The organism is Streptomyces sp. NPDC045695, from assembly GCF_056432025.1.
In genome coordinates, this window is sequence record NZ_JBWKJU010000008.1 from 214071 (window position 1) to 260718 (window position 46648).

Genomic DNA, 46648 nt, shown 5'->3' on the forward strand with positions numbered 1-46648 from the left:
GGATGCCGCGCATGACTCCGCCGACCTGTCCGGTGGCTCCGACGATTCCGACCCTCACGGTGACTCCTTTGGTACGTACGACGCGGGCGCGCGTGGAGCCATCATGCGTTCGACCCCATGAGCCTTGTCCAATCCATTGTCCGTAGTACGGACGATCTGGCGTAGCGGACGGGTTCCCGGGCCGGGACAGCGCGAAGGGGCGGGTGCTCGGTCCGAGCACCCGCCCCTCCGTCATGCGGTCATGCGGTCACACCGTGACGTGCGCGTGGCGCGTTACGGCAGGACCTTCTCGATCTGCACGCTGCCGGTGCCGGCGGCGGTGCCGCGGGCGTTCAGCAGCTGGACCTGGCCGAAGAACTGCCGGCCCTCGGGAGCCGGGCTGCTGACCAGGACGTTCGCCGAGACCTGCGCGGTGGCGCCGGTGGCGAGGTTCACCGCGGCGGCCTCGTCGACCTGGACGGAGCCCAGGGCGGCCGAGAAGAACACGTCGCGGTAGTCGTAGGTGGTGGAGCCGGACGGGACCGCGTAACCGATCACCTTGACGGTGTAGGTGCCCGCGGCCGGGTTCGCCAGGCTCACGGCCTCCTCGGAGTCGCCGTCGGCGGAGGAGCCGACCTTGACGCCGTCCTTGTAGACCTCCAGGTCGAGGTCGGCGGCGGTGTCGGACACCTTGCCGATGGCGACGTCGAGGCGCGAGGTGCCCTCGGCGACCGTGACCTCGGTGGTGTGGGTCTCACCGTTCGCGATGGTCGGCTTGGCGACCTTCGCCGAGCCGAGCGCACCGCCCTTGAGCTTGCCGCCGGTGATGGCCGCGCCGTCGTTCTTGACGCTCCACTGGACCGGAGCCGGGGTGCCCTGCTTGACCTCGGGCAGGACCTTGACCGCGGGGTCGAAGGCCGCGCCGAGCACGGAGACGTCCAGCTTGTACGGGTTGTCCAGGACCGCGGACGTACGGCGCGCCTCGACCTCGATCTCCCAGACACCCGGCGTCGGCTCGGGGTACGAGCGCACGTCGGGGCGGCAGGTGTTGGCCGGGTTGTCGTAGTTCGGGTAGCAGTTGACCGTGGACGTCGGGTCCAGCGGCGTGCCGTACGGGTGGATCGAGATGAAGCGGGTCTGGCTGCCGGCCGCGAGACCGCCGAGGGCGACCTCAAGGCTCTTCGCGCCCTGCGGGACGGTCACGAAGTACGACTTGTGGCTGTTGCGCTGCACGGAGGAGGTCTCCGACAGGGCGAAGGACGGCGAGCCCAGCGGGGCCGCCGCGACCACGGTCGTCAGGATCTGCTTGTCGATGCCCTCGGTGGTCTCGTCGTCCAGCTGCAGGATGCCGCTGTGGACGCCGCCCGACGTGGCGTTGGCCTCGACCTTGATCGTGACGGGCTTGTTCAGCGGCAGGGTGACGTAGTCGTAGCCGCCGATGACCTTGAAGGTCCCGTCGTTGTTGCGCCAGCTCAGGTTGTGCCGGGTGCCGTACTTGACGCCCGTGGTGCGGGTGACGACGACGTTGTAGACCTTCTTCTGGCCGACCTTGAGGCCGCCCTCGCGGTCGTACAGGCCGGTGCCGAAGCCCGGGGTCTTCAGGAACTGGTCGATCGCGGTGTCGACCGGCGCCTTGACCGTGTACTCGTTGGCCTTCGCGTCGCGCTGGATGGACTCCCACGCGCCGGGGACGTTGATCAGACCCGAGCCCTGCGCGTGCGCGGGAACGTCGGCGATCTTCTTGGCGGTGCTGGTGAGCGCGACCCGCAGGGAGGCCGGCGTCAGCTTGATGTTCTGCTGCTTCGCGGCCGAGATCAGCAGGGCGCTGGCGCCCGCCGCCTGCGGCGAGGACATCGAGGTGCCCTGGAGCATGCCGTAACCGGCCGGCAGGTCGTAGCCCGCCTCCTTCACCGGCGCGCCGGGCAGCCAGGTCTGGATGGTGTTGATCGAGGCACCGGGGGCGGTGATGGTCGGCGTGAAGCCGCCGTCCTCACGCGGACCGCGCGAGGAGAACGGGAACATGTTGTACTTCGTCGCCACGCCGGAGCCGTAGTTGGCGGCCCAGGTCTCCTTGGAGACCGCGGCGCCCACGGAGATGACCTTGTCCGCGAGGGCCGGGTCGCCGATGGTGTTGACGCCCGGGCCCGAGTTGCCGGCCGAGATGACCAGCTGGACGCCGTAGGTGTCGATGAGGTTCCTGTACAGCTCCGAACGGGCGTTGTTGCCGTCGTTCAGCGCCGGGAGACCACCGATGGACATGTTGACGATGTCCACGCCGCGGTTGACGACGAGGTCGATCATGCCCTCGGTCAGCGCGATGTTGGTGCAGCCGCCCGACCAGGAGCAGGCGCGCGAGGAGACGAGCTTGGCGCCGGGCGCCTCGCCGTTCATCTTGCCGCCGAACAGGCCGTTGGCGGAGGTGATGCCGGCGACGTGCGTGCCGTGCTCGGACTCGATGATGCCGACGTTGACGAAGTCGGCCTTCTTGCCGACCCAGTCACCGCCCAGCGGGTCCATCGGGACGTCCTTGCGGATCTCGATCACGAACGGGATGCGCTCGGCGACGTCGGTCGCCGGGTTGTCCGTGCCGAAGTAGCCGACCTGGTAGCCGTCCTTGTACGGCTTCATCGGCTCGTTGTTCGTGAAGTCGTTGTCCTGGTCGGTGTCGACGCGGACGGTGCCGGCGGCGACGTCGTAGAGCATGCCGAACCGGTCGGTGGTGTCCCCGTCCCGGTTGACGTCGCCCTTCATGTCGCCGGTGGCGGTGATCGACTCCGTGAAGCGGCTCCACTGGAAGGAGCCCTCGGGGGCCTTCCAGCTGGCCCCGCCCGCGGTGAAGGTGCCGCCGGCGGAGGTCACCGGGGTGATCTGGGCGCGCCAGGTGGCGTCGCTGTCGGCGATCGGGTCGGTGGCCGTCACCCAGTCGACGATCTTGCGCTCGCCGGTGGTGGTCTTCTGCAGTGCCGGGTGGCCGAGGTCGACGCCCGAGTCCATGATGCCGATGGTGACGCCGCGTCCGTCGGCCTGCGGGTTGTGCTCGACGAACTCCACCGCGCCCGTCTCGAAGGACGGGTTGTACGGGTTCTTCGCCGGGGTGTTCTTGTCCGGCGCCGGGTAGGTCTCGGCCGCGGTCCGCTTGACCGTGCCGCTCTCGCGGTCGGCGTCGGGACGCGGGTCCGGCAGCTGGATCTCGTGCCGCAGGTCGATGCCGTGCACCGAGGACAGCTTGGCGGCCGCCTTCAGGGCGGCCTCCGCCCCGCCGGTGGGCAGGGTGGCGCGGACGTAACCGAGCTTGTCGTACGTCTGGCCCACCGAGGCGCCGGGGACGGCGTCGAGCTGGTCGGCCACCTGCCTGGTCTGGCCGGGGGCGGTCGCGACCATGACGGTGACGTTCGCGTCACCCTTGGCCTTGGCCTCCTGGAGCAGCTCGGCGTCGGCCGAACCGAGCTTCTGGTCAGCCGACTTGACCGCCGGGGTGGTGCCGGGCGCGTCGGAGCCGGTCGCGGCGAAGACGGGCGCGGCGCCGGTGGCCGCGAGTGCGGCGACCAGGCCGGCCGCGGCCGCGACGCGTGCGACGCGTCTGGCCCCGGGTATGGAGCTGGGGGATTCGAGGGTCATCAGCATCCCTGGTAAGTGAAAGATACGGTCCGGATTTCGGTGCCGGATGACCGGTCAGACTGTCGTACGTGACAGCTGTTTGGGAACGGTTGTCATTGACCGAGACCTGTCATGGCGGAGACTCGCCAGCGGGGGACATGCGCCATCGCGGCCGTACCGGGGCACAGTGGTGCGAACCTCAGGGTCTGAAGAGTTGACTTGTCGACATGGTGGCCATGCGTCAGCACCGGAACGCGGTCGCGTCCCGGTGGGGGTGTGACAGATTTCGCGCGTTCAGCGCTCGCGCGTGCGCGCGTAGTGGCGAGAGGCCTTCGCCCGGTTTCCGCAGACGGCCATCGAGCACCAGCGCCGGGTGCCGTTGCGCGAGACGTCGTGGAAGTGCAGGAGGCAGGTCGCGGAGGCGCACTTGCGGATCCGGTCGGGCCCTGACCCCAGGAGTTCCAGGTAGTTCCGGGCGGCCGTCCAGGCCGGACCCCAGGTCCGGTCGTCGAACTCGGTGCGCTCGCCGATGCCTTGGGCGCTCAGCGTGGGCCGGATCCGGCCGTGCTCCAGCACCGCGTCGACCAGGGCCCGCGCGCTCTCGTCGGCAGGGTCGGCCACCGCCCGGGCCAGGGCCTCGCGGGCGGTCAGCAGGTGGACGAGGGTCGGGGCGTCCGCGCGGAACCGGCCGGCCAGGCCGGTGCTCTCCAGCCACACCGCGAGCCCTTCGAGCCGCGACAGCCCGGCGGCGCCCGCGAAGAGGTCGTGCGGTCCTCCCTCGCCGGCCCAGCGGGTGTTCAGCAGGTCGAGGGCGACCGGCTCCCCGGTCAGGGGTCGTGGGTCCGCCGCCGTCATGTCTCCGCACCTCCCGTCGCCGCGCCGCTAACCCCTCAAGGGTACGTGGCCGGTTGACGACCTGATCTCTAACCTTTAACTTGAGTTTAGAAGGTTAGAGAATTCCTCTGGGGAAGGTACTGCCATGACGCACGTCATCAGCAAGCTCCGCACCGGCCACGTGGGCCTGAACGTCACCGATCTGGACCGGTCGCTCGCCTTCTACGGGGACGCCCTCGGCTTCCAGGTACTGGCCGAGGGCAAGGAGGAGGGCCGCCGCTTCGCCCTGCTCGGCCAGGACGGCGAGCTGGTCCTCACCCTGTGGCAGCAGGCCGACGGCGCCTTCGCGCCGGCCTCGGCCGGACTGCACCACCTGGCCTTCTCGGCCGGTGAGATCGCGGAGGTGCGGGAGTACGAGGAGCGGCTGCGCTCGCTGGGCGTGGGCTTCGCGTACGAGGGCGTCGTCGCCCACCGCGAGGGCGCGTCCTCCGGCGGGATCTTCTTCCACGACCCGGACGGCACCCGCCTGGAAATCTCCGTACCGACCGGCGCCGAAGGCTCGTCCGCCCCTGTCACAGGGGCCCCGACCTGCGGATTCTTCTAATGAGCAGCAGCGCGTACCACGCGGGCCCGCTGGCCGTGCAGGAACGGGTCGGCGTACGGGAGCTGGCCGAGCGCGTCGGCCGCTCGATCGGCACGGGCATCCGGGACGTCGCCGCGGCGTTCCTCGCCCTCCAGCCGCACCTGGTCGTCGGCGCCGCCGACGGCGCGGGCCGGATGTGGGCCTCGCTGCTCACCGGGGAGCCCGGTTTCGTACGGGCCACCGGGCCCGACCGGGTCACGGTCGCCGGGGGGCTGCCGGCGGGGGACCCGCTGGAGGAGGCGCTGGCCACCGCCGGGACCCGGGTCGGCACCATCGCGCTCGACCCGCGCACCCGGCGCCGGATGAGGCTGAACGGGACCCTTGAGGTGACCGGGCGCGGCTTCGCCGTCCGCGCCGAGCAGGTGTTCTCCAACTGCCCGAAGTACCTGCAGAAGCGGCAGCCGCTGGAGCCGGTCGCCGAGGGAACCGGTGTCCTGCGGCGGGGGGACGCGCTGACCCCCGGCCAGGAGCGGGCCGTCCGGGCCGCCGACACCTTCTTCGTCGCCACCACGGCGGAGGCGGACGGGGCCGACGCCAGCCACCGGGGCGGGCTGCCGGGCTTCGTGGACGTGTCCTCGCCGGGAGAGCTGACCTGGCCGGACTACGCGGGCAACGCCATGTTCCTCACCCTGGGGAACCTGGCGGCCGATCCGCGGGCCGGGCTGCTCTTCCCGGACTGGGAGAGCGGGGCGCTGCTCCAGCTCAGCGGCCGGGCGCGGATCGAGTTCGGGGCCGACGGGGAGCGGCGCGTCCGCTTCCACGTGGAATCGGTGGTGGAGAGTGCGCATCAGGGGCGGCTGCGGTGGAGCGCCCCGGAGTACTCGCCTCACCTGGGCAGCACCACCAGGTAGGCGGCCGGCTCGCGGTCGCCGCAAGCCGTCAGGGCGGTCCGCACGACCGCGGCCTGCTGCTCGGGCCAGTCGCACAGCTTGCGCGGGGTGACGTGGATGACGGTCACTCCGAGCCGCTCCAGCGTCTCCCGCTTGCGCACGCACTCGGACCAGTCCTCGTCCTCGCCCTGGCGCGGGGCCCGGGTGTCGATCTCCACGGCCACGGCGTGCTCGGGCCAGTACGCGTCGACCCCGCCGAGGTGCGGGCCGCCGGGCAGCCGCAGGTCCACGTTCCAGACGGGTTCGGGCAGCTCGTAGCCCCGTACGAGGTGGTAGAGCCGGTCCTCGGCGAGGGCCCGGCCCTCCGCGAGGAGCGACTCGACGGCGTCGACCACGTGCGGCCGGTTCAGCAGCCGGCCCACCGTCAGCTCCCGTACGACCGCGGCCGGTTCGCAGTGGCCGCCGCGCACGGCCTCGCTGAGCATGCGGCGTACGGTACCGGCGTCCTCCAGCTGCGCGACGGCGTCGGCCACGGCCCGCGCGACGGGCGCCACGGGCAGCCCGGTGACCTCCTGGGGCCGGGGCGGGGTGTGGGAGCGCACGATCCGTACGTCCCCCGTGGACCGCAGCCGCCGGGTGCCGGGCACCAGCACGTCGATGTGCGAGAGCGCGGGCAGCGCCGGCACGGAGGTGAACCCGTGCAGGGCGAGCGCCGCCAGCCCGGTGATCATGGCTTCCCCGCTGCCGCGCCGCTCCGCGTACAGCAGTGCGGCGTGCAGCCGCTCCTCGCTGGTCGCGGGCCCGGAGTGGAGGAGGAACACCCCCGGCAGGATCTGCCGCCAGGGCCGGCCGGCGGCGTCGGAGGCCGTGACTCCGTGCTCGCGCAGCTGGGCGAGGCTCAGCACGCGGGGGCGGGTGCCGGTGAGGTGGGCGAGGGGGAGGGGTGCGTTCTGGTTCATGACGCGGTGATTCCCTCAGGCCACGGCCTCGCTAACCCCTGTTACACGCCCGTCGGCAAATCGGGACAAGCTGGGGCTAAAGTACGGACGTTCGACTGCCGATGGGGTGCGCCCGTACGGGGTACCGCTGCCGGGGGTTCGGGGGCCGAGCCCCCGGCAGCGGCGCCGTCGGCTAGCTGCCGGCCGCCGCGTCGCACCGCTGCGCGGCGAGGGCGCGGGCCAGGTCGTCGCGCGACTCCAGCACCAGGCGGCGCAGCGCGGGGGCCGCGTCCGCATGGGCGGTGAGCCAGGCGTCGGTCGCCGCGACCGTGGACTCGGAGTCCTGGAGCGACGGGTACAGCCCCTTCACCACGTCGATGGCGATCTGGATCGACCGCTCGGCCCACACCCGCTCGACGACCTCGAAGTAGCGCTCCGCGTAAGGCGTCAGCAGGTCCCGCTGCGAAGGCTGCTGCATGCCCGCGATCGTGGCCTCCACCAGCGCGTTGGACAGCGCGTCCGACTCGACCACCGCCGCCCACGCCTGGTCCTTGACCGCCTGCGAGGGCCGCGCCGCGAGGCAGCGCACCTGGTGCCGCTTGCCCGACGCCGTGTCGTCGCGGGCCAGTTCGGCGCTGAGCGCGCCCTCGTCCACCACGCCGTGCGCGGCCAGGGGGAGCAGGAAGTCCCAGCGCAGTTCCTGGTCCACCTCCAGCCCGTCGATCCGCGCCGACCCGTCGAGCAGCCCCAGCAGCAGCTGGAAGTCGCCCTGGGTCGCCGCGCTCGCCGCGAAGAAGCGCGCCCAGGTCAGCTGGTGCTCCGACCCCGGCTCGGCCAGCCGCAGTTCGTGCAGCGCGCCCGCCGCCACCTCCCGGCCGCCCTGCTCGCGCCAGTCGCGGGCCGCGTAGTGGGTGACCGACGTCAGGGTCTGCGAGTGGAGCATCTGCAGGACGCCGACGTGCGTCTCCCGGCCCGCGTGCGTCAGGACCAGCGAGACGAAGTCACGCGCCGGCAGCAGGCCGTCGCGCGTCAGGTTCCACAGGGCCGACCAGCACAGCGCCCGGGCCAGGGGGTCCGTCACGCTGCCCAGGTGGGACCGCAGCGTCGCCAGCGAGCCCTCGTCGAAGCGGATCTTGCAGTAGGTGAGGTCCTCGTCGTTGACCAGGACCAGGTCCGGCCGCTCCAGCCCGGCCAGCTCCGCGACCGCGGTCCGGGCCCCGGCCACGTCCGCCTCGGCCCGCGCGTACCGGACCAGCGAGCCGTCCGCCGTCAGCCGGTACAGGCCCACGGCCACCCGGTGCGGCCGCAGCTCCTCGCCCTCCTGCACCACGGCGAGCTCGGTGATCCGCCCGCCCGCGTCGAGCGTCACCACCGGCGTCAGCGCGTTCACGCCCGCGGTCTGCAGCCACGCCCGCGACCACTCGCTCATGTCGCGCCCGGAGACCTCGGCGAGGACCGACAGCAGGTCGTCCAGCGTGGTGTTCCCGTACGCGTTGGCCTTGAAGTAGCGCCGCGCGCCCTCCAGGAACGCCTCCCGTCCCACATAGGCGACGAGCTGCTTGAGCACGGCCGCGCCCTTGGCGTAGGTGATCCCGTCGAAGTTCAGCTTCGCGGCCTCCAGGTCACGGATGTCGGCCGTGATCGGGTGCGTGGACGGCAGCTGGTCGGCGCGGTAGGCCCACGCCTTGCGGCCGTTCGCGAAGCTGACCCACGCCTGGTCGAAGCGGGTGGCCTCCACCAGACCGAAGGAGCCCATGAAGTCCGCGAAGGACTCCTTCAGCCACAGGTCGTCCCACCACTTCATGGTGACCAGGTCGCCGAACCACATGTGCGCCATCTCGTGCAGGATGACGTTCGCGCGCCGCTCGTAGGAGGCCTGCGTGACCTTCCCGCGGAAGATGTACTCCTCCCGGAAGGTCACCATGCCCGGGTTCTCCATCGCGCCCAGGTTGTACTCCGGCACGAAGGCCTGGTCGTACTTCCCGAAGGGGTACGGGTAGTCGAAGATCTCGTGGAAGAGGTCGAAACCCTGCTTGGTGACGAGGAAGACGTCGTCCGCGTCGAAGTGTTTCGCCAGCCCCTTGCGGCACATCGCGCCCAGCGGGATCGTCAGGTCCCCGCGCGTGTAGGTGTCGGTGACGTAGTGGTACGGGCCCGCCACCACGCACGTGATGTACGTGGAGATCGGCGCGGTCTCGGCGAACCGCCACACGCCGCCCTCGCGCGACTCCTCCGCGCCGTTGCTCCACACCTGCCAGCCCTCGGGCGCGGTCACCTCGAAGCGGTAGGGCGCCTTCAGGTCCGGCTGCTCGAAGTTCGCGTACACCCGCCGCGCGTCGGCCGGCTCGTACTGGGTGTAGAGGTAGACCTCGCCGTCCTCCGGGTCGACGAAGCGGTGCATGCCCTCGCCCGTCCGGCTGTAGGCGCAGTTCGCGTCCACCACCAGGACGTTCTCCCCGGCCAGGCCGTCCAGGGCGATCCGCGCCCCGTCGAAGACCGCGGCGACGTCCAGCGCGCGGCCGTTGAGGGTCACGGAGTTCACCGAGGGCGCGATCAGGTCCGCGAAGGTGGCGCCTCCGACGGTCGCGGCACGGAAGCGGATCGTCGTCACCGAGCGGAAGGTCCGGGGGCCTTCGGCCGGCTCGGCCTCGTCCACCGCGGACCTGAGGTCGAGGACCACCTCGTACCCGTCGACGGACAGCAGTTCGGCCCGCTCGCGGGCCTCGTCGCGGGACAGATTCTCTCCGGGCACGTGCACTCCTTCGTGCGTGATCGCGTTCGTGTGACGAATCCTCGCACGGGGAATGCGCGCCACTCCGTTCTGGTTGGGGACGGAGAACATGACCGACTGAGGAGAGCCATGACCGAGACCCAGGTGCGCGAGAAGACCCCCGTGGACTTCTGGTTCGACCCGCTGTGCCCGTGGGCCTGGATGACGTCCCGCTGGATGCTGGAGGTCGAGAAGGTGCGCGACGTGCGGGTCCGCTGGCACGTCATGAGCCTGGCCGTCCTCAACGAGGACAAACTCGATCAGCTGTCCGAGGTCTACCGCGAGACCCTGGAGACCAAGGGCTGGGCGTCGGTGCGCGTGGCCGTGGCCGCCCAGCAGAAGTACGGCGAGGAGATCACCGGCGCGCTCTACACGGCGCTCGGCACCCGCATCCACAACGAGGGCAGGGGCGCGACCCGCGAGGTGATCGCGGAGGCGCTGGCCGAGGTCGGCCTGCCGGCCGAGCTGCTCGCGTACGCCGACTCGGACGAGTACGACTGGGCGCTGCGGGCCTCCCACAACGACGGCATCGACCGGGTCGGCCAGGAGGTCGGCACCCCGGTGATCTCGGTGCCCGGCGCCGACGGCGAGGACGTGGCCTTCTTCGGCCCGGTCGTCACCCCGGCCCCGCGCGGCGAGGCCGCCGCCCGGCTCTGGGACGGCACGCTGCTCGTCGCCTCCACGCCCGGGTTCTTCGAGATCAAGCGCACCCGCACCAAGGGCCCCTCCTTCGAGTAGCCCGCAGGGCCGCACGGCCCCGGCGTCGCAGACCACAGGACCCCCGCGAGTGGGGGCACCTCCCAGCGGTAGCTGGGGGATGACTCGCGGGGGTCCTGTGCTGTGCACGCCCGCCGGTGAAGGGTGAGAAGACGATCACGAGGCGGACGGGTTCGCGGGGTGCCGATCAGCCCTTGGCGGGGATGAGCAGCGGGGTGTTCGCCTTGGCGTCGGCGTAGCGCCTGGCCACGTCCTGCCAGTTGACGACGTTCCACATGGCCTCGATGAAGTCCACCTTCTGGTTCTTGTACTGCAGGTAGAAGGCGTGCTCCCAGGCGTCGAAGACCAGGATCGGCACCGAGGCCTGGCCCACGTTGCCCTGGTGGTCGTAGACCTGCTCGACGATCAGGCGGCCGCTGATGGGCTCGTACGCGAGCACGCCCCAGCCGGAGCCCTGCGTGGCCGAGGACGCGAAGGTCAGCTGCTTCTTGAAGGCGGCGAAGGAACCGAAGGACTCGGTGATCGCGGCGGGGAGTTCGCCGAGGCCGTCCTTCTCGTCCGGGACGCCACCGCCCTCGCCCGTCTTGGGGCTGGCCATGTTGTGCCAGTAGATGCTGTGGAGGATGTGGCCGGAGAGGTGGAACGCGAGGTTCTTCTCCAGCCCGTTGAGGGCGCTCCAGTTCTCCTTGTCGCGCGCCTCCGCCAGCTGCTCCAGCGTGGTGTTGGCGCCCGCGACGTAGGCCGCGTGGTGCTTGTCGTGGTGCAGCTCGATGATCTGCGGGTTGATCACCGGCTCCAGCGCCGCGTAGTCGTACGGAAGCTCAGGAAGCGTGTAGATGGCCATGCGTTGCGGTCCCCTCGGCGTGCCAACTGCTTATTGCAATTAATGCGCAACTGCACGCTAGCAGCATCTATTCCGGGCGGGCCCCTCAGGGGCCGTGTACGCCGAGAAGGAACCGCAAGGCGGGACGGGCAGCGGCTCAGCCCCGACGGGCCCGGAGCTCCCGGACCCCCGCCACCGTGAGGATCACCGCGGCGGCCCCGCTCGACCACAGCAGCTGCGGCCGCGCCGAGTCGTCGAACAGCATCAGGACCAGCACCGCCGCCATGCCGAGCAGCGCCGCCCAGGTCGCGTACGGGAACAGCCACATCGGCAGGGTCAGCCGCTCGGGCATGTCCCGCTCGATCCGGCGGCGCAGCCTCAGCTGCGAGACCGCGATCAGCGCCCAGACGAACAACAGCACCGCGCCGACCGCGTTGAGCATGTAGAGGAAGATCGTGTCCGGCCACAGCAGGTTCAGCACCACCGACACGAAGCCGAAGGCCACCGACGCGAACACCGCGCGCCGCGGCACCCCGCCGCCCGAGACCTTCAGCAGCGCCTTCGGCGCCTCACCGCGCTCGGCGAGCGAGAACACGATGCGCGAGGACCCGTACAGATTCGCGTTGAGCGCCGACAGCAGGGCCACGAAGACGACGATCTGCATGATCGTCCCGGCCTTCGGGATGCCGATGGAGTCGAGGACCGCGACGTACGGGCTCTGGCCCGGCTTCAGCGAGTCCCACGGCAGCAGGGTCACGATGACCAGCATGGAGCCGACGTAGAAGAAGAGGATGCGCCACACGGCGCTGCGCACCGCGCGGGCCACGGACCGCGCCGGGTCGTCCGACTCGGCGGCGGCGATGGTGACGACCTCCAGGCCGCCGAAGGCGAAGACGACGGCGAGCATGCCGGCGATCACGCCGCCGGCGCCGGCCGGGAAGAAACCGCCCTGGCCGGTGAGGTGGGCGAGCCCCGCGGGCTCGGTGTCCGGGAGCAGACCGAAGATCGCCAGGGTGCCGAGGATCAGGAACAGCACGATCGCGCCGACCTTCAGCGCCGCGAACCAGAACTCGAACTCGCCGAAGTTGCGCACCGCGGCCAGGTTGGTCACGGTGAAGACCACCATGAAGATCAGCACCCAGACCCACTGGTCGACGGCGGGCACCCAGGTGTTCGCGATGTCCGCGGCGCCGGTGGCCTCCACCGCCAGCACGACCACCAGCAGGAACCAGTAGAGCCAGCCCGCCGAGAAGCCGGCCCAGCGCCCCAGGGCCTTCTCCGCGTAGACCGAGAAGGAGCCCGACGCGGGCATCGCGGCCGACATCTCGCCCAGCGCCCGCATCACCAGCATCGCGAGGACGCCCGCGAGCAGGTAGGAGCAGATGATCGCGGGACCGGCGACGCCGATGCCGGCTCCGGAGCCGACGAAGAGCCCGGCTCCGATCACGCCGCCGAGACCCAGCATGGTCAGGTGGCGCTGCTTGAGGCTGTGGCTGAGGGGTTCCGGGGGCAGTTCGCCCGACGTGGGAGGTGCTTCTTCTTGCAGGCGCTCACGCATGAGGGGATCGCTCGTACTCTCGTTCGGCCCGGCGGCGGTGGGGGCTCCGCATCAGGATTTGGCGGGACCCCACAGTCTCACCGGGCGGCGGTCGTCCGTGCAAAACGGACGTGCGGTCAGATCTTCCCCGTGACGAGGATCACGCCGACTCGGCGGGGGAGCGGGGGATTTGTCAAATCCCCACCAAGCCGGGGAGCCGGGCTTTGTCCCCGGCAGCGGGGGGAGGGCGGCGGACCGCGCACTAACGTCGGTGATCGTCCCGCCCCCACCACCCCACGGAGCCCCCGATGAGCACTGCTTCCGTCACCCTGCGGCCCGGCACCGTCCTCGCCGACCTGCTGCCCGCGAGCCGCGTCCGCGACATCGCGCTCGTCGCCGGCGGAGCCGCCCTCACCGGGCTCGCCGCCCAGCTCTCCGTCCACGTGGACGGCCTGGCCGCGCCGATCACCGGCCAGACCTTCGCCGCGCTGCTCGTCGGCACCGCGCTCGGCGCCGGCCGCGGCTTCCTCTCCCTCGCCCTCTACACCCTGGTCGGCATGGCCGGCGTGCCGTGGTTCGCGGGCGGCACCTCCGGCGCGGGCGGCGCGACCTTCGGGTACGTGCTGGGCATGCTGCTGGCCTCCACCCTCGTCGGCGCGCTCGCGCGGCGCGGCGCCGACCGTTCGGTCCTGCGCACGGCCGGTGCGATGGTGCTGGGCTCCGCCGTGGTCTACGCGGTGGGCGTCCCGTACCTGATGGCCGCCACCGGGATGCCCCTGGGTCTCGCCGTCGCGAAGGGCCTGACCCCGTTCCTGATCGGCGACGCCCTCAAGGCCGCACTGGCCATGGGCCTGCTGCCGGCGGCCTGGAAGCTGGTCGGCCGCCGCGGCTGAGCGGCCTGCGGCCGAGCGGCCCCCGGGCAGGCGTCCCGGGCCGAGCGGCCCCCCACGTGCCGGAGCCCGGCCCGCCTCTGACGGCGGGCCGGGCTCTGTCGTACGTACGCGACCAGGGGGTGTCAGCCCTGGAGCGCGGCCCGCTTGCGGCGGAAGTCCAGCACCACACCGACGGCCACGACCACGCCGGCGACCAGGGTGGACAGCGTGACGACCTCGCGGTTGGCGTCGTCCACGAACATGTAGCCGATCACGAACATGATCAGTGCGGCGGTGGCCCAGGTCAGCCACGGGAAGAGCCACATCTTCACGGTCAGCTTCTCCGGGGCCTCGCGGACCAGGATCCCGCGCATCCGCAGCTGGGTGAAGCAGATCACCAGCCAGACGAAGAGCGCGATGGCGCCCGAGGAGTTCAGGAGGAAGGTGAAGACCGTGTCCTTGAAGGCGTAGTTGAAGTAGACGGCGACGAAGCCGAAGACCGTCGAGCCCAGGATCGCGGCGACCGGTACACCACGGGAGTTGACCTTGGCGAACGCCTTCGGGGCGTCGCCGCGCTCACCGAGCGAGAAGGCCATGCGCGAGGCGGTGTAGAGGCCCGAGTTCAGGCAGGACAGCACGGCGGTCAGGACGATGACCTCCATGATGGTGCCGGCGTGCGCGATGCCGATCGAGTCCAGGGCGGCGACGTACGAGCCCTTCTCGGTGATCGACTTGTCGTTCCACGGGAGCAGGGTCAGCACGATGAAGATCGAGCCCAGGTAGAAGACGCCGATCCGCCAGATGACGGAGTTGGTGGCCCGGGTGACCGCCTTGCGGGGGTTCTCCGACTCGCCGGCGGCCAGCGTGACGATCTCGCTGCCCATGAAGGAGAAGACGACCATCAGCACACCGGTCAGGACGGCGCCGTAACCGTTGGGGAAGAAACCGCCCGCGTCGGTCAGGTGCGCGAAGCCCGCGCCCGGGTTGTCGGAGCCCGGCAGCAGGCCGAAGACGGCCAGCATGCCGACGATCACGAACGCGCCGATGGCGACGACCTTGATGCCCGCGAACCAGAACTCGAACTCACCGTAGGAGGCGACCGAGCCGAGGTTGGTGGCGGTCAGCACCGCCATCACGATCAGCGCCCAGCCCCACTGCGGGACGGCCGGGATCCAGCCCTCCAGGATGGAGGCACCGGCGGTGGCCTCCACCGCGAGCACGACGACCCAGAAGAACCAGTACAGCCAGCCGATGGAGAAACCGGCCCAGCGGCCGAGCGCCCGGTCGGCGTAAGCGGAGAAGGAACCGGAGTTCGGGCTGGCGGCGGCCATCTCGCCCAGCATCCGCATCACGAAGACCACCATCGCGCCGACCAGCGCGTAGGAGATCAGAATGGCGGGACCGGCCTTGGCGATACCGCCACCGGAGCCGACGAAGAGGCCGGCGCCGATGACACCGCCGATGGCGATCATGGACAGGTGGCGGTTCTTGAGACCGGCCTTCAGACCGTCGGAGGGCTGACCTTCACCGTTGTTTCCGGTGGGGCCGCCTTCCTTCTGGAGGGTCGTCGTGGAGCTCATGGACGGATCCTTAGGTTCTCGGGTTGCGAGCCCCGGCATTCAAACCTGAGATGAACGCAGGACGGAAGACCTCAATCCGGATCGTTGCGCTGGGACGAACGTCCAGGACATCGGCCGCGCCCTGTCCCATCTGCGCTCTTTGGGTTTACTTGAGCTTTAGAAGTGACTTACGCGACACCCACCGGCGTCCGTGCGGGGGCCACGTGCCACACTCGTCCCATGCGCGTGTACCTCGGATCCGACCATGCCGGTTATGAGCTCAAGAACCACCTGGTGGACTGGCTCAAGAACAACGGCCACGAGCCCGTCGACTGTGGGCCCCACATCTACGACGCCGTGGACGACTACCCGCCGTTCTGCCTCCGCGCCGCGGAGAAGACCGCCGCGGACGCGGACAGCCTCGGCATCGTGATCGGCGGCTCCGGCAACGGCGAGCAGATCGCCGCCAACAAGGTCAAGGGCATCCGCGCCATCCTCGCGTGGAGCGTCCAGACCGCCGAGCTGGGCCGCGAGCACAACAACGCCAACGTCATCTCCGTCGGCGGCCGCATGCACACCCAGGAAGAGGTCGTCAGCTTCGTCGACGCCTTCCTGAAGACCCCGTACTCCGACGAGGAGCGGCACACCCGCCGCATCGACATGCTCTCCGCCTACGAGCAGACCGGCGAGCTCCCCCCGATCCCGGCCCACCACCCGCAGGGCTGATCCCACGTCCGGCCGTGCCGCTCCCGCCCGGGGGTGGCACGGCCGTCGTCATTCCTTTGAGCTTCGAGGAGCTTCGCCGTGCCCGAGGGGCATACGATCCACCGCCTCGCCCAGGACCACACCGAGCGGTTCGCCGCACGCCCGGTCCGGGTCAGCAGCCCGCAGGGCCGGTTCGCCGACAGCGCGGCCCTGCTCGACGGCCGTGAGCTGGAAAGCGCCGAGGCGCACGGCAAGCACCTCTTCCTGGAGCTCGGCGACGCCTGGATCCACATCCACCTCGGCCTCTTCGGCAAGCTCGGCTTCGGACCGGCCCCGGCGCCCCCCGCCACGGACACCGTCCGGCTGCGCCTGCTGAACGAGGAGCACTACGCCGATCTGCGCGGTCCCACCGCCTGCGCCCTCGTCACGGAGGGCGAGAAGAAGGCGATACACGACCGCCTGGGGCCCGACCCGCTGCGCCCCGCCGACGACCCCGGCCGTGCCTGGGCCCGGATCTCCCGCTCCCGCACCACCGTCGCCGCCCTGCTGATGGACCAGAAGATCGTCGCGGGCGTCGGCAACGTCTACCGCGCCGAGGTCCTCTTCCGGCACGGCATCGACCCCTACCGCGCGGGCAAGGACCTCTCCCGCGCCGAGTGGGACGCCCTGTGGGCGGACCTGTCCGCCCTGATGCGCGAGGGCGTGCGCCACAACCGCATCGACACCGTCCGCGACGAGCACCTGCCGGAGGCGATGGGCCGCCCGCCGCGGGTGGACGACCACGGCGGCGAGGTGTACGTCTACCGCAGGGCGAACATGCCCTGCCACGTCTGCGGCAGCGAGATCCGCACCGCCGCCCTCGCCGCCCGCAACCTCTTCTGGTGCCCGACCTGCCAGTCGCGTTAGCCGTCCCTTAGCCAGTCCCGTTAGCCAGTCCCGTGAGCGCGGGGGGCTAGAAGCCGTGCGGCAGCCACGGGGCGACGTCCCCCGCGAAGGCGCGGGACGCCTCCGCCAGTGAGCCCGCGCGCAGCTCGCGCACGAGACCGGCCGCCGCCAGCGACGTGAGGGTGATCCCGCCCAGGTATGCCGAGCCGAGCTCCCGGACCGACAGCCCGAGGTCCGCCGGCTCCGCGCTGCGGGTGCAGGAGGCGGCGCCCTTGGCGTCCGCGACCAGCCGCCACCGCCCCTCGTTCCACGGGCAGAACGCGTCCTCGACCTCCAGGACCACGTCCACCGGGGCCCCGTAGGTGCGCGCCTCCAGCGCCGCGGCGACGTCGACCACCCTCAGGTGCAGCGCGTCCCGCGTGCGCGCCCCCGACCGCCGGACATCGCTGACCAGGTGCAGCACCGGGTCGTCCACCGGCCGCCGGCGCGCCCGTACCGTCCAGGTCAGGTCTATCCCGAAGAGATAGCGCCACAGCGCCGCGTACGCCGCCGGGTCCAGCGCGTCCACGTCGCCCACCTCGACCTTGCCGTCCGAACCGGCCATGTCCCGGTCGGCCTTGACCCGGTAGCGGGCGTACCCGACCACCTCGCCGTCCGCCCGCTCGGCGAGCACGCACTTCAGCGGCGAGGCGCCGCCGCGCACCTCGGGCGGGTCCAGCAGCGCCTGCCGCTCCCAGCCGGGCCGGCGGGCCGGCATGCCCGGCCGGGTGGGGACCAGCGCCGCGTAGACGCGCTCGCAGTCAGCCAGCGCCTGCTGCGGGTCGACGAGGCGCAGCCGCACGTCGTCCGTCCCCGGCGGAACGGACAGCCGTACGCGGGTCGTGTCGATGTCCACGGACAGGGCGTACGTCGCCGTGCCGTAGCCGAAACGCCCGTAGATGGCCGGATCCGACGCCGTCAGCACGGCGAGCGGTTCACCACCCGCCCGGATGTCGTCCAGCTGGCGCCGCATCAGGGAGGTGAGCACCCCGCGCCGGCGGTGGGTGGGGGCCACGCCCACCATCGTGACGCCGGCCGCCGGGACGAGGGCCCCGCCGGGCACCGAGAGGCGGAAGGTGAAGGCACCGGCCGAGCCGACGCAGGTGGCGCCGTCCCAGACACCGAGGGAACGTTCCGCTTCCGTCAGCGCCCTGGAGAATTCCCGCTCTTCGGAGGGCTCGGGCACACCCCCGAACGCCAGTTCCAGGTTGTCGTACCAGACATCCCACTCATCACCCTGCAATACGCGCGTCTCAAGAGCCATACGGCCATCCCTATCAGGGCATTCCGGCTCAGTCGACGTGTTTTCGGACGGCCGGAGGTCCCCGGGTGCAGGGGTACCGCTGCGCATCCGCAGTCAGGATGGATAAGGTCCCGAAACAATGGCCGGAGCACGCGTGGAAACCCTTACGGCCCGGATGCGCATGCTGTCGCACCGGGCCCGCACCACCCTGCGCAAATCCGCCGTCGACTACTTCCGCGGCGACGGCTCCGACTGGCTGGCCTTCGGCGGGCTCCTGCTCACCATTCCCGCGATCGCCTGCGGCACGCTCATGCTGCCCGTCTGGTTCTCGTCCTCCGCGCTCGTCCTGCCCATCGTGGCCGGGGGACTGCTGCTGCGCCCCGCCAGCCTGCTCGCCCTGTACGCGGCCTCCGCGGCCGCGCTGATCGTCGAGGCCCTCGTCCTGGGCCCCTACACCCAGGGCCCCGCGCGCGTCACCCCCGGCACCGTCCTGGTGGTCGCGGCCTGCGGGTTCTTCGGGCTGGTCATCGCGCAGTTCCGCAGCCGCGTGGGCGTGCCCTGGCGGCGGGGCGGCACCATGCTCTTCGACCTGCGCGAACGCATCCGCGTGCAGAGCAAACTGCCCCCCCTGCCGCGCGGCTGGCACCGCGAGATGGCCCTGCGGCCCGCCGGCGGCCAGTCCTTCTCCGGCGACTTCGTGGTCGCGGCCCGCACCAACGGCGGCCGCACCCTGGAGATCGTCCTGACCGACGTCTCCGGCAAGGGCATGGAGGCGGGCTCCCGCGCCCTGCTGCTCTCGGGCGCCTTCGGCGGCCTCCTCGGCGCCCTGCCCCCGCACGGTTTCCTGCCCGCCGCCAACCGCTACCTGCTGCGCCAGGACTGGGAGGAGGGCTTCGCCACCTCCATCCACCTCGTCCTGGACCTGGAGACCGGCGACTACGAGCTCCTCTCGGCCGGCCACCTCCCGGCGCTCCAGCTCTCCGCGGGCACCGGCCGCTGGGTGGAGAAGACCGGCGAGGGCCCGCTGCTCGGCGTCTACGACGGCGCCGACTTCACCCCCGCCCGCGGCAACCTGCGGTGCGGCGACGTCCTCATGCTCTTCACCGACGGCCTCGTCGAGACCGCCGACCGCGACATCAGCGAGGGCATCGACCGCCTCACCGGCGAAGCCGACCGCTACGTCGCCTCCGGCTGGGACGGCGCGACCTGGCACCTGATCGAGAAGGTCGCCAAGGACGTCAACGACGACCGCGCGCTCCTCCTGATCCGCCGCTCGCCCTGACGGCGGCGGAGGAGGCACCTCACGCGTCACGCGGCCTGCCCTCACAAGGTGGCCACTCCTCCCGGATTGGCCCGCCCGCCCGGCCCCGGCGGGCCCTACCGTGCCCCCATGGACCGCACGCTCGCCGACGATCTCGCCCGGCTTCCCGACCTGCTCGACGCCACCCGCCGCGCCGCCGCCGACGCGCTCGGCACGCTGGACGCGCGTCCCGTCGTACCGCCCGGCCCGCCCGCCGGGCCCTCGTACGCCCCCGAACCCCTCCCGGAGCGCGGCGCCGGAGCGGACGCCGCCCTCGCCGCCTTCCGGGAGCGCTGGGAGCCGAGGCTGTCGGCCTCCGCGGGCCCGCGCTACCTCGGCTTCGTCACCGGCGGCGCCACCCCGGCGGCCCTCGCCGGGGACTGGCTCACCGCCGCCCACGACCAGAACTCGAACTCCGCCCTGGACGGCGCCGGCCAGGACCTCGAACGCGAGACCGTCGGCTGGCTCCGGGACCTCCTGCGCCTCGGGCCGCAGCACACGGGCACCTTCGTCAGCGGCGCCACCATGTCCAACACCACCGGTCTCGCCATCGCCCGCGAATGGCTCGGCGAACGCCTCGGCGTCTCGCCCGCCGACGACGGCGCCGGCGCCCTCGGCCCCGTCCGCGTGCTGTCCGGCGCCCCGCACTCCTCCATCGCCAAGGCCCTCTCGGTCCTGGGCCTGGGCCGCAACTCCCTCGTCCCGGTCCCCACCCTCCCCGGCCGGGAGGCCGTCGACCCCGCCGCCCTCGACCGGGCCCTCGCCGACACGCCCGGCCCGGCCGTGGTCGTCGCCAACGCCGGCACCGTCAACACCGCCGACTTCGACGACCTGCGGGCCGTCGCCGCTCTCAAGGAGCGCCACGACTTCTGGCTGCACACCGACGCGGCCTTCGGCGCCTTCGCCGCCCTCTCGCCGGACCACGCACACCTCGTCGACGGCCTCGACGCCGCCGACTCCCTCTGCGTCGACCTCCACAAATGGCTCAACGTCCCCTACGACAGCGCCGTCCAGTTCACCCGCCGCAGGGACCTGCAGGCCCGCGTCTTCCAGAACTCGGCCGCCTACCTCGGCCCCCTCGGCGACCACCCCGACCTCGTCCACCTCACCCCGGAGAACTCCCACCGCCTGCGCGCCCTCGCCGCCTGGTTCACGCTCCGCGCGTACGGCCGCCAGGGCCACCGGGAGATCGTCGAGCGCGACATCGCCTGCGCCCGCGCCCTCGGCGAGCAGCTCTCCGAGGACCCCGCCCTGCGTCTGCTCGCCCCGGTCCGCCTCAACGTGGTGTGCTTCACCCTCGCCGAGGCCCCCACCCCGGCCCGCCTGACGGCCCTGCGCGAGGCCGCGGCCGCCGACGTCTTCGTCACCCCGACCCGCTACGGGGGAATCCCCGCCCTGCGCGCCGCGTTCGCCAACTGGCGCACCACACCGGCGGACGTGCGCCGGGCCGCCCAGGCCCTGTGCAGAGCAGCGAAGGAGATCGCATGACGGACCGGCCCCTGACACTCGTGGAAGTCGAGGCGCTGGCGCGCAGCGCGCACAAGGGCCAGACGGACAAGGCCGGCCGGCCGTACGCCGAGCACCTCGCCGCCGTGGCCGAGGGCGTCCGCGTGCGCGGCGGCAGCCCCGAACAGCAGGCCGCGGCCTGGCTCCACGACGCGATCGAGGACGGGGCCCTCAGCCGCGCGTGGCTGGACGCGGCGGCCCTCCCGCAGCCGGTCAAGGACATGGTCCTCGCGGTCACCAAGCGCCCCGGCGAACCGGTCGAGCAGTACGCGGCCCGCATCCTCGCCACTCCCGGCGCCCTGCTCGTCAAGGAGGCCGACCTCGCGCACAACGCCGACCCCGTACGCCTGCGCGTACTGGACGGCCCGACGCGCGAGCGGCTGACCGCGAAGTACGCGTACGTCCGCTCCCTCCTCGGGCTCACCGCCCCGTGACCTGCGCACCAGGTCCGAAATGTGCCCGATGCGCGGGACGTTGGCGGAAACAGAACCTGGACTATTCGTCACGGGGCGGATAGCCGGGCCCGGTTGGTGGGAGGATGGTGCATGTGGGGGTGTGCGCGGCCGTGCGCCCCGGGCCGACCAGGGGACGACCGAAGGTGTGATCAGAAGTGGCCATTTCGCTGTCAGTGGTGGTTCTGTTGGCGGTCATCCTGGTGGTGCTGATCCGCGGCAACCACATCAAGACGGGCCCGGCCATCGTCGCGGCCCTCTTCGGCTTCTTCCTGGCGTCCAGCTCGATCGCGGGCGACGTGAACCGCTTCCTGAACTCCCTCGCGACGATGATCTCCAACATCAAACTCTGACCGGCCCGCCCCGGCCGGCCGGGACGGCGACCGGAAACGACACCGGGAACGACGAAGGGCCAGGGGGAGGAAACGTCCTCTGACCTGGCCCTTCGTGCTTCAGAGCGGGTGACGGGAATCGAACCCGCGTAGCTAGTTTGGAAGACTAGTGCTCTACCATTGAGCTACACCCGCAGCACGCGCGCCGCAGGTCCGGGGACCGCGGCACGGACAGCATCCTAGCGGGTCGCGCCGGGGGAGCGCACACCACATGGCGCGCCCGCGCCGGGGAACCGGCCGAAAGGCGTCGTGATAACCCGCGCATCAGAGGGTCTCCGGGCATGTACCCTACGTGTCGCACCGACGGGGTGTGGCGCAGCTTGGTAGCGCGTCCGCTTTGGGAGCGGAAGGTCGTCGGTTCGAATCCGGCCACCCCGACCACCAGCACTGTCCCCCTCTTAGATCCTTCCGGGTCCTGCGAGGGTCACCACAAGATCGCGTTGTGGGCTGATTGCCGCTTGCGGTTACTATGCAAGCTGCGTGCCCGTGTGTCTGATGTACCGGGCCGAAGTCCGCCGAACCGCTGAATCACAGCGTGACGGCAGAATCCCCAGCAGTCAGCCACCAAGGAGACCGAACCGTGAAGAGCGCCGTGGAGACCCTGAACCCGACTCGGGTTCGGCTCACTGTTGAGGTGCCCTTCGAGGAGCTCAAGGACAGCCTCGACGCGGCGTACAAGAAGATCAACCAGCAGGTCACGGTGAAGGGCTTCCGCAAGGGCAAGATCCCGGCCCGCGTCATCGACCAGCGCTTCGGCCGCGGTGCGGTGCTGGAGGAGGCCGTCAACGACGCCCTCCCGAAGTTCTACACCGAGGCGGTCAACGAGGCCGACCTGAACCCGCTGGGCCAGCCCGAGGTGGACATCACGGAGCTGAAGGACGGCGAGCTGCTGGCCTTCACCGCCGAGGTCGACGTCCGTCCCGAGATCGAGATCCCGGACTACTCCGGCATCGAGGTCGAGGTCGACGCCATCGAGGTCTCCGACGAGGACGTCGAGAAGTCCGTCGAGCAGCTGCGCGGCCGCTTCGCGTCCACCAAGGACGTCGAGCGCGCCGCCCAGGACGGCGACGTCGTCACCATCGACCTGGAGGCCAAGGTCGACGGCGAGGTGCTGCCGGACGGCGTCGCCTCCGACGTCTCCTACACCATCGGCTCGGGCGAGCTCCTCGAAGGCATCGACGAGGCCGTCAAGGGCCTGGAGGCCGGTGGCGAGGCCACCTTCACCTCCCAGCTGAAGGGCGGCTCCGCCGAGGGCAAGGACGCCGAGGTCACCGTCAAGGTCACCAAGGTCTCCGCCCGCGAGCTGCCGGAGCTGGACGACGAGTTCGCGCAGATGGCGAGCGAGTTCGACACCCTTGAGGCCCTCAAGGACGACAGCCGCAAGCGCCTCGAGAACATGAAGCAGTACGACCAGGCCACGCAGGCCCAGGAGCGCGTCCTGGAGAAGCTGCTGGAGCTCGTCGAGGTCCCGATCCCCGAGAAGCTCCTCGCGGACGAGGTCCAGACCCGCAAGCACAACCTCGAGCACCACCAGCTCGGCCAGATGGGTCTGACCATCGAGAAGTACCTGGAGTTCCAGGGCAAGACGGTCGAGGAGTTCGACGCCGAGACCTCCGAGCAGGCGATCAAGGGCATCAAGACCCAGTTCGTCCTCGACGCGCTGGTCAACAAGGAGAAGCTGGGCGTCAACCAGGAGGAGCTCACCGAGCACCTCATGCGCCGCGCCGCCTCCTCCGGCATGTCCCCCGACCAGTTCGCCCAGGCCGTCGTCGAGGGCGGCCAGGTCCCGATGCTCGTCGGCGAGGTCGCCCGCGGCAAGGCCCTCGCGGTCGTCGTCGAGGCCGCCAAGGTCGTCGACACCAACGGCGAGGTCGTGGACCTGTCCGACGAGGACGAGGAGCAGGCCGCCGAGACCGTCGAGGCCACCGTCGACGGTGACACCGAGGCCGCGGCCGACGAGGCCAAGTAACACCCCGGGCGAAGCCCGCTGAGCAGTGCCCCGAAGGGCCCGGACGCAGCCGCGTCCGGGCCCTTCGCCCTGGCGCCCGAAGGCTCCGGGAGCTTGCGCTCCGAGCGAACAGTTCGGGAAGCGGGATGGCGTTGTCCTACCTGCGCGTTAGGGTCCATGAGTACGAGGGCACGTGAGCACCCGGACGCCGGCGGACTCGTCCGCACCGGCCGGACCGTGCCCCAGAACGAGACGCTGAGACGGCACATGGCCGTCGGAGACGAGCAGGTGGATACGTGACGAATCTGAAGCCTTACGCCGCGGGTGAGCCGTCCATCGGTGGCGGCCTCGGCGACCATGTCTACAACCGGCTGCTCGGCGAGCGCATCATCTTCCTCGGCCAGCAGGTCGACGACGAGATCGCCAACAAGATCACCGCGCAGCTCCTCCTCCTGGCCGCCGAGCCGGAGAAGGACATCTACCTGTACATCAACAGCCCGGGTGGCTCCGTTACGGCGGGCATGGCGGTCTACGACACCATGCAGTTCATCAAGAACGACGTCGTCACCATCGGCATGGGCATGGCGGCCTCGATGGGCCAGTTCCTGCTGACCGGTGGCGCCAAGGGCAAGCGCTTCGCCCTGCCGAACACCGACATCCTGATGCACCAGGGCTCCGCCGGCATCGGCGGCACCGCGTCGGACATCAAGATCCAGGCCCAGTACCTGCTGCGCACCAAGCAGCGCATGGCAGAGATCACCGCGTTCCACTCGGGCCAGACCGTCGAGGCGATCATCCGCGACGGTGACCGCGACCGCTGGTTCACCGCCGAGGAGGCCAAGGAGTACGGCCTCATCGACGAGATCATCTCGGCCGCGTCCAACGCGCCGGGCGGCGGCGGCACCGGGGCCTGATCCCGGCGCACAGCGCAGTACCAGGCAGCCGACAGCCCGCAGAACGCCACCAGGACGGTGAACACCCAGATGCACATCAACAACCTCTCTCCCGCGAGCGGCCTCTACACCGGCGCTCAGGTGGACAACCGCTACGTCATCCCGCGCTTCGTCGAGCGCACCTCGCAGGGCGTGCGCGAGTACGACCCGTACGCGAAGCTCTTCGAGGAGCGCGTGATCTTCCTCGGCGTGCAGATCGACGACGCCTCCGCCAACGACGTCATGGCGCAGCTGCTGTGCCTGGAGTCGATGGACCCGGACCGCGACATCTCGATCTACATCAACAGCCCCGGCGGCTCCTTCACCGCGCTGACGGCGATCTACGACACGATGCAGTTCGTGAAGCCGGACATCCAGACGGTCTGCATGGGCCAGGCGGCCTCCGCCGCCGCGGTCCTGCTCGCCGCCGGCACCCCCGGCAAGCGCATGGCCCTGCCGAACGCCCGTGTGCTGATCCACCAGCCCTCCGGCGGCACCGGCCGTGAGCAGCTCTCCGACCTGGAGATCGCGGCCAACGAGATCCTGCGCATGCGCGACCAGCTGGAGACCATGCTGGCCAAGCACTCGACGACGCCGATCGAGAAGATCCGCGACGACATCGAGCGCGACAAGATCCTCACTGCCGAGGACGCGCTCGCGTACGGCCTGATCGACCAGATCGTCTCGACCCGCAAGAACTCCCACTGATCCTTGCCGACAGTTGGCGTGATCACGCAGCCGGATCCGGCGATGTGAACCACGTCAAGGGGGCCCCGCACGGGGCCCCCGGCAAGGTACCGTCGGATATGAGGCACCAGGAGCGCTGAACCAGGCGTCTCCCAGGCGAAGGGGAAGCACCTCGTGGCACGCATCGGTGACGGCGGCGACCTGCTCAAGTGCTCGTTCTGCGGAAAGAGCCAGAAGCAGGTGAAGAAGCTCATCGCAGGACCCGGTGTGTACATCTGCGACGAGTGCATCGACCTCTGCAACGAGATCATCGAAGAGGAGCTCGCGGAGACCTCCGAGGTCCGGTGGGAGGAACTCCCCAAGCCCCGTGAGATCTACGAGTTCCTGGAGAGCTACGTCGTCGGCCAGGAGCCGGCGAAGAAGGCGCTCTCGGTAGCGGTCTACAACCACTACAAGCGGGTCCAGGCCGGGGAGAACGGCGGCGCCCAGGGCCGGGACGACGCCATCGAGCTGGCGAAGTCCAACATCCTGCTGCTGGGCCCCACGGGCTCGGGCAAGACCCTGCTCGCGCAGACCCTGGCCCGGATGCTGAACGTCCCGTTCGCCATCGCCGACGCGACGGCGCTGACGGAGGCCGGGTACGTCGGCGAGGACGTCGAGAACATCCTGCTGAAGCTGATCCAGGCGGCCGACTACGACGTCAAGAAGGCCGAGACCGGGATCATCTACATCGACGAGATCGACAAGGTGGCCCGCAAGAGCGAGAACCCGTCGATCACGCGCGACGTGAGCGGCGAGGGCGTTCAGCAGGCCCTCCTGAAGATCCTGGAGGGCACGACCGCCTCGGTCCCGCCGCAGGGCGGCCGCAAGCACCCGCACCAGGAGTTCATCCAGATCGACACGACGAACGTGCTCTTCATCGTGGGCGGCGCCTTCGCCGGCCTGGAGAAGATCATCGAGTCGCGTGCGGGAGCCAAGGGCATCGGCTTCGGGGCGACGATCCGCTCGAAGCGCGAGATCGAGGCCAGCGACCAGTTCCAGGAGGTCATGCCGGAGGACCTGGTGAAGTTCGGGATGATCCCCGAGTTCATCGGCCGCCTCCCCGTCCTGACCTCCGTGCACAACCTGGACCGCGAGGCCCTGCTCCAGATCCTCATCGAGCCGCGCAACGCGCTGGTGAAGCAGTACCAGCGGCTGTTCGAACTCGACGGTGTGGAACTGGACTTCGAGCGCGGGGCCCTCGAAGCCATCGCCGACCAGGCGATCCTGCGCCAGACGGGCGCGCGCGGTCTGCGCGCCATCATGGAAGAGGTCCTGATGTCGGTGATGTACGAGGTCCCGTCCCGCAAGGACGTGGCCCGCGTGGTCATCACCGCGGACGTCGTCCGCTCCAACGTCAACCCGACGCTGGTCCCCCGCATCGTCCCGAAGGACCAGGGCCCGCAGGAGAAGTCGGCGTAACCGAGCCGGTAGGCACGCATGCAGAAGGGGCGCCCCGATCCGGGGCGCCCCTTCTGCGTTGCCTGCGGCGTCGTTACTTCTTGACGCGGGCGGTGTTGTAGAGCTTCGCGGTGAACTCCGCGGTCTGCTCCAGGGTGTAGCCCGACTTGCCGGCCAGCACGGAGGACATCTCCATCGCGGTGACCGTGCTCAGGGTGCTGTAGTCACCCCAGATGCAGATCGGGAGCGTGAACTCCTTGGGCCCCTTGGCCGTCGTGTCCTTCGTGGTGAACTTGGCCTCCTGGCACTTCATCACGGCGCCCTTGAAGCCGGCCGGGCTCATCGTCTTGGGGCTCCCGATGAGGTCGACCGTCTGCTTGCTGTCGCCCTTGGTGGCCTCCAGCTTGGCCAGGGCGAAGTACGCGTCCACGGCCTTCTCCGGGTCCGCGACCTCGCCGTAGACGCCCGAGAAGTTGAGGAGCTTGGCGGACAGCGGGTTCTTCGGGTCGCCGGACTGGTAGGTCATGCCCACCTGGGTGGGGTTCTTGACGCCCACGCCCTCGGCTTCCTTCTTGTCCTTGTCGCTGAATTCCTTGTCCGTGTACTTCGGGTCCTTCTTGAAGTCGTCCACCGACTCCGGGGCGACCAGCTTGTAGCCCTTGGTGTTGGCCGCGATGCCGCCGCCCGCGCCGCCGCCCTTCATGAAGTACCAGCCGCCGCCCGCGATGACCGCGACCGCGACGACCACGCCGATGATGACGCCGGCCTTCGACTTCTTCGGGGGCGTGCCACCGTACGGGGGCTGCTGCGGGTAGCCGTACGCGGGCGCAGGCGGCTGCTGCGGGTAGCCCTGCGGCGGCACGCCCGGCTGCTGCGGGTAGCCGTAGCCGGGCTGCGGGGCGGGCTGGCCGTACGGGCCCGGCGGCGGGGGCTGCTGCCCGTACGGGCCCGGCTGCTGCGGCTGTCCGTAAGGTCCCGGCTGGTTGTAGCTCATCCCGCGTCCCCCCATGAGGTCGTTTATGTGTTCCACACATCCTGGCGGAAGCCGATGCGGTGCGGGGCGCCGGGCCCCCTCATTACCGGTTTCATGACTGGACTGTTACGCCCTTAAACTGTGGTCCGTGACCGAGAACACGCAGACACCCAGCAGCCCCAACTCCGAACTGCCGACCCAGTACGCGCCGGCCGAGGTAGAGGGGAAGCTCTACGAGCGCTGGGTAGAGCGTGGGTATTTCGAGGCCGACGCGAAGAGCGACAAGCCGCCGTACACCATCGTCATTCCGCCGCCGAACGTCACGGGCTCCCTCCATCTGGGCCACGCCTTCGAGCACACGCTGATCGACGCCCTCACGCGCCGCAAGCGCATGCAGGGCTACGAGACGCTGTGGCAGCCCGGCATGGACCACGCCGGCATCGCCACCCAGAACGTCGTCGAGCGCGAGCTCGCCAAGGAGGGCAAGTCCCGCCACGACCTGGGCCGTGAGGCGTTCGTCGAACGCGTCTGGCAGTGGAAGAACGAGTCCGGCGGGCAGATCTCCGGCCAGATGCGCCGTCTCGGTGACGGTGTCGACTGGTCGCGTGAGCGCTTCACCATGGACGAGGGCCTCTCCGAGGCCGTCCAGACCATCTTCAAGAAGCTCTACGACGACGAGCTGATCTACCGCGCCGAGCGCATCATCAACTGGTGTCCGCGCTGCCTGACCGCGATCTCCGACATCGAGGTCGAGTACCAGGACGACGACGGCGAGCTGGTCTCCATCCGCTACGGCGAGGGGGAGAACTCCATCGTCGTCGCGACCACGCGCGCCGAGACGATGCTCGGTGACACCGCCGTCGCGGTCCACCCCGAGGACGAGCGCTACAAGCACATGGTCGGCACCGAGATCGAGCTGCCGCTGACCGGCCGCCGCATCCCGATCGTCGCCGACGAGCACGTCGACCCGGAGTTCGGCACGGGCGCCGTCAAGGTGACGCCGGCGCACGACCCGAACGACTTCGAGATCGGCCAGCGCCACGGCCTGCCCAACCTCGCCGTCATGGACGAGCACGCCATCATCACGGCGCACGGCCCCTTCCAGGGCCTGGACCGGCTGGAGGCCCGATCGGCCATCGTCGCCGCGCTGCGCGCCGAGGGCCGGATCGTCGCCGAGAAGCGTCCGTACACCCACTCGGTCGGCCACTGCTCGCGCTGCAAGACCACCATCGAGCCGCGGCTGTCCCTCCAGTGGTGGGTCAAGGTCGGTCCGCTCGCCCAGGCCGCCGGTGACGCGGTCCGCGACGGCCGGGTCAAGATCCACCCGCAGGAGATGGAGAAGCGCTACTTCGACTGGGTCGACAACCTCCACGACTGGTGCATCTCGCGCCAGCTGTGGTGGGGCCACCGCATCCCGGTCTGGTACGGCCCGAACGGCGAGATCGTCTGCGTCGGACCGGACGAGCAGCCGCCGTCGGGCGAGGGCTGGACCCAGGACACCGACGTCCTCGACACCTGGTTCTCCTCGGGCCTGTGGCCCTTCTCCACGCTGGGCTGGCCGCACCAGACCGAGAGCCTCGCGAAGTTCTACCCGAACTCCGTCCTGGTCACCGGCTACGACATCCTCTTCTTCTGGGTCGCCCGGATGATGATGTTCGGCCTGTACGCGATGGACGGCACCCCGCCGTTCCACACCATCGCCCTGCACGGCATGGTCCGCGACGAGCGCGGCAAGAAGATGTCGAAGTCCTTCGGCAACGCGGTCAACCCGCTGGACTGGATGGACGCCTACGGTTCCGACGCGGTCCGCTTCACCCTGGCCCGCGGCGCCAACCCGGGTGTCGACGTCCCGATCGGCGAGGACTGGGTCCAGGCCTCCCGCAACTTCGCCAACAAGATCTGGAACGCCACGCGCTTCGCGCTGATGAACGGCGCGACGATCGAGGGCGAGCTGCCGGCCCCCGAGCAGATGTCGGCGACCGACCGCTGGATCCTGTCGCGGCTGAACAAGACCGTGGCCGAGGTCGACGCGTTCTACGAGGACTACCAGTTCTCGAAGCTGTCGGACTCCCTCTACCACTTCGCGTGGGACGAGGTCTTCAGCTGGTACGTCGAGCTCTCGAAGACGACCTTCTTCGCGGGCGGCGAGCAGGCCAAGGTCTCGGGCCGGGTCCTCGGTGAGGTCCTCGACGTCATGCTGCGCCTGCTGCACCCGGTGGTCCCCTTCGTCACCGAGACGCTGTGGACCACGCTGACCGGCGGCGAATCCCTCGTGATCGCCGAGTGGCCGGCCGACAGCGGTTTCCGCGACGAGGCCGCCGAGGCCGAGATCGGGCTCGTCCAGGCCGTGGTCACCGAGGTCCGCCGTTTCCGCAAGGAGCAGGGCCTGCAGGACGGCCAGAAGGTTCCGGCGCGTCTGGACCTGTCGGGCACCGCGCTGGCCGCGCACGAGGGCGCCATCCGCCAGCTCCTGCGCCTGCAGCCGGAGGGCGAGGACTTCAACGCCACCGCGACCCTGCCGGTCGCCGGCGCCACCGTCGCGCTGGACCTGTCGGGCACGATCGACGTGGCCGCGGAGCGCAACCGCCTCTCCAAGGACCTCGGCGCCGCCGAGAAGGAGAAGCAGCAGGCGCAGGCGAAGCTCGGGAACGAGGCCTTCCTGGCCAAGGCCCCCGACAACGTCGTGGACAAGATCAAGGGCCGCCTGGCCAAGGCCGAGGCGGACATCGCGCGGATCCAGGCGCAGCTGGACGCGCTGCCGGCCGCGTAAGCGCTCGTAGCCGCGCCCGTGAGGGTGCGAAGGCCCCCACACCGTCGGTCGATGTGGGGGCCTTCGCTTCGTCTCTTCCCCGCCCGGGACGTCCGGCCTGTCCGAAGTGCCCCGAATCACTCGATTAACCGTCCCGGGGCAACGGATCCGAGGCGTGCTGGCCGCGGGCTGCGCGCCGCTGCTGGTGCGCCGCCGGACGCCGTGGATCTCCTACCTGGCCGCGTTGCTCTTGGCGCGGCGCGGCGGCCCTGGATCATCGTGCAGTGCGGGGAGCTGTCCTCCACTGCGGGGACGGGCTGGCGGCCCTGGCGGAGGAGAGGGGGCGGGCCGGTTCGCCCGTACGGCTCACCATGGACCGGGACGCGCACGGGCTGTCGCCGCTGCGGCAGGCGGCGGTCTACCGGGTGGTGCAGGAGTGCCTGACCAATGCGGCCAAGCACGCGCGGGGCCAGACCGTCGACGTGTCGATCGCGGCGCAGGACCCGCAGCTACGGATCGCGGTGCGCAACCCGCTGGCGCCACGAGCCCCGCGCCGGGCCCCCGTCTCGGCGGGCTCGGGGACGGCGAGCACGGCCGAGCGCGTGCGCAGCCTGGGCGGGACCCTGACGGCGACGCGCACGGCGGACGGCTACGAGGTCGTGGCGACGCTCCCGCGCGGCTAGCCGGCGCTAGGGGAGGGGCTGCCTTGTGGGCCCCTTCGTGGTCTCCCGGCCCGCAGGACGAGCAGGCCGCGGCCGCCGCCGGAGGCCCCGAAACGGCCGGGCCGGAAATCCTCGGGGTCCCCGTCCGTAGACTGGCCCTGTGAGTGAGCAGCAGCCCGAGAGCCACGACCGCGACGACAACGACGACCTCGCCGGTACCTTCGACGAGTTCGACCACATCGTGGCGGAAGAGTCCGACCGCGACCCCGACCTGGCGGTGATCGAGGCCGGCAGCCGCACCCTGCGCGCCCAGGCCGGTCCGCCCCAGAACGACCCGGTACCCGCCCGGCCCGTCGACCCCGAGGTCGCCCAGGCGCTGCTGGAGGTGGAGCAGGAGCTTTCCACCCGCTGGGGCGAGACCAAGCTGGAGCCCTCGGTGTCGCGGATCGCGGCGCTGATGGACCTGCTGGGCGAGCCGCAGCGCGCGTACCCGTCCATCCACGTCACCGGCACGAACGGCAAGACGAGCACGGCCCGCATGATCGAGTCCCTGCTGAACGCCTTCGAGCTGCGCACCGGGCGCTACACCAGCCCGCACGTGCAGTCGATCACCGAGCGCATCAGCCTCGACGGGGCGCCGATCAGTGCCGAGCGGTTCGTCGAGACGTACCAGGACATCAAGCCGTACGTGGAGATGGTCGACGCCTCGGAGGAGTTCCGGCTGTCGTTCTTCGAGGTGCTCACCGGGATGGCCTACGCGGCCTTCGCGGACGCCCCGGTGGACGTGGCCGTGGTCGAGGTCGGCATGGGCGGCAGCTGGGACGCGACCAACGTCATCGACGCCTCGGTCGCGGTGGTCACCCCCATCAGCCTGGACCACACCGACCGGCTCGGCTCCACGCCCGGCGAGATCGCCGTGGAGAAGGGCGGCATCGTCAAGCAGGACGCGACGGTGATTCTGGCGCAGCAGCCGGTGGACGCGGCGCAGGTGCTGCTGAAGAGGGCCGTGGAGGTCGATGCCACCGTCGCCCGCGAGGGCATGGAGTTCGGGGTCGTCTCGCGCGAGGTCGCGGTCGGCGGCCAGCAGCTGACGCTGCGCGGTATGGGCGGGGAGTACGACGGCATCTTCCTGCCGCTGTACGGCGCTCACATGGCGCACAACGCGGCGGTGGCGCTGGCGGCCGTCGAGGCCTTCTTCGGGATCGGCCAGGACCGGGCGCGCGTCCTGGACCTGGACACCGTACGGAAGGCGTTCGCCTCGGTGACCTCGCCGGGCCGCATGGAGGTCGTGCGGCGCAGCCCGACGGTGGTCCTGGACGCGGCGCACAACCCGGCGGGCGCGGCGGCGACCGCGGAGGCGGTCACCGAGTCGTTCGGCTTCAGCCGGCTGGTCGGTGTCGTGGCCGCGAGCGAGGGCAAGGACGTCCGCGGGGTGCTGGAGGCCTTCGAGCCGATCTTCGCCGAGGTGGTGGTGACGGAGAACTCCAGCCACCGCTCGATGGGCGCGGACGAGCTGGCCGCCGTCGCGGTCGAGGTCTTCGGCGGGGACCGGGTGCAGGTGGAGCCGCGGCTGGACGACGCCCTGGAGGCGGCGATCACCCTGGCGGAGGAAGAGGCCGAGTACGGAGGGGCCGGGGTCCTGGTGACCGGTTCCGTGATCACGGTGGGCGAGGCCCGCCTGCTGCTGAAGAGGGGCTGAGGTATGCGCACGCTGTGTGCGAGCACGCTGATCGGCGAGTTCTTCGTGATCGGCTTCGCGGGCCTGGTGGCGATGAAGAACCCCGATCTGACCCAGGCCACGGTCTGGACGGTGTGCGGGGTCTCGATGGTGCTGTCGGTGCTGCTGTGCGGGATGCTGTCGCGTCCCGGGGCGGTCCAGCTGGGCTGGGCCCTGCAGATCGGCCTGGTCGTGAGCGGGTTCGTCGTTCCCACGATGTTCTTCCTCGGCGCGGTGTTCGCCGGCCTGTGGTGGTGCTCGGTGCACTACGGCCGCAAGATCGACACGATCAAGGCCCGCTGGGCGGCCGCGCAGGAGGCGTCCGGGGCACCCGGTTCGCCTGACGCTGCGTGACGGGCCCCCGCAGGGCACCCGGTAGGGCCCTGTAGATTCGTCCTACCGCACCCGTATGCCGCAAGGAGCCCGAACATGACCCAGCGCACCCTCGTCCTGCTCAAGCCCGATGCCGTCCGTCGCGGCCTGATCGGCGAGATCATCGGCCGCATCGAGCGGAAGGCCGGCTGGACCATCCCCGCGCTGGAGCTGCGCACGCTGGACCAGGAGACCCTTGAGGCGCACTACGGCGAGCACAAGGGCAAGCCGTTCTACGAGCCCCTCATGGGCTTCATGGCCAGCGGTCCCGTCGTCGCCCTGGTCGTCGAAGGGGAACGCGTGATCGAGGGTGTCCGCCAGTTGGCCGGTCCCACCGACCCGATCGCCGCGGCGCCCGGCTCCATCCGGGGGGACTTCGGCACCATCGTGCGCGAGAACCTGATCCACGCCTCGGACTCCGAGGAGTCGGCGGAGCGCGAGCTGAAGCTCTTCTTTCCCGCTCTCTGAGCCGCGCCGGGGCACTCCCTCCTGACGCAACATCAGCCGAATAGCGCTCATGACCTGGGGCGACCGAAGTAATTTCGGTCGCCCTTTGGTATGGCCGGGCGCTTTGGGGAACGCATCGACAGGACACGACGTCACCACTAAGGGGGCGGGTATCCATTCCGGCGCGATTGCCGGAGTCCCGTCGCGCGGTGTCAGCACTCCCGGCACTACGATGGGGCCTCCACCCACACACCCACTCGCCGACCTGACAGCAGCCGCTATCAACTGGAAGGCCAGACGCTCCTCATGGGGAACAAGGGGAACAATATGTCGTTCATCGGCCGTGACATGGCGATCGACCTCGGGACCGCCAACACGCTGGTGTACGTGAGGGGCCGGGGGATCGTCCTGAACGAGCCGTCCGTGGTCGCCATCAACACGAACACCGGTGGCATTCTGGCGGTCGGCTCCGAGGCGAAGAAGATGATCGGGCGCACGCCCGGCAACATCGTCGCCGTACGACCCCTCAAGGACGGCGTGATCGCCGACTTCGAGATCACCGAGCGCATGCTCCGGTACTTCATCCTCAAGATCCACAAGCGCCGCTACCTGGCCCGCCCCCGCGTGGTGGTCTGCGTTCCCTCCGGCATCACCGGAGTCGAGCGCCGTGCCGTCATCGAGGCGTCCACGCAGGCCGGCGCCCGCCAGGTACACATCATCGAGGAGCCCATGGCCGCCGCCATCGGCTCGGGCCTGCCCGTCCACGAGGCCACCGGCAACATGGTCGTGGACATCGGCGGCGGCACCACCGAGGTCGCCGTCATCTCCCTCGGCGGAATCGTCACGGCACAGTCCATCCGGGTGGCCGGTGACGAGCTCGACAACGCGATCATCCAGCACATCAAGAAGGAGTACTCGCTCCTCCTCGGCGAGCGCACGGCCGAGCAGATCAAGATCACCATCGGGTCGGCGTACGACCTCGACAAGGACGAGCACACCGAGATCCGCGGGCGCGACCTGGTCTCCGGCCTGCCCAAGACGGTCGTCATCTCGGCGGCCGAGGTGCGCAAGGCCATCGAGGAGCCGGTCAACGCCATCGTGGACGCGGTCAAGACGACGCTCGACAAGTGCCCGCCGGAGCTGTCCGGCGACATCATGGACCGCGGCATCGTCCTGACCGGCGGCGGCGCGCTGCTGCGCGGCCTGGACGAGCGGCTGCGCCGTGAGACCGGCATGCCGATCCACATCGCCGAGGACCCGCTCGACTCCGTCGCGCTCGGCTCCGGCAAGTGTGTCGAGGAGTTCGAGGCACTCCAGCAGGTCCTGGACGCCCAGCCCCGTCGCTGACGGGGACACCCCCTGCCGGGGGCCATGTGGAACACAAGGATCCGCCGTACGGGTGCTGCCGCGTCCGTGCGGCGGATCGTTGATATACAGGCAAAGAACCCCGGCGCGCGCCGGCTCCCCGAAGCCGCTCGCGCCGGAACAGCTATCACGAGGAAGGCACGGCCGCCGCACGTGAGGGACACACGAGAAAGCCGGCTGCTCCTGGTGCTTCTGATCGCCATCGCGTTCGCATTGATCACGGTGGACATCAGGGCGGGCGAGGAGTCTCCGGTCGACGGTGCCCGACAGGCCGCCGCAGCGGTCTTCGGCCCGGTCGAGAAGGGTGTGGCGACCGCGGTCGATCCGGTCGCCCACGCCATAGGGGCGGTACGGGACTCCGGCGAGCGCCACAACCGCATCGCCGCACTGGAGCGCGAGAATGCCGCCCTGAAGGCCAAGCTCGGCAGCGACGAACAGACGCGCAGCCGCATCCACGAGCTCGACGAGATGCTCAAGCGGGCGGGCGCGGGCCAGTACGGCATCAAGGGCGCCGAGGTCATCGCCATAGGAGCGGCCCAGGGCTTCTCCTGGACCGTCACCATCGACGCCGGCAGCAAGGACGGCATCGAGCGCGACATGACCGTTCTGAACGGGGACGGGCTCGTCGGGAGGGTCAGCACCGTCGGCCCCGACACCGCCACCGTCGTCCTCGCCAACGACCCCGACTTCACCGTCGGCACCCGCCTGGAGAAGACGGGCGAACTCGGCTTCGCCACCGGCCAGGGCGATCGCGCCCTGTCCGTCCAGATGCTCAACGGCAAGGCCAAGATCAACCCCGGGGACCGGCTCGTCACCTTCGGCTCGCGCGGCAACAAGCCCTTCGTGCCCGGCGTTCCGATCGGCGAGGTGGTCAAGGTCGACCCCTCGCGCGGCGACCTCACGCGCACCGTCTGGGTGCGTCCGTTCGTCGGCTTCTCCCGCCTGGACATCGTCGGCGTCGTGGTCATGCCGCCGCGCGAGGACCCGCGCGACACCGTCCTGCCGCCCAAGCCCGAGGCCCCCAAGCCCGCTCCGACGGTCACCGTCACGGTCACCCCGTCGGGGTCCGCCAGCGCGCCCGCCCAGCCGGCCGACGAGTAGGAGCCGACCGCCATGCCTTTCAACCGGATCCTGCTCTCGGGCACGCTCGTCGTGGTCGCCCTCGTCGTCCAGGTCTCCATCCTGGGCCGGCTGCAACTGCCGGGCGCCGTACCCGACCTTCTGCTGCTCACGGTCGTGGCCCTCGCACTCGTGTACGGGCACGTCAGCGGCGCCCTCATCGGCTTCTCCGCCGGTCTCCTCGCCGACCTGGCGCCGCCCGCCGACCACGCCGCCGGGCGGTACGCGCTCGTCCTGTGCGTCATCGGCTACGTCGTCGGCCTGGTCCGCCCCGACTCCGGGCGGTTCCGCTCCGCCTGGGGCCCGATGCTCACCGTCGTGGCCGCCGCGATCGGCTCCACCCTGCTCTACGCGGGCGTGGGCGCCCTCGTCGGCGACACCGCCGCCCGCCACGTCGGCCTGACGGGGCTGCTGTTCACCGCGACCCTCTACGACCTGCTGCTCGCGCCCTTCACCGTGCCGTTCATCATGGCCCTGGCCCGGCGCGCCGAGAACGACCCGATGGCCGTCGAGGCCGGCGGCGGCCCGGCGAACAAGGCCGCCGACGTCTCCGCCGGCTGGCTGAGCGGCGGCACCGGCCTGCGCGTCGGCGGCCAGCGCGGCGGCCTGCGCCTGAAGACCGCGCGTTCGCGCGCCAACAAGGCCGGGCGCATAAAGGGCGTCAAGGCCGTCAAGGGTGTGAAGAGCATCAAGAAGCTGTGAGGGAGGAGCAGGCGTGAGCAACGTTCCGGAGACCGGCCGCACCTCCCGGGTGCAGATCAGGCTCATCATGATTCAGGTGCTCGTCTTCTCGATGTTCCTCACCCTCGGCGGACGGCTGTGGTACCTCCAGATCCGTAACGGAGCGGAGTACTACCACGAGGCGAAGAGCAACCACGTCCAGCGGGTCGTCCAGCCCGCCGTGCGCGGCTCGATCCTCGACGCCCGCGGCGTCCCCCTCGCCGACAACGAGACCCGGCTGGTCGTATCGGCCAGCCGCACCGCGCTGATGAAGATGAAGGACAAGGGCAAGGGCGTCATGACCCGCCTGGCCGACGTCCTGGACATGAGCCCCAAGGAGGTCATGGACAAGGTCCGCCTCTGCGACTCCCAGACCCCCAAGCCCTGCTGGAACGGCTCCCCGTACCAGCCGATCCCGGTCACCCTCGAAGCCACCACGCAGCAGGCCCTGCAACTGCGCGAACGCCCCGAGGACTTCCCCGGCATCACCGCGGAGCCCACCGCCGTCCGCCGCTACCCGGCCCCCGGCGGGGGCCGCACCGCGCAGGTGCTCGGCTACCTCTCGCCGGTCACCGACGAGGAGATCCAGAAGGCCAAGGACACCGACTCGCCGCACCTGCGGTCCGATCAGGTCGGCCGCTCCGGACTCGAACGCACCTTTGACAAGCAGTTGCGGGGCAAGGCGGAGGTCACCTCCTACGAGGTCGACAACCTCGGCCGCGTCATGGGCCAGACCAAGTCCGACCCGGGCGTGGCCGGGTCCACCCTCGTCACCAGCATCGACGCCCGGGTGCAGGCCGTCGCCGAGTACGAGCTCCAGCAGGCGATGAAGACCGTCCGCCAGGAGACCGACAACATCACCGGCCGCAAGTACGAGGCCGACTCCGGCGCCGTCGTCGTCATGGAGGCCAAGACCGGCCGGGTCGTCGCGATGGCCTCCCAGCCCGACTACGACCCCAACGCCTGGGTCGGCGGCATCTCCGGCAAGGACTACGCCAACCTCACCAGCAAGGACTCCAACTACCCGCTGCTCAACCGGGCCATCCAGGGCCAGGCCCCGGCCGGCTCCATCTTCAAGGTGGTCTCGGCGAGCGCGGCCGTGCGGGCCGGCTACGACTTCGACGACAAGTACAACTGCAGTGCCTCCTACAACATGGGCGGCCGCAGCTTCGCGAACTTCGAGTCCAAGGGACACGGCCCCATCACCCTCGCCGAGGCCCTGAAGTTCTCCTGCAACACCGTCTTCTACGCCCTCGGGCACAAGGAGTGGCAGCGCGACGGCGGCCTCAAGCCCAAGAAGGACGCGCACGACTGGTTCTACCGGACCGCCCGCGAATTCGGCCTGGGCGCCGAGACCGGCATCGACCTGCCGAACGAGGTCACCGGCCGCATCCCCGACCGCCGCTGGAAGAAGAGCTTCTGGGCGGCCAACAAGGACTCCTGGTGCAAGCAGGGCAAGAAGGGCGGCACCTACGTCGAGCAGATCGCCTACGAGAGCTGCCTCGAAGGCAACCAGCTGAAGGCCTTCGACAGCATCAACTTCGCGATCGGCCAGGGCGACGTCCTGGTCACCCCGATCCAGATGGCCACGGCCTACTCCGCCATCAGCAACGGGGGCACGCTCTTCCACCCCATCGTCGGCAAGGCGGTGATCAGCCCCGACGGCAAGCGCGTCGAGGTGATCAAGCCCAAGCCGCACGGCCGGCTGCCGGTCGACGCCAAGACGATCAGTGACCTCGACCGGGGCCTGCGCATGGTGGTGGAGCCCGGCGGCACCGCCGCCTGGCGGTTCATCGGCTGGCCGCTGGACAAGATCCCGATGCGGGCCAAGACCGGCACCGCCCAGGTCTACGGCAAGCAGACCACCTCGTGGCTGGCGACCTACACCGACGACTTCACGATCGTCATGACGATCTCCCAGGGCGGCACCGGCTCCGGAGCCGCCGGCCCCGCCGTCCGCAACATCTACAACGCCATCTACGGCCTCGACATGGCCGGCAAGCAGGACCTGAAGAAGGCCCTGCTGCTGCGGCCGGAGGCGAAACTCCCCAGGATCCGCCCCGACGGCTCCATCGATTCGCCCGAGATCCGGCCGTACGTGCCGCCGTCCCCGGAGGAGCTGGCGCCGCCCGTGCTCGCCGGGCCGCCCGCCCCGCCGCCCGCGCGGCAGGACTGAGGACCCACCACCATGCAGACCGCCAACAAGTTCTCCGTCTCCCGGTACGCGCCCGAGCGCGGGGCGATGGCCAAGCTCACCGCCCGCGACTCGGTGGTGCGCCGGCTCGACTGGCCGATACTCCTGTCCTCGCTCGCCCTGTCCTTCATCGGCTCCCTGCTGGTGTGGTCGGCGACCCGCAACAGGACCCAGCTGAACCAGGGAGACCCGTACTACTTCCTGGCCCGGCACGCCCTGAACACCGGCATCGGCCTCGTCCTGATGATCGGCACGATCTGGCTCGGCCACCGCACCCTGCGCGGCGCGGTCCCGGTCCTGTACGGGCTCTCCCTCGTGCTGATCCTCGCCGTGCTGACCCCGCTCGGCGCCACCATCAACGGCGCCCACGCGTGGATCGTGATCGGCGGCGGATTCTCCCTCCAGCCCTCCGAGTTCGTGAAGATCACGATCATCCTGGTCATGGCGATGCTGCTGGCCACCCGGGTGGACGCGGGCGACCTCACCCACCCGGACCACCGCACGGTCGTCAAAGCGCTGTGCCTGGCCGCCGCCCCCATGGGCATCGTCATGCTGATGCCCGACCTGGGCTCGGTCATGGTCATGGTCGTCATCGTCCTCGGCGTGCTCCTGGCCTCCGGCGCCTCCAACCGCTGGGTGCTGGGCCTGATCGGCTCGGGCGCGGCCGGGGCCATCCTGATCTGGCAGCTCGGCGTCCTCGACGAGTACCAGATCAACCGCTTCGCGGCCTTCGCCAACCCGGAGCTCGACCCCGCGGGCGTCGGCTACAACACCAACCAGGCGCGCATCGCGATCGGCTCCGGCGGACTGAGCGGCTCGGGCCTCTTCAAGGGCTCGCAGACCACCGGTCAGTTCGTGCCGGAGCAGCAGACCGACTTCGTCTTCACGGTGGCGGGGGAGGAGCTGGGCTTCATCGGGGCCGGGCTGATCCTGCTGCTGCTCGGCGTCGTGCTGTGGCGGGCCTGCATGATCGCCCGTGAGACCACCGAGCTGTACGGGACGATCGTGTGCGCCGGGATCATCGCGTGGTTCGCCTTCCAGTCCTTCGAGAACATCGGGATGACCCTGGGGATCATGCCCGTGGCCGGGCTCCCGCTGCCGTTCGTCTCGTACGGCGGCTCGTCGATGTTCGCGGTGTGGGTGGCGATCGGGCTGCTCCAGTCGATCAAGGTGCAGCGGCCATTGTCGGCCTGATGTCCCGTTCACCGTGCCGACGTGATCCGTCCGGGACTAAGTTCGGTCTATGGCGGACACGACGCGCGAGATCGAGCGGAAATTCGAGTTCTCCCAGGCGAAATCGGCCCGGCGGGGAGTGCCGGACCTGACGGGCACGGCCGCGATCGCGACCGTCCGCGACCGGGGCACCGTCGAACTCGACGCCGTCTACTACGACACCCCCGACCGGCGGCTCGCGGCCGACGGGGTCACCCTGCGGCGCAGGACCGGCGGATCCGACGCCGGCTGGCACCTCAAACTGCCCGTTTCCCCGGGCGTGCGCGACGAGATCGGGGCCGCGCTCAGCGACGGCGTCCCGCGCACGCTGGCCGCCCTGCTCCGCTCCCGGGTGCGGGGGGCCGAACTGGAGCCGCTGGTCAGGATCCTCTCCTCGCGCCGGGTCAGCCACCTCCTGGACGCCCACGGCGCCCTGCTCGCGGAGCTGAGCACCGACACGGTCCGGGCCGAGCGGGGGGAGGCCACCGCCGCCTGGACCGAGGTCGAGGTGGAACTCGCCGACGGGGTCGACCCCGGGCTGCTCGACGCGGTCGAGAAGACCTTCCGCAAGGCCGGCCTCAAGGTCAGCGACGCGCCCTCGAAGCTCGCCCGGGCGCTGGCTGAGACCGGCGCGGCGCCGCCGGCCCGGCCCGGGGACGAGGGCACGGACGGCATGGACGGGACGGCGGCCGCGTACGTCCTGGCGTACCTGCGCGCACAGCGCGACGCCCTGGTCGCCCAGGACCCGGCCGTGCGGCGGGGCCTCCCGGACTCCGTGCACCGGATGCGGGTCGCCACCCGCCGCCTGCGCAGCGCCTTCAAGACGTACCGCAAGGTGCTCGACCGGGCCGCCACCGACCCGCTCGGTGAGGAACTGCGCTGGCTCGCGGCCGAACTCGGCGTCGACCGCGACCAGGAGGTCCTGATGGAGCGGATCCAGGCCCACCTCGACGAGCTGCCCCGCACCCAGCTGTCCGGCCCGGTCCGCGGCCGGCTGCGGACATGGAACGCCACCCGCCGCTCCGCGTCGCGCCGCCGGGCCCTGGCCGCGCTCGACAGCCCGCGCTACCTCTCCCTGCTCGACTCCCTCGACGCCCTGCTGGAGGAGCCGCCACTGCGCAAGGCGGCCCGCGGGCGGGCGGAGCGCGTCCTGCCGAAGGCCGTGCTGCACGACTACGAGCGCCTCGCCGGCCGCGTCGACACGGCCCTCGCCCTCGCCGCGGGCCCCGAGCGCGACCTGGCCCTGCACGAGGCGCGCAAAGCCGCCAAGCGCGCCCGGTACGCGGCGGAGGCGGCCGCGCCCGCCCTCGGCAAACCGGCCAAACGCCTGGCCAAGGCCATCAAGAAGGTCCAGTCCCTGCTCGGCGACCACCAGGACAGCGTGGTCGCCCGCGAGGCCCTGCGCGGCCTGGCCCTCCAGGCGGACGGCGCCGGGGAGTCGGCCTTCACCTGGGGCGTGCTCCACGCCCGCGAGGAGGCCCTGGCCGAGCGGCGCGAAGGAGAGCTCCCGGACCTCTGGGCGAAGGCCTCGGACCCGGCGCTGCGGGCGGCGTTGGGATGATCATGTGGGTGGGGCCGTCCAGGGCGCGGGGTACGCTTGAGAGCTGCCCCCTGCCCGCTTCACGAAAGTCGCGTGATGACCGAGTCGGTCTTCCCTCAGCTTGAGGCCCTGCTTCCGCATGTGCAGAAGCCCATTCAGTACGTCGGCGGTGAGCTCAACTCCACGGTCAAGGAGTGGGAGAGCTGCGACGTCCGCTGGGCGCTCATGTACCCGGACGCGTACGAAGTCGGGTTGCCCAACCAGGGCGTCATGATCCTGTACGAGGTGCTCAACGAGCGCGAGGGCGTCCTCGCCGAGCGCACCTACAGCGTGTGGCCCGACCTCGAAGAACTGATGCGCGAGCACAAGGTGCCGCAGTTCACCGTGGACAGCCACCGCCCCGTGTCGGCCTTCGACGTGTTCGGCCTGTCCTTCTCCACGGAGCTGGGCTACACCAACATGCTCACGGCCCTGGACCTCGCGGGCATCCCGCTGGAGGCCCGCAACCGTACGGTCGACCACCCCATCGTCCTCGCGGGCGGCCACGCGGCCTTCAACCCCGAGCCGATCGCGGAGTTCATCGACTGCGCGGTCATCGGCGACGGCGAGCAGGCCGTCCTCGACATGACCGAGATCATCCGGACGTGGAAGGCCGAGGGGCGGCCGGGCGGACGCGAGGAGGTCCTGCTGCGCCTGGCGAAGACCGGCAACGTCTACGTGCCGGGCTTCTACGACGTCGAGTACCTGCCGGACGGCCGCATCGGCCGTGTCGTGCCGAACCGCTCCGGCGTGCCGTGGCGCGTGTCCAAGCACACCGTCATGGACCTCGACGAGTGGCCCTACCCCAAGCAGCCGCTGGTCCCGCTCGCCGAGACCGTCCACGAGCGCATGTCCGTCGAGATCTTCCGCGGCTGCACCCGCGGCTGCCGTTTCTGCCAGGCCGGCATGATCACGCGCCCCGTGCGGGAGCGAAGCATCACCGGCATCGGCGAGATGGTGGAGAAGGGTCTCAAGGCGACCGGCTTCGAGGAGGTCGGCCTGCTCTCGCTGTCCTCCGCGGACCACACCGAGATCGCGGACATCGCCAAGGGCCTCGCGGACCGCTACTCGGACGACAAGGTGGGCCTGTCCCTGCCGTCGACCCGCGTGGACGCCTTCAACGTGGACCTGGCCAACGAGCTGACCCGCAACGGGCGCCGCTCCGGCCTGACCTTCGCCCCCGAGGGCGGCTCCGAGCGCATGCGCAAGGTCATCAACAAGATGGTCTCCGAAGAAGACCTGATCCGCACCGTCGCCACCGCCTACGGCAACGGCTGGCGCCAGGTGAAGCTCTACTTCATGTGCGGCCTGCCGACCGAGACCGACGAGGACGTGCTCCAGATCGGTGACATGGCGGTCAACGTCATCGCCAAGGGCCGCGAGGTCTCCGGGCAGAACGACATCCGCTGCACGGTGTCGATCGGCGGATTCGTGCCGAAGCCGCACACCCCGTTCCAGTGGGCGCCGCAGCTGTCGGCCGAGGAGACGGACGCCCGCCTGGGCAAGCTCCGCGACAAGATCCGCGGCGACAAGAAGTACGGCCGCTCCATCGGCTTCCGCTACCACGACGGCAAGCCGGGCATCGTCGAGGGCCTCCTCTCGCGCGGCGACCGCCGCATCGGTGACGTCATCCGCGCCGTCTACGAGTCGGGCGGCCGCTTCGACGGCTGGCGCGAGCACTTCTCGTACGACCGCTGGATGGAGGCGGCGGACAAGACGCTGCCCGCCTACGGCGTGGACGTGGCCTGGTACACGACGCGTGAGCGCACGTACGAAGAGGTACTCCCCTGGGACCACCTGGACTCCGGTCTCGACAAGGACTGGCTTTGGGAGGACTGGCAGGACGCCCTCGACGAGACCGAGGTCGAGGACTGCCGCTGGACCCCGTGCTTCGACTGCGGCGTGTGTCCTCAGATGCAGACCGAGATCCAGATCGGCCCCACGGGCAAGAAGCTGCTCCCGCTGTCGGTCGTCGACAAGTAGCGGTGCCCTGACGTAACCCTTGGGTCACGAGAGGCCCCCACCCGCAACGGGTGGGGGCCTCCGCCGTGTCCTCCCCTGCATGGACATGGACAAACGGCCTCCCGCCGACGGCGGCGACGGGTGCCTGGTGGGCGTCGTCAGGATCCCCGTGAAGATCGTCGCCCTCCTCGTCGTACTGCCCGTACGAGTGGTCTGGGACCTGCTGGCCGCCGCGGGCCGGGCCGTGCACCGCCGTGTCCTCGGGCCGCTGCACCTCCATGTCCTCCAGCCGTTGCTCCGTGCGCTGGGATGGCTGCTGACCACCCTGCTCAAGCTGGTCTTCGTCTGGCCGTGGCTCGGGCTGTGGCGCTACGTGATCGTCCCGGTCGGCCAGGGGCTGGCGTGGCTGGGCCGCGGTGCGTACGAGCACCTGCTCGCGCCGGCCGGGCGGATCCTGGGCACCTACCTGCTGCGTCCGCTCGGACAGGCGCTGGCCTGGATCGGCCGCGGCGGCCTGCGCTACCTGCTCGCGCCCCTCGCCAAGGGCGTGACCTGGGCCCTGTGGGTCCTCGGCATGACGCTGTTCGTGTGGCCGTGGGCCGCGCTGTGGCGGTACGTGCTCGCGCCCGTCGGCCGCGGGATCGCATGGCTGGCCGTGGCCGTGTACCGGTACGTCCTCACCCCCGTCGGGCACGGACTGGTCTGGCTGGCGCTCGCCGTGTACCGCTACCTCCTGCGGCCGGTCGGGCTGGGCCTCGTATGGCTCGCGGCCGCCGTGTACCGCTACCTTCTGCGGCCCGTCGGGCTCGGCGTGGCGTGGCTGGCCGTCGCCCTGTACCGGTACGTCCTCACACCGGCCGGGCAGGTGCTCCTCTGGGCGTGGCACGTGGCCGGGCGCATCACCGCCGCCCTGTGGCGCGGGCTCAAGTGGGTCGGCTGGGTGCTGGTCGGCTGGCCCGCCTCCCGGATCCACCGGCACGTGCTCACCCCCGCCGGACACGCCCTGCGCGAGGTCTGGCGCAGCGGCCGCGCAGCCGTCCGCGAGGCACGGGCCGCCGTGCGCCGTGCGCTCCTCGGTACTCCTCCCGTGGAACCGGCGAGGTCACGGGCGCGTACTCTGGGTAGTACGACAGCCGCCGACGCGGCACCCGCAGACGAGATCTCCCGGCCCCGACGGCAGGGGTGAGCCGGAGCGGGTCGAGAAGACCTCAGGGCGACGCGCGAGCCGCGGAGCCCCGCACAAGGAGAAGAACCACTGGGCAAGCGACAGCCCGAAGGCCCGCCTCCCGCACCGGTGGTGCAGCGCATTCGACTGCGCTACACCAAGCGCGGCCGCCTCCGGTTCACCAGCCACCGTGACTTCCAGCGCGCGTTCGAGCGGGCGCTGCGCCGCGCCGAGGTGCCGATGGCGTACTCGGCCGGCTTCACCCCCCACCCGCGCGTCTCCTACGCCAACGCCGCCCCGACGGGGACCGGCAGCGAGGCGGAGTACCTGGAGATCGCCCTCGCCGCGCCCCGCGACCCGCAGAAGCTGCGCGAGCTGCTCGACGAGTCGATGCCGACCGGGCTCGACATCATCGACGCCGTCGAGGCCCGCACCTCCGGCCTCGCGGACCGGCTGACCGCCTCGGTGTGGGAGCTGCGCCTGGACGGCGTGGAGCCCGCCGAGGCCGAGCGGGCCGTGGCGGCCTTCCTCGCCGCCGAGACCGTGGAGGTCCAGCGCCGCACCAAGAACGGCATGCGCACCTTCGACACGCGCGGCGCGGTCGTCAGTCTGGAAACGGTTCCCGCCCCGGCTGATAGGCCCCTGGACCAGGCTTGTGCGATACTGCGGCTGGTTGTTCGGCATCTGACACCTGCCGTGCGACCCGACGACGTCCTGTCCGGTCTCCGAGCTGTGGCCGACCTGGCGCCGCCGGTCCCCTCAGCGGTGACCAGGCTGGCGCAGGGGCTCTTCGACGAGGAGTCCGGCACGGTGACCGACCCGCTCGCGCCCGACCGCGAGGCTGACACGGCCGCCCCACCCACGGCCGCCGTAGCCGCCGACGCGAAGGCGCCGGAAGGTCCCGCCGCGTAAGGAACGTCGTCGTCGCGCAGCCCTGGCACTCGGGAGCCACCTGGGTCGGGCCGCGCACTGACCTGAAGACTTCCGCCAGGCCGTACGGACTTTTGCGTACGGAACCGGCGGCCATGGACTACAGCTCCCGTGTGGCGAACGCGCCCCGGAGGCCGGTTCCGCGCTCATTACGCGGAGCCGTGCCGGACCGGAAGTCAGCCGCGGCGCCCGGGAGCGTGACGGGAGAACCGCCCGCAATGCTCAACAACGAAAACGACACCACCGAAAACACCAGCCCGAGTGACAACCTGCCCCCGCGCAGGCGTCGCCGCGCCGCTTCCCGCCCCGCCGGTCCGCCCGGCGCGACCGCCGCGGAGACGACCCCGGTGACGGAGGCCGCCCCGGCCGCGGCCCCGGCCGTCGAGGAGCCTGCCGCTCCCGCGCCGCGTGCCCGCCGTCGTGCCACCCGCGCCGTGACCGCCCCGGAGGCTCCCGCCGCCGAGGTCGTCGTGGAGGCTCCGGCCGCCGCCCCGGTCGCCGAGGAGCCCGCCGCTCCCGCGCCGCGTGCCCGTCGCCGCGCCACCCGCGCCGTGACCGCGCCCGAGGCTCCCGCCGCCGCCGTGGTTGAGGCCGCGCCCGTGGTGGAGGAGGAGGCTCCGGCCGCTCCCGCGCCGCGTGCCCGTCGTCGTGCCACCCGCGCCGTGACCGCGCCCGAGGCTCCCGCCGCCGCCGTGGTTGAGGCCGCGCCCGTGGTGGAGGAGGAGGCCCCCGCCGCTCCCGCGCCGCGTGCCCGTCGCCGTGCCACCCGCGCCGTGACCGCCCCGGAGGCTCCCGCCGCCGAGGTCGTCGTGGAGGCTCCGGCCGCCGCCCCGGTCGCCGAGGAGCCCGCCGCC

General features: G+C 70.9%; 38 protein-coding genes, 2 tRNA genes and 1 pseudogene (1 of these 41 running past the window's edge). 30 read left to right on the forward strand and 11 right to left on the reverse strand.

The genetic code is table 11. The features are described 5' to 3' along the window. The 3 genes from AC07DU_RS17015 to AC07DU_RS17025 form a co-directional block, all read right to left on the reverse strand. Positions 1 to 58, reverse strand: the 5' portion of a protein-coding gene (locus tag AC07DU_RS17015; RefSeq protein WP_479112087.1) for an aspartate-semialdehyde dehydrogenase. The gene continues 971 nt to the left of window position 1, outside the view; the window shows 58 of its 1029 coding nt (coding positions 1-58); its start codon is at positions 56 to 58; the stop codon falls past the left edge of the window. Positions 59 to 273: 215 nt separating this feature from the next. Continuing rightward, positions 274 to 3597: a S8 family serine peptidase gene (locus tag AC07DU_RS17020; protein ID WP_479112089.1), complete on the reverse strand. Its 3324-nt coding sequence runs from the start codon at positions 3595 to 3597 to the stop codon at positions 274 to 276. 273 nt (positions 3598 to 3870) lie between these two features. Further along, complete coding sequence (locus tag AC07DU_RS17025; protein WP_479035274.1) at positions 3871 to 4431, reverse strand: CGNR zinc finger domain-containing protein; 561 nt, start codon at positions 4429 to 4431, stop codon at positions 3871 to 3873. A 124-nt stretch (positions 4432 to 4555) separates the two neighbouring features. On the opposite strand from AC07DU_RS17025, the gene AC07DU_RS17030 reads away from it, so the two are divergent. Both AC07DU_RS17030 and AC07DU_RS17035 read left to right on the forward strand, forming a co-directional pair. Further along, a complete protein-coding gene (locus AC07DU_RS17030) occupies positions 4556 to 5014 on the forward strand; it encodes a VOC family protein (RefSeq protein ID WP_479112091.1) in 459 nt (152 codons plus the stop codon). Further along, positions 5014 to 5904 carry a pyridoxamine 5'-phosphate oxidase family protein gene (locus tag AC07DU_RS17035; RefSeq protein ID WP_479112093.1) on the forward strand — a complete coding sequence of 297 codons (891 nt, stop codon included), beginning with the start codon at positions 5014 to 5016 and terminating at the stop codon, positions 5902 to 5904. The genes AC07DU_RS17030 and AC07DU_RS17035 overlap by 1 nt, the downstream gene beginning before the upstream one ends. Here AC07DU_RS17035 and AC07DU_RS17040 read toward each other — a convergent pair. Both AC07DU_RS17040 and pepN read right to left on the reverse strand, forming a co-directional pair. Next, on the reverse strand, positions 5880 to 6842 hold the full coding sequence (locus tag AC07DU_RS17040; protein ID WP_479112095.1) for a hypothetical protein: 963 nt from the start codon (positions 6840 to 6842) through the stop codon (positions 5880 to 5882). The two genes, AC07DU_RS17035 and AC07DU_RS17040, sit on opposite strands and share 25 nt — an antisense overlap. Positions 6843 to 7014: 172 nt before the next feature. Further along, positions 7015 to 9573, reverse strand: coding sequence for an aminopeptidase N (gene pepN, locus AC07DU_RS17045; protein ID WP_479112097.1), 2559 nt, complete (start codon positions 9571 to 9573; stop codon positions 7015 to 7017). Between the two features lie 108 nt (positions 9574 to 9681). On the opposite strand from pepN, the gene AC07DU_RS17050 reads away from it, so the two are divergent. Continuing rightward, the gene (locus AC07DU_RS17050) at positions 9682 to 10329 is read left to right on the forward strand and encodes a mycothiol-dependent nitroreductase Rv2466c family protein (RefSeq protein WP_360892807.1); all 648 of its coding nucleotides are present in this window, start codon (positions 9682 to 9684) and stop codon (positions 10327 to 10329) included. A 166-nt stretch (positions 10330 to 10495) separates the two neighbouring features. On the opposite strand, the gene AC07DU_RS17055 is transcribed toward AC07DU_RS17050, so the two are convergent. Together AC07DU_RS17055 and AC07DU_RS17060 are read right to left on the reverse strand one after the other, a co-directional pair. Beyond that, complete coding sequence (locus tag AC07DU_RS17055) at positions 10496 to 11152, reverse strand: superoxide dismutase (protein ID WP_453284991.1); 657 nt, start codon at positions 11150 to 11152, stop codon at positions 10496 to 10498. A 136-nt stretch (positions 11153 to 11288) separates the two neighbouring features. Next, a complete protein-coding gene (locus AC07DU_RS17060) occupies positions 11289 to 12689 on the reverse strand; it encodes an amino acid permease (RefSeq protein WP_479112099.1) in 1401 nt (466 codons plus the stop codon). Positions 12690 to 12976: 287 nt separating this feature from the next. Here AC07DU_RS17060 and AC07DU_RS17065 point away from each other — a divergent pair, with 287 nt between their 5' ends. After that, the gene (locus AC07DU_RS17065) at positions 12977 to 13561 is read left to right on the forward strand and encodes a biotin transporter BioY (RefSeq protein WP_453284989.1); all 585 of its coding nucleotides are present in this window, start codon (positions 12977 to 12979) and stop codon (positions 13559 to 13561) included. A gap of 122 nt (positions 13562 to 13683) precedes the next feature. Here the strand turns inward: AC07DU_RS17065 and AC07DU_RS17070 are convergent, their stop codons facing one another. Continuing rightward, on the reverse strand, positions 13684 to 15120 hold the full coding sequence (locus AC07DU_RS17070) for an amino acid permease (protein ID WP_479035291.1): 1437 nt from the start codon (positions 15118 to 15120) through the stop codon (positions 13684 to 13686). 219 nt (positions 15121 to 15339) lie between these two features. Between AC07DU_RS17070 and AC07DU_RS17075 the strand changes: the two genes are divergently transcribed. Next, entirely contained in the window at positions 15340 to 15825 is a 486-nt protein-coding gene (locus AC07DU_RS17075) for a ribose-5-phosphate isomerase (RefSeq protein ID WP_360892821.1), read from the forward strand. 78 nt (positions 15826 to 15903) lie between these two features. Continuing rightward, positions 15904 to 16710: an Fpg/Nei family DNA glycosylase gene (locus AC07DU_RS17080; protein ID WP_479035296.1), complete on the forward strand. Its 807-nt coding sequence runs from the start codon at positions 15904 to 15906 to the stop codon at positions 16708 to 16710. Between the two features lie 46 nt (positions 16711 to 16756). Here AC07DU_RS17080 and AC07DU_RS17085 read toward each other — a convergent pair whose 3' ends face one another. Continuing rightward, a complete protein-coding gene (locus AC07DU_RS17085) occupies positions 16757 to 17992 on the reverse strand; it encodes a GNAT family N-acetyltransferase (protein ID WP_479035299.1) in 1236 nt (411 codons plus the stop codon). Positions 17993 to 18110: 118 nt separating this feature from the next. On the opposite strand from AC07DU_RS17085, the gene AC07DU_RS17090 reads away from it, so the two are divergent. The 4 genes from AC07DU_RS17090 to AC07DU_RS17105 all read left to right on the forward strand — a co-directional run bounded on the left by AC07DU_RS17090 (position 18111) and on the right by AC07DU_RS17105 (position 21582). Continuing rightward, positions 18111 to 19253, forward strand: coding sequence for a SpoIIE family protein phosphatase (locus AC07DU_RS17090; protein WP_479035302.1), 1143 nt, complete (start codon positions 18111 to 18113; stop codon positions 19251 to 19253). Between the two features lie 108 nt (positions 19254 to 19361). After that, positions 19362 to 20759 carry a pyridoxal phosphate-dependent decarboxylase family protein gene (locus tag AC07DU_RS17095; RefSeq protein WP_479112102.1) on the forward strand — a complete coding sequence of 466 codons (1398 nt, stop codon included), beginning with the start codon at positions 19362 to 19364 and terminating at the stop codon, positions 20757 to 20759. Continuing rightward, positions 20756 to 21211, forward strand: coding sequence for an HD domain-containing protein (locus AC07DU_RS17100; protein ID WP_479112104.1), 456 nt, complete (start codon positions 20756 to 20758; stop codon positions 21209 to 21211). Before AC07DU_RS17095 ends, AC07DU_RS17100 begins: the two co-directional genes overlap by 4 nt. A 176-nt stretch (positions 21212 to 21387) precedes the next feature. Next, positions 21388 to 21582: a hypothetical protein gene (locus AC07DU_RS17105; RefSeq protein ID WP_360892839.1), complete on the forward strand. Its 195-nt coding sequence runs from the start codon at positions 21388 to 21390 to the stop codon at positions 21580 to 21582. Positions 21583 to 21685: 103 nt separating this feature from the next. On the opposite strand, the gene AC07DU_RS17110 is transcribed toward AC07DU_RS17105, so the two are convergent. After that, positions 21686 to 21756: transfer RNA gene (locus tag AC07DU_RS17110), tRNA-Gly, on the reverse strand. 169 nt (positions 21757 to 21925) lie between these two features. Between AC07DU_RS17110 and AC07DU_RS17115 the strand changes: the two genes are divergently transcribed. From AC07DU_RS17115 to clpX, 5 genes are all read left to right on the forward strand, one after another. Continuing rightward, positions 21926 to 22002, forward strand: a tRNA-Pro gene (locus AC07DU_RS17115). A gap of 199 nt (positions 22003 to 22201) precedes the next feature. Further along, positions 22202 to 23590 (forward strand): trigger factor, encoded by a 1389-nt coding sequence (gene tig / locus AC07DU_RS17120; RefSeq protein WP_366867197.1) that lies wholly within the window; start codon positions 22202 to 22204, stop codon positions 23588 to 23590. A gap of 275 nt (positions 23591 to 23865) precedes the next feature. Further along, positions 23866 to 24483, forward strand: coding sequence for an ATP-dependent Clp protease proteolytic subunit (locus AC07DU_RS17125; RefSeq protein WP_479035320.1), 618 nt, complete (start codon positions 23866 to 23868; stop codon positions 24481 to 24483). A gap of 69 nt (positions 24484 to 24552) precedes the next feature. After that, positions 24553 to 25209 (forward strand): ATP-dependent Clp protease proteolytic subunit, encoded by a 657-nt coding sequence (locus tag AC07DU_RS17130; RefSeq protein WP_479035491.1) that lies wholly within the window; start codon positions 24553 to 24555, stop codon positions 25207 to 25209. Between the two features lie 153 nt (positions 25210 to 25362). Continuing rightward, the gene (gene clpX / locus AC07DU_RS17135) at positions 25363 to 26649 is read left to right on the forward strand and encodes an ATP-dependent Clp protease ATP-binding subunit ClpX (protein WP_360892857.1); all 1287 of its coding nucleotides are present in this window, start codon (positions 25363 to 25365) and stop codon (positions 26647 to 26649) included. 73 nt (positions 26650 to 26722) lie between these two features. Here clpX and AC07DU_RS17140 read toward each other — a convergent pair whose 3' ends face one another. Next, positions 26723 to 27622, reverse strand: coding sequence for a hypothetical protein (locus AC07DU_RS17140; protein WP_479112106.1), 900 nt, complete (start codon positions 27620 to 27622; stop codon positions 26723 to 26725). A gap of 127 nt (positions 27623 to 27749) precedes the next feature. On the opposite strand from AC07DU_RS17140, the gene AC07DU_RS17145 reads away from it, so the two are divergent. From AC07DU_RS17145 to AC07DU_RS17215, 15 genes and pseudogenes are all read left to right on the forward strand, one after another. Continuing rightward, on the forward strand, positions 27750 to 30371 hold the full coding sequence (locus AC07DU_RS17145) for a valine--tRNA ligase (protein ID WP_479035326.1): 2622 nt from the start codon (positions 27750 to 27752) through the stop codon (positions 30369 to 30371). Positions 30372 to 30634: 263 nt separating this feature from the next. Further along, positions 30635 to 31033: a sensor histidine kinase gene (locus AC07DU_RS17150; protein WP_479112108.1), complete on the forward strand. Its 399-nt coding sequence runs from the start codon at positions 30635 to 30637 to the stop codon at positions 31031 to 31033. Between the two features lie 139 nt (positions 31034 to 31172). Further along, positions 31173 to 32711, forward strand: coding sequence for a bifunctional tetrahydrofolate synthase/dihydrofolate synthase (gene folC / locus AC07DU_RS17155; protein ID WP_479112110.1), 1539 nt, complete (start codon positions 31173 to 31175; stop codon positions 32709 to 32711). A gap of 3 nt (positions 32712 to 32714) precedes the next feature. Then, positions 32715 to 33083 carry a DUF4233 domain-containing protein gene (locus AC07DU_RS17160; RefSeq protein WP_360892871.1) on the forward strand — a complete coding sequence of 123 codons (369 nt, stop codon included), beginning with the start codon at positions 32715 to 32717 and terminating at the stop codon, positions 33081 to 33083. 75 nt (positions 33084 to 33158) lie between these two features. Continuing rightward, positions 33159 to 33569 (forward strand): nucleoside-diphosphate kinase, encoded by a 411-nt coding sequence (gene ndk, locus AC07DU_RS17165; protein WP_360892874.1) that lies wholly within the window; start codon positions 33159 to 33161, stop codon positions 33567 to 33569. 306 nt (positions 33570 to 33875) lie between these two features. Beyond that, positions 33876 to 34895 (forward strand): rod shape-determining protein, encoded by a 1020-nt coding sequence (locus tag AC07DU_RS17170; RefSeq protein ID WP_008738981.1) that lies wholly within the window; start codon positions 33876 to 33878, stop codon positions 34893 to 34895. A gap of 171 nt (positions 34896 to 35066) precedes the next feature. Continuing rightward, positions 35067 to 36014, forward strand: a complete 948-nt coding sequence (gene mreC / locus AC07DU_RS17175; RefSeq protein ID WP_479112112.1) for a rod shape-determining protein MreC — start codon at positions 35067 to 35069, stop codon at positions 36012 to 36014. A gap of 12 nt (positions 36015 to 36026) precedes the next feature. Then, positions 36027 to 36734 carry a rod shape-determining protein MreD gene (gene mreD, locus AC07DU_RS17180; protein ID WP_360892881.1) on the forward strand — a complete coding sequence of 236 codons (708 nt, stop codon included), beginning with the start codon at positions 36027 to 36029 and terminating at the stop codon, positions 36732 to 36734. Between the two features lie 13 nt (positions 36735 to 36747). Further along, a complete protein-coding gene (mrdA, locus tag AC07DU_RS17185) occupies positions 36748 to 38928 on the forward strand; it encodes a penicillin-binding protein 2 (RefSeq protein ID WP_479035337.1) in 2181 nt (726 codons plus the stop codon). 12 nt (positions 38929 to 38940) lie between these two features. Next, entirely contained in the window at positions 38941 to 40140 is a 1200-nt protein-coding gene (rodA, locus tag AC07DU_RS17190; RefSeq protein ID WP_360892886.1) for a rod shape-determining protein RodA, read from the forward strand. Between the two features lie 49 nt (positions 40141 to 40189). Continuing rightward, a complete protein-coding gene (locus AC07DU_RS17195) occupies positions 40190 to 41719 on the forward strand; it encodes a CYTH and CHAD domain-containing protein (protein WP_360892889.1) in 1530 nt (509 codons plus the stop codon). A gap of 72 nt (positions 41720 to 41791) precedes the next feature. Further along, positions 41792 to 43720 (forward strand): TIGR03960 family B12-binding radical SAM protein, encoded by a 1929-nt coding sequence (locus AC07DU_RS17200; RefSeq protein ID WP_360892891.1) that lies wholly within the window; start codon positions 41792 to 41794, stop codon positions 43718 to 43720. A gap of 79 nt (positions 43721 to 43799) precedes the next feature. After that, the gene (locus tag AC07DU_RS17205) at positions 43800 to 44885 is read left to right on the forward strand and encodes a hypothetical protein (RefSeq protein ID WP_479112114.1); all 1086 of its coding nucleotides are present in this window, start codon (positions 43800 to 43802) and stop codon (positions 44883 to 44885) included. A gap of 111 nt (positions 44886 to 44996) precedes the next feature. Then, positions 44997 to 45776, forward strand: a complete 780-nt coding sequence (locus tag AC07DU_RS17210) for a TIGR03936 family radical SAM-associated protein (RefSeq protein ID WP_479112116.1) — start codon at positions 44997 to 44999, stop codon at positions 45774 to 45776. A gap of 236 nt (positions 45777 to 46012) precedes the next feature. Then, positions 46013 to 46648, forward strand: a pseudogene (locus tag AC07DU_RS17215) (ribonuclease E/G); the annotation flags it as partial.

Excerpts from the sequence above, each read along its gene's own strand:
- AC07DU_RS17040 (WP_479112095.1), bottom strand. The coding sequence starts at position 6,842 with ATGAACCAGAACGCACCCCTCCCCCTCGCCCACCTCACCGGCACCCGC.
- AC07DU_RS17020 (WP_479112089.1), bottom strand. The coding sequence starts at position 3,597 with ATGACCCTCGAATCCCCCAGCTCCATACCCGGGGCCAGACGCGTCGCA.
- AC07DU_RS17085 (WP_479035299.1), bottom strand. The coding sequence starts at position 17,992 with ATGGCTCTTGAGACGCGCGTATTGCAGGGTGATGAGTGGGATGTCTGG.
- AC07DU_RS17055 (WP_453284991.1), bottom strand. The coding sequence starts at position 11,152 with ATGGCCATCTACACGCTTCCTGAGCTTCCGTACGACTACGCGGCGCTG.
- AC07DU_RS17205 (WP_479112114.1), top strand. The coding sequence starts at position 43,800 with ATGGACATGGACAAACGGCCTCCCGCCGACGGCGGCGACGGGTGCCTG.
- AC07DU_RS17090 (WP_479035302.1), top strand. The coding sequence starts at position 18,111 with ATGGCCGGAGCACGCGTGGAAACCCTTACGGCCCGGATGCGCATGCTG.
- mreD (WP_360892881.1), top strand. The coding sequence starts at position 36,027 with ATGCCTTTCAACCGGATCCTGCTCTCGGGCACGCTCGTCGTGGTCGCC.
- AC07DU_RS17095 (WP_479112102.1), top strand. The coding sequence starts at position 19,362 with ATGGACCGCACGCTCGCCGACGATCTCGCCCGGCTTCCCGACCTGCTC.
- AC07DU_RS17025 (WP_479035274.1), bottom strand. The coding sequence starts at position 4,431 with ATGACGGCGGCGGACCCACGACCCCTGACCGGGGAGCCGGTCGCCCTC.
- AC07DU_RS17170 (WP_008738981.1), top strand. The coding sequence starts at position 33,876 with ATGTCGTTCATCGGCCGTGACATGGCGATCGACCTCGGGACCGCCAAC.
- AC07DU_RS17035 (WP_479112093.1), top strand. The coding sequence starts at position 5,014 with ATGAGCAGCAGCGCGTACCACGCGGGCCCGCTGGCCGTGCAGGAACGG.
- AC07DU_RS17060 (WP_479112099.1), bottom strand. The coding sequence starts at position 12,689 with ATGCGTGAGCGCCTGCAAGAAGAAGCACCTCCCACGTCGGGCGAACTG.
- AC07DU_RS17130 (WP_479035491.1), top strand. The coding sequence starts at position 24,553 with ATGCACATCAACAACCTCTCTCCCGCGAGCGGCCTCTACACCGGCGCT.
- AC07DU_RS17030 (WP_479112091.1), top strand. The coding sequence starts at position 4,556 with ATGACGCACGTCATCAGCAAGCTCCGCACCGGCCACGTGGGCCTGAAC.
- AC07DU_RS17050 (WP_360892807.1), top strand. The coding sequence starts at position 9,682 with ATGACCGAGACCCAGGTGCGCGAGAAGACCCCCGTGGACTTCTGGTTC.
- rodA (WP_360892886.1), top strand. The coding sequence starts at position 38,941 with ATGCAGACCGCCAACAAGTTCTCCGTCTCCCGGTACGCGCCCGAGCGC.
- AC07DU_RS17070 (WP_479035291.1), bottom strand. The coding sequence starts at position 15,120 with ATGAGCTCCACGACGACCCTCCAGAAGGAAGGCGGCCCCACCGGAAAC.
- ndk (WP_360892874.1), top strand. The coding sequence starts at position 33,159 with ATGACCCAGCGCACCCTCGTCCTGCTCAAGCCCGATGCCGTCCGTCGC.
- AC07DU_RS17100 (WP_479112104.1), top strand. The coding sequence starts at position 20,756 with ATGACGGACCGGCCCCTGACACTCGTGGAAGTCGAGGCGCTGGCGCGC.
- AC07DU_RS17160 (WP_360892871.1), top strand. The coding sequence starts at position 32,715 with ATGCGCACGCTGTGTGCGAGCACGCTGATCGGCGAGTTCTTCGTGATC.
- AC07DU_RS17140 (WP_479112106.1), bottom strand. The coding sequence starts at position 27,622 with ATGAGCTACAACCAGCCGGGACCTTACGGACAGCCGCAGCAGCCGGGC.
- AC07DU_RS17075 (WP_360892821.1), top strand. The coding sequence starts at position 15,340 with ATGCGCGTGTACCTCGGATCCGACCATGCCGGTTATGAGCTCAAGAAC.
- AC07DU_RS17065 (WP_453284989.1), top strand. The coding sequence starts at position 12,977 with ATGAGCACTGCTTCCGTCACCCTGCGGCCCGGCACCGTCCTCGCCGAC.
- AC07DU_RS17195 (WP_360892889.1), top strand. The coding sequence starts at position 40,190 with ATGGCGGACACGACGCGCGAGATCGAGCGGAAATTCGAGTTCTCCCAG.